Origin of the sequence: Streptomyces albospinus, from assembly GCF_014648695.1 — a bacterium.
Taxonomy (GTDB): Bacteria; Actinomycetota; Actinomycetes; order Streptomycetales; family Streptomycetaceae; genus Streptomyces; species Streptomyces albospinus.
In genome coordinates this window covers 30,765-71,828 of record NZ_BMRP01000033.1, presented here as the reverse complement: position 1 = coordinate 71,828, position 41,064 = coordinate 30,765, and the positions used below count along the sequence as shown (strand labels likewise).

General features: G+C 74.3%; 26 protein-coding genes and 1 pseudogene. 16 read left to right on the top strand and 11 right to left on the bottom strand.

Annotation, left to right across the window (positions count from 1 at the left end):
- The 4 genes and pseudogenes from IEZ17_RS43145 to IEZ17_RS31225 form a co-directional block, all read right to left on the bottom strand.
- A pseudogene (locus IEZ17_RS43145) lies at positions 1-371 on the bottom strand (hypothetical protein); the annotation flags it as partial.
- Between the two features lie 312 nt (positions 372-683).
- Complete coding sequence (gene prfB, locus IEZ17_RS31235; protein ID WP_189306048.1) at positions 684-1,799, bottom strand: peptide chain release factor 2; 1,116 nt, start codon at positions 1,797-1,799, stop codon at positions 684-686.
- A 137-nt stretch (positions 1,800-1,936) separates the two neighbouring features.
- A complete protein-coding gene (locus tag IEZ17_RS31230) occupies positions 1,937-3,214 on the bottom strand; it encodes a serine/threonine-protein kinase (protein WP_189306046.1) in 1,278 nt (425 codons plus the stop codon).
- Positions 3,215-3,392: 178 nt separating this feature from the next.
- Positions 3,393-4,991 carry a serine/threonine-protein kinase gene (locus IEZ17_RS31225; protein WP_189306044.1) on the bottom strand — a complete coding sequence of 533 codons (1,599 nt, stop codon included), beginning with the start codon at positions 4,989-4,991 and terminating at the stop codon, positions 3,393-3,395.
- A gap of 494 nt (positions 4,992-5,485) precedes the next feature.
- On the opposite strand from IEZ17_RS31225, the gene IEZ17_RS31220 reads away from it, so the two are divergent.
- The 5 genes from IEZ17_RS31220 to IEZ17_RS31200 all read left to right on the top strand — a co-directional run bounded on the left by IEZ17_RS31220 (position 5,486) and on the right by IEZ17_RS31200 (position 15,016).
- Positions 5,486-9,007, top strand: coding sequence for an FtsK/SpoIIIE domain-containing protein (locus IEZ17_RS31220; RefSeq protein WP_189306042.1), 3,522 nt, complete (start codon positions 5,486-5,488; stop codon positions 9,005-9,007).
- Positions 9,008-9,913: 906 nt separating this feature from the next.
- Positions 9,914-11,290, top strand: a complete 1,377-nt coding sequence (locus tag IEZ17_RS31215) for an ABC transporter substrate-binding protein (RefSeq protein ID WP_189306040.1) — start codon at positions 9,914-9,916, stop codon at positions 11,288-11,290.
- A 145-nt stretch (positions 11,291-11,435) separates the two neighbouring features.
- On the top strand, positions 11,436-12,827 hold the full coding sequence (locus IEZ17_RS31210; RefSeq protein ID WP_229852832.1) for a carbohydrate ABC transporter permease: 1,392 nt from the start codon (positions 11,436-11,438) through the stop codon (positions 12,825-12,827).
- Positions 12,824-13,759 (top strand): carbohydrate ABC transporter permease, encoded by a 936-nt coding sequence (locus tag IEZ17_RS31205; protein ID WP_189306038.1) that lies wholly within the window; start codon positions 12,824-12,826, stop codon positions 13,757-13,759. The genes IEZ17_RS31210 and IEZ17_RS31205 overlap by 4 nt, the downstream gene beginning before the upstream one ends.
- A gap of 294 nt (positions 13,760-14,053) precedes the next feature.
- Positions 14,054-15,016, top strand: a complete 963-nt coding sequence (locus tag IEZ17_RS31200) for a class I SAM-dependent methyltransferase (RefSeq protein WP_189306036.1) — start codon at positions 14,054-14,056, stop codon at positions 15,014-15,016.
- A gap of 136 nt (positions 15,017-15,152) precedes the next feature.
- Here the strand turns inward: IEZ17_RS31200 and IEZ17_RS31195 are convergent, their stop codons facing one another.
- The gene (locus tag IEZ17_RS31195; protein ID WP_189306035.1) at positions 15,153-15,845 is read right to left on the bottom strand and encodes a class I SAM-dependent methyltransferase; all 693 of its coding nucleotides are present in this window, start codon (positions 15,843-15,845) and stop codon (positions 15,153-15,155) included.
- Positions 15,846-16,076: 231 nt separating this feature from the next.
- Between IEZ17_RS31195 and IEZ17_RS31190 the strand changes: the two genes are divergently transcribed.
- The 3 genes from IEZ17_RS31190 (at position 16,077) to galE (ending at position 22,641) form a co-directional block, all read left to right on the top strand.
- Positions 16,077-19,652: a bifunctional glycosyltransferase/CDP-glycerol:glycerophosphate glycerophosphotransferase gene (locus IEZ17_RS31190; RefSeq protein ID WP_189306033.1), complete on the top strand. Its 3,576-nt coding sequence runs from the start codon at positions 16,077-16,079 to the stop codon at positions 19,650-19,652.
- A gap of 274 nt (positions 19,653-19,926) precedes the next feature.
- Entirely contained in the window at positions 19,927-21,609 is a 1,683-nt protein-coding gene (locus tag IEZ17_RS31185) for a glycosyltransferase family 2 protein (protein ID WP_189306031.1), read from the top strand.
- Positions 21,610-21,654: 45 nt separating this feature from the next.
- Positions 21,655-22,641, top strand: a complete 987-nt coding sequence (gene galE / locus IEZ17_RS31180; protein ID WP_189306029.1) for a UDP-glucose 4-epimerase GalE — start codon at positions 21,655-21,657, stop codon at positions 22,639-22,641.
- Between the two features lie 99 nt (positions 22,642-22,740).
- Here the strand turns inward: galE and IEZ17_RS31175 are convergent, their stop codons facing one another.
- The gene (locus IEZ17_RS31175; RefSeq protein WP_229852831.1) at positions 22,741-24,354 is read right to left on the bottom strand and encodes a CocE/NonD family hydrolase; all 1,614 of its coding nucleotides are present in this window, start codon (positions 24,352-24,354) and stop codon (positions 22,741-22,743) included.
- Positions 24,355-24,439: 85 nt separating this feature from the next.
- Between IEZ17_RS31175 and IEZ17_RS31170 the strand changes: the two genes are divergently transcribed.
- Complete coding sequence (locus IEZ17_RS31170; protein ID WP_189306027.1) at positions 24,440-25,246, top strand: TetR/AcrR family transcriptional regulator; 807 nt, start codon at positions 24,440-24,442, stop codon at positions 25,244-25,246.
- On the opposite strand, the gene IEZ17_RS31165 is transcribed toward IEZ17_RS31170, so the two are convergent.
- Together IEZ17_RS31165 and IEZ17_RS31160 are read right to left on the bottom strand one after the other, a co-directional pair.
- Positions 25,233-26,336 carry an alpha/beta hydrolase family protein gene (locus tag IEZ17_RS31165; protein ID WP_229852829.1) on the bottom strand — a complete coding sequence of 368 codons (1,104 nt, stop codon included), beginning with the start codon at positions 26,334-26,336 and terminating at the stop codon, positions 25,233-25,235. The two genes, IEZ17_RS31170 and IEZ17_RS31165, sit on opposite strands and share 14 nt — an antisense overlap.
- Before the next feature lie 380 nt (positions 26,337-26,716).
- Complete coding sequence (locus IEZ17_RS31160) at positions 26,717-27,388, bottom strand: GntR family transcriptional regulator (protein WP_373300008.1); 672 nt, start codon at positions 27,386-27,388, stop codon at positions 26,717-26,719.
- On the opposite strand from IEZ17_RS31160, the gene IEZ17_RS44655 reads away from it, so the two are divergent.
- Positions 27,273-27,665 carry an ATP-binding protein gene (locus tag IEZ17_RS44655; RefSeq protein WP_373300007.1) on the top strand — a complete coding sequence of 131 codons (393 nt, stop codon included), beginning with the start codon at positions 27,273-27,275 and terminating at the stop codon, positions 27,663-27,665. The two genes, IEZ17_RS31160 and IEZ17_RS44655, sit on opposite strands and share 116 nt — an antisense overlap.
- Before the next feature lie 141 nt (positions 27,666-27,806).
- Here the strand turns inward: IEZ17_RS44655 and IEZ17_RS31150 are convergent, their stop codons facing one another.
- On the bottom strand, positions 27,807-29,810 hold the full coding sequence (locus tag IEZ17_RS31150) for a glycosyltransferase family 2 protein (RefSeq protein WP_189306022.1): 2,004 nt from the start codon (positions 29,808-29,810) through the stop codon (positions 27,807-27,809).
- 129 nt (positions 29,811-29,939) lie between these two features.
- Between IEZ17_RS31150 and IEZ17_RS31145 the strand changes: the two genes are divergently transcribed.
- From IEZ17_RS31145 to IEZ17_RS31135, 3 genes are all read left to right on the top strand, one after another.
- Positions 29,940-32,591, top strand: coding sequence for a YfhO family protein (locus IEZ17_RS31145; protein WP_189306020.1), 2,652 nt, complete (start codon positions 29,940-29,942; stop codon positions 32,589-32,591).
- A 79-nt stretch (positions 32,592-32,670) separates the two neighbouring features.
- Entirely contained in the window at positions 32,671-33,663 is a 993-nt protein-coding gene (locus tag IEZ17_RS31140; RefSeq protein ID WP_189306017.1) for a glycosyltransferase family 2 protein, read from the top strand.
- Entirely contained in the window at positions 33,663-34,169 is a 507-nt protein-coding gene (locus IEZ17_RS31135) for a GtrA family protein (protein ID WP_189306015.1), read from the top strand. The genes IEZ17_RS31140 and IEZ17_RS31135 overlap by 1 nt, the downstream gene beginning before the upstream one ends.
- Here the strand turns inward: IEZ17_RS31135 and IEZ17_RS31130 are convergent.
- Positions 34,124-36,295 carry a PIG-L family deacetylase gene (locus tag IEZ17_RS31130; protein WP_189306013.1) on the bottom strand — a complete coding sequence of 724 codons (2,172 nt, stop codon included), beginning with the start codon at positions 36,293-36,295 and terminating at the stop codon, positions 34,124-34,126. The two genes, IEZ17_RS31135 and IEZ17_RS31130, sit on opposite strands and share 46 nt — an antisense overlap.
- A 381-nt stretch (positions 36,296-36,676) precedes the next feature.
- Here IEZ17_RS31130 and IEZ17_RS31125 point away from each other — a divergent pair, with 381 nt between their 5' ends.
- Positions 36,677-38,353: a serine/threonine-protein kinase gene (locus IEZ17_RS31125; protein WP_229852828.1), complete on the top strand. Its 1,677-nt coding sequence runs from the start codon at positions 36,677-36,679 to the stop codon at positions 38,351-38,353.
- An 84-nt stretch (positions 38,354-38,437) separates the two neighbouring features.
- On the opposite strand, the gene IEZ17_RS31120 is transcribed toward IEZ17_RS31125, so the two are convergent.
- Positions 38,438-39,067, bottom strand: coding sequence for a TetR/AcrR family transcriptional regulator (locus IEZ17_RS31120; protein WP_189306011.1), 630 nt, complete (start codon positions 39,065-39,067; stop codon positions 38,438-38,440).
- A gap of 138 nt (positions 39,068-39,205) precedes the next feature.
- Between IEZ17_RS31120 and IEZ17_RS31115 the strand changes: the two genes are divergently transcribed.
- On the top strand, positions 39,206-40,141 hold the full coding sequence (locus tag IEZ17_RS31115) for an ABC transporter permease (protein WP_189306009.1): 936 nt from the start codon (positions 39,206-39,208) through the stop codon (positions 40,139-40,141).
- 4 nt (positions 40,142-40,145) lie between these two features.
- Entirely contained in the window at positions 40,146-40,946 is an 801-nt protein-coding gene (locus IEZ17_RS31110; protein WP_189306063.1) for an ABC transporter ATP-binding protein, read from the top strand.
- The last annotated feature ends 118 nt before the right edge of the window (positions 40,947-41,064 follow it).

Below are 41,064 nucleotides of genomic sequence, written 5' to 3'. Positions count from 1 at the left end.
CTGCCGGTGGTGCCACCGGTGTTGCCGCCACTCGTGGTGCTGCCGGTGGTGCCACCGTTCGTGGTGCTGCCGGTGCTGCCGGTGCTGCCGGTGGTGCCACCGTTCGTGGTGCTGCCGGTGCTGCCGGTGTTGCCGCCGTTGTCACCGCCGTTGTCGCCGCCGGTGGTGTCACCAGTCTCGCCACCGGTGGTGTCACCGCCGATCAGGCTGCCGATGAGGCCGCCGAGGAGGCCGTGGCTCTCGTGCTTGCCGTGGCTGACATTGTCGGTACCTGCGGCGGATGCCGCGCCGGCGGCGGTGAGCGACGCACCGGCCGCGATCACCGCGCCGGCCGCAATGCGCGCTACGCGCAGCCGCGTCTTCTTCGTCATGTGCTGCTACCCCCAGTAGCTGAACTCGTCAATGGAGCATCGCTGTACGGGGCAACGGCCGATGGGGGTACGCGAGTCCCGGCCCCGCACTGCCGGCGGGCCACTCATCTCCCCGTTCACACACGCGCCCCATGACATACGCATGCCGCGCACAGCCTTCCCAGTTCCCCGAACATCGTCAAGGCCGATTAAAGACCCGATGTCCGAATTGCCATGGGATGGGCGATACATGGACGTACGACTGTGACCTAACCGCCACAGCAAAAAGCAACTGCCCCCCTGAGGGAGGCAGTTGCTGTCGGCTTTTGCGGCTTATTTCGCCTGCTGCTCCTGCTGCTTGCGCCAGCGGATGCCGGCCTCCAGGAAGCCGTCGATCTCGCCGTCCAGGACGGACTGCGGGTTGCCCACCTCGAACTCCGTCCGCAGGTCCTTGACCATCTGGTACGGGTGCAGGACGTACGAACGCATCTGGTTGCCCCAGGAGTTGCCGCCGTCGCCCTTGAGGGCGTCCATCTTGGCCCGCTCCTCCTGGCGGCGCCGCTCCAGCAGCTTCGCCTGGAGGACGTTCATGGCGGTGGCCTTGTTCTGGATCTGCGAGCGCTCGTTCTGGCAGGAGACGACGATGCCGGTGGGGATGTGCGTCAGCCGGACCGCGGAGTCCGTGGTGTTGACGCCCTGGCCGCCGGGGCCCGAGGAGCGGTACACGTCCACCCGCAGGTCGGACTCGTCGATCTCGATGTGGTCGGTCTGCTCGACGACCGGCAGCACCTCGACGCCCGCGAAGGAGGTCTGGCGGCGGCCCTGGTTGTCGAACGGCGAGATCCGCACCAGGCGGTGCGTGCCCTGCTCCACGGAGAGCGTGCCGTAGGCGTAGGGCACCTGGACGACGAAGGTGGTCGACTTGATGCCGGCCTCTTCGGCGTACGAGGTCTCGTAGAGCTCGGTCTTGTAGCCGTGGCGCTCGGCCCAGCGCAGATACATCCGCTGGAGCTTCTCGGCGAAGTCCGCGGCGTCCACTCCGCCGGCCTCGGCGCGGATGTTGACCACGGCCTCACGGGCGTCGTACTCGCCGGAGAGCAGCGTGCGGACCTCCAGCTCGTCGACCGCCTTGCGGACGTCGGCCAGCTCGCTCTCGGCCTCGGCGCGGGCGTCCTCGTCGCCCTCGGCCTCGGCGAGCTCGAAGAGCACCTCGAGGTCGTCGACACGGCCGCGCAGCTCCTCGGCCCGGCGCAGCTGGCCCTGGAGGTAGGACAGCTGGCTGGTGATCTTCTGCGCGTTCTCCGGGTCGTCCCACAGGGACGGCGCCGCGGCCTGTTCCTCAAGCACGGCGACATCGGCCCTCATCCTGTCGAGGTCCAGGACGGCCTCGATCGACCCCATGGTCGAGGAGAGGGACTTCAGCTCTTCGGATACATCGACGACTGCCACGCACCCAGCCTAACGGCTGCCGCCGACAACGTGCCCCGGCCCCGGCGGCCCGGACCCGCCGGGACCGGTGCGCAGCCGCCCGCCGCACCGCGTACGCCGGGCGTCCCACCGGGGCGTACGGGGGCGTGAGGCACCGGTCACGGGGTGCTGCCGCCCGGCTGGTGCACGCCCGGGGTGGCGCCGCCCGGCTCGTCGCCGCCGGACGAGGCCAGCCAGCCGCCGAGGGCCGCCACGACGACCAGGACCGCGGCCATGCCGAGCTTGAGCCGGCGGCGGCGCACCGCCTCGGCCGACGAGCGGTGCCGGGCCGAGCCCGCCCGGCGCTCGCCGGCGGCCCGCGGGGCGCGGGCGGTGCCGTGCGCGCCGCCGGCCAGCTCGTCCGGGCCCGGGACCCGCATGCTGGTGTGCGTCTCCCGGTTGGAGTCCGGCGCCGACCCCTGGACCAGCGGGACCGCGCCCCGCGGCGGGCCGGCCTCGCCGGGCGCCGCGGCCGGGTAGCGGGAATCGTCGCGGGACCCGGCGGGGGCGCCGCCCTCCGCCTCGTCCTCGGGCTGATCGCCGCCCGGCTCGTCGATGTCCAGCGGCGGCATGCCGGCCAGGCCGGGCAGGATCTCGCGCAGCCGGGCGGCCAGCTCCGGGGCGCGCAGCCGGGACGCGGGCGCCTTGGCCAGGCACTGGATCAGCAGCTGCCACAGCTCGTCCGGGATCCCGGGCAGCGGGGCGACGCTCTCGGTGACATGGCGGCGCAGCACCGCGCCGGGGTGCCCGCCCCCGAAGGGCGTGAAGCCGGCGAGCATCTCGTACAGGACCGTCGCCAGCGCGTAGACGTCCACCGAGGCGCGCGGCGGCAGCCCCTCGATGATCTCCGGGGCGAGGTAGTCCGGGGTGCCGATGACCTTGGTCGCGCGGGTCCTGCGGGGGGAGTCGACCAGCCGCGCGATGCCGAAGTCGGTGAGCAGCGCGGGGTGCGCGCCACCGGGGCCGAGCGGGCCCTGCATGTCCAGCAGGACGTTCTCCGGCTTGACGTCGCGGTGCACGATGCGGGCCGCATGCGCGGCGGCGAGGCCGTCGGCGACGTCGGCGGCGATGGCGACCGCCGCCTCCGGGGCCAGCCGGCGCTCGCGCTCCAGACGGGTGCGCAGGTCGGTGCCCCGTACGAGGTCCATGACCAGCGCCAGGTCGGCGCCGTCGACGACGAGGTCGCGGACGCCGACGACATGCGGGTGCTCCAGGCTCAGCAGTGCCGCCCGCTCCTGTACGAAGCGGCCGACGAGCTCCTGGTCGGAGGCGAGATCCTCACGCAACAGCTTGATGGCCACGGCCCCTTCGGGACCCTCGCCCAGCCATACCGTGCCGGCGCTGCCGCGCCCCAGGATCTGGTGGGCGGTGTACCGGCTGCCGATCTTCCGTGCCAAGACTGCTCCGACTGTCGGGCCCCCGAGCGTCCTGCGGGGGCTGAAGTTGGCGTCAAAGCTACGCGGGCGCCAGGGGGTTCAGTGCCCTGATTGGCGGCAACCTTCACTTCTGTACAGGAATTCGCCGGTGAGAAGTCGACATATCTATGGTGTCGCGCCGGTCCGTCCGTACGGGACGTCAGCCGCCGAGACTCTGTACGAAGTGCTGCACGCTCTTGAAGACGTCCCCGACCTGCGCGAAGAAGCCCTTGGTCGTCCCGATCCACTGCTGGAGCGGGGTGAACTCCCACACCAGCCAGCTCGCCACGAACAGCAGCAGCAGCGTGAAGAGGCAGCCCTTGAGGCAGCCCAGCCCGGGGATCTTCATCGGGTTGGCGCTGCGCGGCCGGGGCTCGCGCCGGGGCCGGGGCTCCCGGGCCGGCGGGCGCTGCGGCTCGTAGTGCTGCGGCGGCGGCTCCTGGCGGCGCTGCGGGGCCGGCGGGCGCTGCTGCCCGTACGGGGCGGGCTGCCCGCCGTACTGCTGCTGCGGGGCCGGACGGCGCTGCGGACGGCGGCGCAGCGGGTCGTCCTCGGGGGTCAGGTACTGGACCTGGGTCTGCTCGTTGCGGTCCCGGGCAGCGCGGAGCTGGGACTCCCAGGGGTGCGGGCCCTCGGGCTCGGGCGGGCCGCCCATGGGTGCGCCCATGGGCATCGGGGGCACCGGCGGCATGGCGCGGGTCGGGGCGGGGCCGCCGGGCGCGCCCGTGGACGGCAGCACGCTGGTCGCCGCGGCCGGGTCGTAGGAGCCGGCGTTGGACGGGAGCACCTGGGTGGGGGCGGCGTCGCCCTGGCCGCCGCCCGTACCGGGGACCGTGGCGGGCGCCGGGTCGGGCACGAGCAGCGCGGCGACGCCCAGCGCGGCCTCGGCCTGGGCGGGGGTGGCGTGCACCCCGATGCCGGCCGCGGCGGTGCGCAGCCCGCGGGCGAGGTTCTCCGCGCTGGGGCGCTCCTCGGGCTGCTTGCGCAGGCAGCGCTCGATGATCGTCCAGAGCGGCTCGGGGACCGACCCGGGGCGGCGCGGCTCCTCGCTGAGGTGCTTGTGCAGCACCTCCAGGGCGGTCGCGCCGGCGAACGGGGGCCGGCCGGTGACCAGCTCGTACAGCAGGATGCCGGCGCCGTAGATGTCCACGGCGGAGGTCTGCGGGCGGCCCTCGGCGGACTCCGGCGCCACGTAGGCGGGGGTGCCGACGAACTCGTGCGTACGGGTCAGGCCCGGGGAGTCGGCGAGCCGCGCGATGCCGAAGTCGGTCAGCATCGGGTGCATCTCGCTGCTGCCGTCGGAGCCGGCGAGCAGCACGTTGGCCGGCTTCAGGTCGCGGTGCACGACGCCGTCGGCGTGGCTGGCGGCCAGCGCGTCGGCGATCTGCGCGGTCAGCAGCGAGGCCGCGACCGGGCTGAAGGGGCCGCTGTCGCGGAGATAGCGGTGCAGGTCGGGGCCGTCGACCAGGTCCATGACCAGCGCCAGCAGGTCGCCCTCGACGACCAGGTCGCGGGTCCGGACGATGTTGGGGTGGGTGAGCCGCAGCAGGACGGAGCGCTCCCGCAGGAACCGCATCACCACGTCCGCGTCGGACGCCAGCTCCTCCTTGAGGACCTTGATCGCGACGGTCTCGCCGGGCTGCCCCGGCACGGCGGCCTCGGCACCCGCCGCCTCCCGCTGGCGGGCGCGCCAGACGGTGCCCGTGGCGCCGCGCCCCAGCGGCTCCTCGAGCAGGTACTTGCTGCCTACCGGCCGCACGTCATGCGCTCCCTGGTCGTGGTGGATCCTTGCCTGGCCCGCGTGGGTCAGCTCGCGGCCCGTCCGCCCCACTGTAGTGCCGCCGCACACCCTTCTCGGCGCGGCGCTCACTGGTGAGGCTCGTGGGGAAGACGCGCATTCCGGGCCGTTGGTTGCCCGGGCCGGGAGCGGCGCCCGCCGCCCGGGTCAACGGCGCGCGGGCCGGCCGCCGCCGGCCGCCGCCCTGATACCCGATGATCGAAAACGGCCGGTTCTCTGCGCGTAAGCAGGCACTTTTCCGCCGCGAGACGACCAATCAAGATCATCAATCGGCGGGCGGCGGGCGTGTTGTCAGTGGCAGGTGCGAGGATGCATCCCAGCACGCACGCGGTGGGGGCGCGCGATCTCTGTCGCGACGTGCACATGGGACTTGTACGTGCCGACGTGCTCGGGTGCCGTGGGGGAGCGAGCTGCGCCCCTGCCGGATGCCCCGGCAGAAGGGACCGTAGACGGCGATGCAGATCCGGCTGACCGTCCTCGGGCCGCGCAGCGGCCACACCACGCGGGCCTGCGACGTGCTCGTGACGGCCCCCGCCGGGACCGCCCTGGCAGCGGTGGCCGGCTCGCTCGCGGCCTCCGTCGCGGGCACCGGTGCGGATGTCGGCGCCACCGGCGGCAGCGCCCCCGTCGTGCTCTACGCCGGGTCCGAGCGGCTCGACCCGCAGCGCGCCGCGATCGGCGAGCCGCCGCTGATCGACGGCGCGGTGCTCTCCCTCCAGGGCGCCGGCCCCGCCCCCGCGCACGGCCTGCCGCACGGCTCCGCCCGGCTCCGCGTGGTCTCCGGCCCCGACGCCGGCGGGGTGCACCTGCTGCACGGCGGCCAGATCCGCATCGGCCGCTCCGCCGACGCGGACGTCCCCCTGGACGACCCGGACGTCTCCCGGCTGCACTGCGCCGTCACGGTCGAGCCGGACGGCTCGGTGTACGTGGCCGACCTGCGCTCCACGAACGGCACCGCGGTCGACGGCACCGAGCTCGGCGAGCACGCCGCCGCGCTGCGCCCCGGCGCGCTGCTCCGCATCGGCGAATCGGCCCTGCGCCTCCAGTCCGCCCCCAGCAGCCCCGATGCGGCGCTCGGCGTCGCCCCCGATGGAGAGGGACACCTGCGGGTGGCCCCCGGGGCGGCGGGCGCGGACGGGTCACCGGCAGCGCACACCGGGCGCACCGGGGAAACCGGCGCGTACGGCTCCGGCCACTCCGACGGCCGGGACTCCGGCCACTCCTCCCTCGGCGCCGCCCCGTATCCAGCGCCCGGCGACGGCGCCGCCCCCGGCGGCACGGCCCGCCGGGACACCCCGCTGCGCGGCACCCCGGCCCCGTCCGCCGGCGGACCGCGCGGCACGACCACCGAGGGATACGGCTCCGGACCGCGGATCTCCCTCACCACCGCCCCGGGCCCGGCCGCCGCCCCGTACGGATCGGCCGCCCCGGACGCGCCCGCCGTACGGCACGACCGGGCGGCCCCGGACACTCAGGAGATCCCCGACGCCCCCGCCGGGACCGACGTCGGCGGACCCGGCGGTTCCGGGCACGGCCGCGGCCACCCGGTCGCCGACGCCGCGCCGGACGCCGGGCAGACCCACGGCGGCCAGCAGTCCCTGGCGCCCGCCGACCCGGTGACCCGTAAGGCGGGCCGCCGGGGCGGCATCGGGGCCTGGGCCCGGCGGCTGGCCGGCGGTCGGCCCGCCGTGGAACCGCTCGACGGCACCCCGGGAGCGGACGACGACCCGGACACCGCACCAGCCGGCGACCCGTCCCGTACGGCCGCCGACGAGAGCCCCGCCGCACCGCCGGCCGGCCCCGCCGCGCACGAACGCTGGCCGGACGCCGCCGCGATCCTGCTCACCGCGCTCGGTCCGGGCCCCCGCCTCTGGGAACGCCGACCGGACCACCCGGACGCCCTCGCCGTCCGCCTGGGCACCGCCGACCGGCACGGCGGCCGGTCCGCGGTCCCGGTCACCGTCGAGCTGCGCCGGGCCGGCGCCCTGGGACTGGCCGGGCCGCGGGCGCGGCTCGCCGGACTGGCGCGCTCCGCCGTCGCCCAGCTCGCCGCACTGCACTCCCCCGGGACCCTGGAGATCGTGCTGATCAGCACGGACCGGTCGCGCGGCACCGAGGAGCGGGTGGCCGACTGGTCCTGGCTGGGCTGGCTGCCGCACGTCCGCCCGGCCCACGGCCAGGACTGCCGGCTGCTGCTCGCCTACGACAAGGAGCAGGCCACCGCCCGTACGGCCGAACTGGCGCGGCGGCTGGACGACGGCCCGCTGGGCCCCTCCTGGGCCAGTGCCGAACGCTCCGAGGTGGCCGCCGCGGCGGCCCGCCATCACGGGCCGTACACCCTCGTCATCGTCGACGGCGACCCCGGCTCGTCGGCGCTGCGCGAGACCACGGCGCGGCTGGCGGCGGGCGGCCCGGCCGCCGGTATCCACCTGCTGTGCCTGGCCGAGACCCCGGCCGCCTCGCCGGCCTTCCCACTGGCCGCGACGTACGAGGCGGCCCGAGCGGCGTCACCGGCGTTCGGCGAGTGCGGGGCGGTGGCGGTGCTCAGCGGCGATGTCGCCACGGCACTGCGGGTCGTCCAGCCGGGCTCCGGGCCGAACGGCACGGTCGCGACGGTGGACGCGGTCTCCAGCGCCTGGGCGGAGCGTTTCGCCAGGGCGCTGGCCCCGCTGCGCGAGACCGAGGCGGGCGGCGCCGGCGGGCCTTCGGTGCACCGCGCGGCCGTCCCGCTGCCCGAAACGGCGCGGCTGCTGGACGAGTTGGGGCTGGCCCGTGCCACCCCCGCGTCCCTGATGGCGCGCTGGGCGGCTGCCCTGGACACCGACCGGCCGGGCGCCGCCGCGGTGCTCGGCGCCGGGCCGCACGGCCCGCTGGTCGCCGATCTCGCCGCGGATCACACCCATCTGCTCCTGGAGGGCGCGGCGGCCACCGGCAAGACCGAACTGCTGCGCTCCCTGGCCGCCTCGCTCGCCGCCGCGGACCGCCCGGACCTGCTGTCGCTCGTGCTGGTGGACGGCGGCGGCACCGAACGCGGCGAGGGCCTGCGGCTGTGCACGGACCTCCCGCACGTCACGACGTATCTGGCCGCCTCCGACCCGGTACGCATGCGGGAGTTCGCCCAGGCCCTGTCCTCCGAACTCAAACGGCGCGCGGAAATACTGGCCGGCACCCCCTTCGCCGACTGGCGCGCCAAGCACCTCCCGGCGCCCCGCATCATCGCCCCGCGCCGCTCCGCCGAGACCGTCAGCCCCGCCACTCTCGGTGACGCTCCACAGGAACAAATCACTCTCCGTAATCGTTGCCGTAACAATGAGGAAAGCGGCACACCGGCGGACCCCTCGGAGACCGGCACACTCCGCCTACGGTCCCGCAGCGGCGCCCCGAGCACCCCGCCCTCGGACGCCCCGGGCTCCGCAGCCCCCGCGGCCCCCACAGGATCCGCGGATTCCGCCATGGCCGCCGCCCCCATGCCCCGCCTCTTCGTCCTCGTCGACGACTTCGACGCCCTGGTCTCCCCCGCCCTCGGCAGCACCGGTCGGCCGGCCGCCGGCTCCGTGGTGCGCGCCCTGGAGGCGGTGGCCCGGGACGGTGCGGAGCTGGGTGTCCACCTGATAGCCGCCACCGGCCACCCGGACCGCACGGACGGCACCGCGACCGCCGAACGGGCCGGGCTGCGCATCCAGTTGGGCGCCGCCGACCCGTCCGAGCCGGCACCGCCGGGGCGCGGGCGGCTGCACCGCGCGGAGGACGGCTCCTCGACGCCGTTCCAGGCGGGCCGGGTCACCGGACGCATACCTCGCACGTCCACGCTCCGGCCGACCGTGGTGCCCCTGGAGTGGCCGCGGATGGGCGACCCGCCGGCCCGGCGCCCACTGCGCGAACTGGGCAACGGCCCGACGGACCTGGCCCTGCTGGCCAGCGCACTACAGCGCGCCGCGCAGTCCTCGGAGGCGCCGGCGGCTCCGCCACTGGTGTAGCGGGGCTGCGGTGGAGGTGTGACGGAAGGAGCACCGGTGCGGGCGAGCCGCCGCGGATGCAGGCCGGCGCGACGAGCCGGCGGGGGCGGGGTGGATGGGGCGCGATGTCGGGACTGGGGCCTTGGAGGTCGGCGCGGACTCTCCCTACCCCTAGCCCACCGCGGCCCGTAGCCCACCATCCGTAACGGCCCCATTACAAATGGGCGGTTGGCGTGGAAGGCGGTATTGCGGAGCCGGTGGTGGGGGCGTAGGACTGTCGCACACCGTACGCGTACACGACAGGGCACAGCGCGACAGGGCACAGCGCGGCGCGGCCGTATGCAGCCATTCACGGCCGTGGGCAACGTAGGCAACTCGGCAGTTGACGAATTGCAGTTGGCGAACAGTAGCTGCCGATCGGTAGTTGACGGGCGGTAGCTGACGAGCGGCAGTTGACGAGCGGTAGCTGACGGGCAGTTGGCGAGCGGCAGGCGCGAACGGCAGTAGGCAAGCGGCGATACAAGCGGCAGTGGACGGCTCGGCGTTGCGCGGTGGACGCTTGGTAGGCAGTGGGCACCGGCGGACGGCAGCGCGGCGTGGTGCACACCAGCGTCAGGCACCAGGTGCCAAGGGCCAGGTGCCAGGTTCTCAGGGCCAGGGTGCCAGGGTCCGCCGGACGCTGGGGCGGCGCAGCACCGGCACCAAGCGCAGCACCGGCAGCACGGGAGCCACCTCGCACGGCTTTGTACCAGCGGGACGCATCGCTTGGCTGTAGCTGTAGCTGTAGCTGCACTTGCACTGCACCTGCACCATCGGCACCGCTTCGTATCAGCACCACGCAGCAGGTACCGCCCACCCCGTTGAGGCAGTAGGCAGCGGGCAGTGGCGGGGGACGCACGGCAGGCGCAGCGACAGGGGGTTGCGGGGATGCGCAGAGGAATGGACCGGACGGGCGTACGGGGTGCTGCCGCGGTGGCGGTGGGCGCCGCGATGGCGCTGGGGCTGGCTGCCTGCGGTGGCGGTGGCAGCGGTGGCGGCAGTGGGGGCGGGGGCGGTGCCAAGGGGGGCGGGACGGCTCCCACGGTGCAGTTGCCGAAGCTCGGCGGGCAGCGGTTACAGGTCACGGCGGTGTGGACGGGGGCCGAGTGGGAGAACTTCACCAAGGTTCTGGCGGAGTTCGAGAAGCGGACCGGGGCAAAGGTCGACTTCGTGCCGAGCGGGGACGACATGGCCGGGTTCATCGGGTCGAAGATCGCGGGTGGCGGACCGCCGGATGTGGCGATGTTGCAGCAGGTCGGCGTGTTGAACGAGTTCGCGCAGAAGGGGTGGCTGAAGCCGCTGGGGGCGGATGCCAAGGCGCAGTTGGCGAAGAATTTCAGCAAGGGGTGGCGGGATCTGGGTGCGCACAAAGGCACCGAGTACGGGGTGTACTTCAAGGCCAGCAACAAGTCGCTGGTCTGGTACAACGCCAAGGTCTTCGGGAATGCGGGGGTGGCGGAGCCCCACACGTGGCCGGAGTTCCTGAAGGCGGCGGAGACGATTTCCGAGTCGGGTGTGGAGCCGGTGTCGGTGGGCGGGTCGGACGGCTGGACGCTGACCGACTGGTTCGAGAACGTCTACCTTTCGCAGGCGGGTCCGGCGAAGTACGACCTGCTGGCCAAGCACGACCTCAAGTGGACCGACCCGTCCGTCGAGCAGGCGCTGACCACCCTCGGGCAGCTCTTCGGGCGCAAGGAGCTGCTGGCGGGCGGCAATGCGGGGGCGTTGCAGACGGACTTCCCGACGTCGGTGACGCAGACGTTCAGCGGCGGCGACACCCCCAAGGCCGCGATGGTCTCGTCGGCCGACTACGCCGCGGCGAACATCGCGCAGACGAAGGCGAAGGTCGGGACGGATGCCAAGGTGTTCCCGTTCCCGGCGGTGGGGGCGAAATCGCCGGTGGTGACCGGCGGGGACGTGGCGGTGGCCCTCAAGGACAGCAAGGCGGCGCAGGCGCTGCTGACGTTCCTGGCGTCCACGGACGCGGCCAGGATCTGGGCGCAGGCGGGCGGGTTCATCTCGCCCAACAAGGAGCTGGACCAGGCTGCTTACGCCGATGACGTGATGCGCCGGATCGCCAAGGCGCTGATCGCGGCGGGGGACGGTTTCCGCTTCGACATGTCCGACCAGGCGCCCGCGTCGTTCGGCGGCAAGCCGGGGCAGGGCGAGTGGAAGGACCTCCAGGACTTCTTGAAGAACCCGAAGGATGTCGCGGGTACGCAGGCGCAGTTGGAGAAGGACGCGGCGAAGTCGTTCGGGCACTGAGGCGGCGTGGGTGGCCGGGCGGGACGCTCTTCGGTCGCGGCCGGCGAGCGCCGGGGGGGACCGCGGGATTCCCCCGATGAGCACCGGGAGACACCCACGATGACCACCGGGAGATTCTCACGATGAGCACCGGGAGATCGTCACGATGAGCGACGCGGACGTACCGGCTGATGGGGGTGGCGCGGACGTACCGGCCGATGCGGGTGCCGGGGCCGGGGCGACGGGCGGCGGCCGTGCCCGGCGGCGGCGCGGGGTCACCGGGACCCGGGCCTGGGTGGCGGCGGTGTTCCTGCTGCCGGCGCTGGTGCTGCTGGGGGCGCTGGTGGTCTATCCCATCGGGTTCTCGGTCTACCGGAGCCTGTTCGATGCGTCCGGCAACGGCTTTGTGGGGCTGGGCAATTACGGGCAGATGTTCTCGGACGATGGCATCCGGACCGCGTTGCGGAACAACGTGGTGTGGGTGGTGGTCGCGCCGACGGTGTCGACGGCGCTCGGGTTGATCTTCGCGGTGCTGACGGAGCGGGTCCGCTGGGGCACCGCGTTCAAGCTGGTCGTGTTCATGCCGATGGCGATCTCGATGCTGGCGGCGGGGATCATCTTCCGGCTGGTGTACGACCAGGATCCGCAGCGCGGGGTGGCGAATGCGGTGTGGGTGGGGGTGCACGACACGTTCGCCGCGCCGGCGCCGTTCCCGGGGGCCAAGCCGCGGCCGAACGCGGATCTGCGGCCGTCCGGTGGCGGTTCGTTCACCACGGCGTCGGTGGTGCGGGCCGGGTCACCGGTGAAGCTGCCGCTGGTGGCGGTGCAGCCGGGGGACGTACGGGACGCGAAGCAGGCGGTGGCGGCCGGGCCGCGGCCGGGCCTGGTGACCGGTACCGCATGGCTGGATTTCACCCGGGGCGGCGGCGGGCGGCCGAATGTCATCGACCCGGGTGAGAGGGCGCTGGCCGGGCTGACGGTGCAGGCGGTCAGGGGCGGGGCGGTGGTCGCCTCGGCGACGACGGCCGCGGACGGGACGTTCGCGCTGCCGGCGGGGAAGGCCGTGGGGGCGCGGATCCGGTTGCCGGGGGCGGATTTCGCGGCGGCGTACAACGGTGTCGACTGGCTGGGGCCGGCGCTGGTCACGCCGGCCATCATCGGGAGTTATGTGTGGATGTGGGCCGGTTTCGCGATGGTGCTGATCGCGGCGGGGCTGGCGGGTGTGCCGCGGGAGCTGCTGGAGGCGGCGCGGGTGGACGGGGCCGACGAGTGGCAGGTGTTCCGCCGGATCACGGTGCCGCTGCTGGCGCCGGTGCTGGTGGTGGTGCTGGTCACGCTGATGATCAATGTGCTGAAGATCTTCGACCTGGTGTACATCATCGCGCCGGGTTCCAGTCTCCGGTCCGCCAATGTGCTGGCGTTGCAGCTCTTCCAGTCCTCGTTCGGTACGGATGTCGACGAGGGGCTGGGTAGTGCGATCGCCGTATTCCTGCTGCTGCTCGTGCTGCCGGTGATGTACGTCAATCTCCGGCGCCTACGGAAGGAGCGTCGCCGATGACGACCGTGGACGGGGCCGTGGGCGCGGGCGGCGGCGCGGCCGGCCGCCGGGTCGCCGGGCGCGCGGTGCAGCGGGGCGGCCGGGGGCCGCTGGCCGGGCGGCTCGCGGCGCGGGCCGGCAGCGGTGCGGTGCGGGTCTTCCTGGTGCTGGTCGCGCTGTTCTGGCTGATGCCGTCGGTCGGGCTGCTGCTGTCGTCGCTGCGCAGTCCGGCGCAGATCGCCGAGTCCGGCTGGTGGCAGGTGTTCGCCAGGCCGGCGCAGATCACGTTCGACAACTACGGCCATCTGCTGTCCAACGGGAAGGTGATGGGGTCGCTGGTGACGACCGCGGCGATCACGGTCCCGGCGACGGTGCTGGTGGTGGTCATCGGGTCGCTGGCGGGCTATGCCTTCGCCTGGATGGACTTTCCGGGGCGGGACGGCTGGTTCATGGTGGTCGTGGGGCTGCTGGTGGTGCCGGTCCAGGTGGCGCTGATTCCGGTGGCGAAGCTGTTCGGTGCGGTCGGACTGTTCGAGACGACGGCCGGGGTGGTCCTCTTCCACACGGCGTTCGGGCTGCCGTTCGCGGTGTTCCTGCTGCGGAACTTCTTCGCGGAGATCCCGCGGGAGCTGCTGGAGGCGGCGCGGCTGGACGGGGCGGGTGAGCTGCGGCTGTTCACGCGGGTGGTGATGCCGCTGGGGGGTCCGGCGATCGCGTCGCTGGGGATCTTCCAGTTCCTGTGGGTGTGGAACGACATGCTGATCGCGCTGATCTTCGCGGACAGCGGGCATCCGCCGATCACGGTGGCGCTCCAGCAGGAAGTGCGGCAGTTCGGCAACAACATCGATGTGCTGGCGCCGGGTGCGTTCCTGTCGATGGTGGTGCCACTCGTCGTCTTCTTCGCGTTCCAGCGGCAGTTCGTGTCCGGGGTGATGGCGGGCGCGGTGAAGTGACGCCGGTGAAGTGAGGGCGGCGGGCGCGGCGGCGCCGTACGGAAGGCACGGGACGTACGGGATCGGTACGGGCGGTTCCGCACGCATGACCGGAGCGGGGGCCGGTGCTCACCTTCCGTTCATGTTGCTCCCCCACGATGGCGCCCGCTCCGTGAAACGCGTGGTGCGCCGGGGGTGCGTCACGGCGAGTGCCCGGCCGCGGCGGCGGCGCACCGTCCCCTGCCCCGCACACCCCGTATACCCCGCGTGTCGTACATCGCCATCGATTCCCGACCGTCTGGAGACGGACCGCACATGACTGCCCTCACCGCAGACCAGAGTGCCGAACACCTGCCGCGTCCCGCGCGGCTGTCCGATGTCAAGGGCTGGTTCTTCACCGCCGACCAGCTGCTCTTCGACTGGTTCCTGAGCCGTCAGCGGGACCGGTCCGAGGCGGGTGACCTGCTCGAACTGGGCGCGTACATGGGCAAGAGCGCGATCTTCCTCGGTGCGCGGCTGGGTGCCGGCGAGCGGTTCACGGTCTGCGACCTCTTCGATTCGCCGGCCGGGGACGCCTCGAACTCCCAGGAGATGGCGAAGTCGTACGCGACGCTGACGCGGCGCGCTTTCGAGGCCAACTACCGTGCGTTCCATGACGAGTTGCCGGTGATCGTGCAGGGGCTGAGCTCGGTGATCCGGGAGCATGTGGCGGACCGCAGCGTGCGGTTCGCGCACATCGACGCCTCGCATCTGTACGAGCATGTGGCCGGGGACATCCTGGCCGTGCGGGAGCTGCTCACCGAGGGCGGTGTGGTGGTGATGGACGACTTCCGTGCGGAGCACTGCCCGGGTGTCGCCGCCGCGACGTGGCAGGCGGTGACGTCCCACGGGCTGCGTCCGATCTGCATCACGGGCACCAAGTTCTACGGCACGTGGGGTGATCCGGGGCCGTACCAGGACGCGCTGCTGGAGTGGCTGACGGCCCGCGGCGATGTCTGGCACGAGATCCAGCAGGTCAACGGCGGGCCGCTGATCCGGCTGAGCGCGAAGGGTGCGAAGGAGCCGGCGCACCCGGTGTCCCGGTATGCGTCGTCCGCGGCGGCGCGCACGCCGGAGCGGGCGGCGGCGCCGGAGCGGTCCTCGAAGACGTCCGCGGCCGGTCCGGCGCCGCGCCCGGAGCGCGGTGTGCTGCGCCGGGTGGCGCGGGACGTGCTGCCGCCGGTGGTGACCCGGGCGATCGTGCGGGCGCGGAAGCGGTCGGCCGCGCCGCGGGGCTGAGCGGCGGCGGGGGTACGGGCCGGGGCCGTACTTCCCGGCCGGGGCCGTGCCTCCGGGCCGGGGCGGCGCTCCCCCGGCCGTGAGCCTCGTTCCCCCGGCCGGTACGCCGCGCCGGGCGCCGGGCGGTGCGGCGGGTTCAGCCGCGCGGCACCTGCCCGACGAGGACGAAGACGTTGGACCGCAGGACCCGCCCGGCGGTCCGCGGCAGCGGGGAGGAGTAGGTGCGCCGGACGGCCAGTCCGGCGGATTCCGCGAAGGCCCGCAGCAGGGTGAAGTCGGTGAAGCGGACGGGCGCCGGGCCGGTGCGGTGGCCGGCCTCCTGCGCGGTGATCAGCACCACCCCGCCCCCGGGCCGTACGTAGGGCACGTAGGCCCGCAGCAGGCCCTCCACCTGCTCGTCGTCCAGGTGCTCCAGGACGTGCGCGGAGAGCAGCGCGTCGAAGGCGCCGGGGCGGGCGTGCGGGCCGGCCAGGAAGGTGTCGGCGGTGTAAGCGGTGAGGCCGCGGGCCCGGCAGCGGGCCACCGACAGCGGGTCGTGGTCGATGCCGACGCTGCCGGGTGCGCAGCCGGCGAGGGTGTCGCCGCTGCCGCAGCCGACCTCCAGGACGCGTCCGGGGCCGATCCGCCGCAGTTGCCTGCGGTAGGGGGGCCGGGCGGGCAGCAGCCGGGCCAGGCCGCCGCGTTCCCGCAGGGCGGGCAGCCGGGCGGTGGAGGCGGCCGGGGCGGTGCCCGCGGGGCGGTGGGGGCGGGGGGTGCGCGCGGTGCCGGGACCGGGGGCCGCGGCGTCGGGGCTGTCGGTGGCGGCGGAGCTGTCGGTTCGGCCGGGCATCGGGTGCGGTCACCTTCCTGAGGGCGGCGGGTGGTTGCCGGTGTCCGGTGCGCGGGGCGCCGGTCACGCTGTCCCTCGGTCTACGCCATGGCGGGGGGCCGGGCCGGGCCGCCGCACCTTCGCCTCACCCTTTCAGCGCAGACCGGGTGACTGTGCCGCCGATGGACGAGTTGAGGGACGAGTTGGCCGCACCGTCCCGTGGTTCGCCTGTCCGGAAAGGCTTGTCAGCCCATGAAGCCTCGGCTCACCGTCGTCGTCCCGGTCCCTCGCGGCGAAGGGACCGCGCGCAATGTGGAGGAGTGTCTGGAGTCGGTGGCGGCCCAGACGCTGGACGGGCTGGACGTGGTGCTGGTGGACGACGGTCCCGCGGAGGGCCCGCCGGATGCGCCGTGGCGGCGGTTCACCGAGCGGGACCCGCGGTTCCGGGTGGTGCACCACGAGGGCGGCGGGCGCGGCGGGGCGCGCAACGCCGGTGCCCGGCACGCCTATCCGCACACCGGCAATGTGGCGTTCCTCGACACGGACGACGTGCTGCTGCCGCGGGCGTACGAGGATCTGTGCGGGCTGCTGGACAGGTCGGGGGCGGATCTGGCGACCGGCAACGTCTACCGGCTGGGGGCGGCGGGCCGCAGTCAGTCGGCGGACCATCCGGCGGGGCGCGAGACGGTGCTGCGCACCCATGTCACCGAGGACCCGTCGCTGCTGGGCGACGGGTTCGTGCGCAACAAGGTGTTCCGGCGGGCGTTCTGGGACCGGCACGGGTTCGCTTTTCCGGAGGGGGAGTTGTGCGAGGACGCGGCGGTGTCGCTGCCCGCGCACTTCCTCGCCGAGGCGGTGGACGTGCTGCACGAGCACGTCTGCTACTGGCGGCTGCCGGAGGGCGCGGAGCGGCACCGGCCGCCGACGGCGCAGGCGGTGCGGGACCGGTTCGCGGCGGTGTCGCGGATCCGCGGCTTCCTGGACGATCCGGCGCGTCCGGAGCGGAGCCGCCACCTGGCCGCGTACGAGCGGGCGCAGTTGGCGGGCGGGCTGCTGGATCTGGTGGACGCGCTGCCGGGTGCGGCGCCGGACTGCCGTACCGCGTTCCTGGACTGCGCCCGCGACTTCCTGTCCCGGGTGGATACGCAGCTGCTGCGGGCGCTGCCGGTGGAGCTGCGGATGCGCTGGTATCTGATCCGGGCCGGGCGGCTGGCGGATCTGGTGGCGCTGCTGGCGCACGAGGCGCGCAATCCGGCCGGGTTCGCGGTGGCGGGGCCGCCGCTGCGCAAGCGGGCGGTGCTGCCGCCGGAGGTGCCGCTGGAGCTGCCGGCGGGGGTGACGCGGCTTGCGCGGGCCGACTTCCCGGTGCGGGCCGAGGTCCGGGAGGCGGTGTGGCGGGAGGGGGTGCTGGTGCTGCGCGGCTGGGCGTATCTGCGCAATCTGCCCGCGGCGGCCCGGCACAGCTATCTGCGGACGGCGGTGCTGACGTGCGGGCGGCGGCGGGTCCTGCTGCCGCTGCGGCCGGTGCTGATGCCGGAGGCGACCGCGGGGTCGGGGCAGGAGCTGCACTGCTACGACTGGTCGGGTTTCGAGCTGCGGCTGGATCCGGCGCGGCTGCGGCGGGGCGGGAGCTGGGAGGAGGGCGACTGGTCGGTGGGGGTGCTGCTGGCGTCGTCGGGGGTGGTGCGGGCGGCGGCGCTGGGTGCGCCGGAGAGCGGGTCGGGGGCCGCGCCGGGTGCGTACGAGGCCGGTGACGGTGTGCGGATCGCGCCGGGGTATGCGGACGGGCGGCTGCGGTTGTCGGTGGTCCGGCGGGTGCGGTGGCTGGCGGGGCCGCCGGTGGCGGCGGCCGGGGCGGTGGAGCTGACGGTGGTGGCGCCCGGGCCGGCGCCGGCGGCGCTGCGGCTGACGCATCAGGGGACGGGCACGGTGGTGACGTTTCCGGTGGAGAACGCCGAACCAGCGGAACCGGCCGAACCGGCCGAACCAGGGGAGCCGGGTGCGGCGGCGGGCGGTGGGGGCGGTCGGCTCACCGTCCGGGTGCGGTGCGATGCGCTGGACGCGGCCCGGCCCGCCCGGGACGGCGGGCCGGGTGTGCTCGCGCCGCCGCACACCGAGACCTGGGCGGCGGAACTGGTGCCGGCGGACGGCGCCGCCGGCCCGATCGGCTGCCCGCCCGATACCGCGCCGTTCACCCAACCGCTGCCGCACGGGCGGGAGTTGGTGGTGGCGGCCACCCCGGGCGGCGATCTGGTGCTGCACGACCGCATCCCGCAGCCGTACGTGGACCGGGTGGTGTGGCGGGCGGACGGCACGCTGCTGATCGCGGGGGTGCTGCCGGACGCCGCGCCGCTCGCGCCGGAGCTGCTCCTCCGGCACACCGCGCACACCGTCGAGGCGGCGTTCCCCGCGGTCCACGACGAGGGCCGGTTCCACTGCGCGCTGCCGCTGGCCGCGCTCCCCTCGTGCGCCGGGGAGCTGCCGCTGCGCGAGGGCCGCTGGACGCTGCACCTGCGGGAGCAGGGTGCGCCGGGCTCGCCGCCGGCCGTGCCGGTGCGCTTCGCGCCGTCGGTGCTGGACGGGCTGCCGGCGTCCCGTACGGTGCGCGGCAAGCCGTTCGTCCTGGACCGGGTGCGGGGCGACGAGGCGTTCGTGGCGGCCGGTCCGGCGCTGCCGGCCACCGACCGGGGCCCGTACCGGCGGCGGGTGCTGCGCGAGCAGCACTATCCGCTGCACCGCTCCCGCCCGTTGCGCGACACCGTCCTCTACAGCAGCTTCGGCGGCCGGGCGTACGGGGATTCGCCGCGCGCCGTCCATGAGGAGCTGGTGCGGCGGGGGATGGATGTGGAGCATCTGTGGGCGGTGCGGGACGCGCAGTCCGCGGTGCCGCCGACGGCGCGGGCGGTGGTGGTGGGCAGTGCGGCGTGGCACGGTGCGCTGGCGCACAGCCACTGGATCGTGACGAACACGCATCTGCCGCGCTGGTTCGTGCGCCGGGCGGGGCAGCGGGTGATCCAGACCTGGCACGGCACCCCGCTCAAGCGGATCGGGGCCGATCTGGCGGGCACGCTGTGCGCGGGGCTGGCGCATCTGGCGCCGCGTCCGCGGCTCGGCCGGCAGTGGAGCGTGCTGCTGTCGCCGAACGCGGCGAGCACGCCGGTGCTGCGGTCCGCGCTGGGCTACTCCGGCAAGCTGCTGGAGACCGGCCTGCCGCGGACCGACGCGCTGCATACCGCGCACCGCGACGAGGTGGCCGCCGCGGTGCGCGCACAACTGGGCGTCGAGCCCGGCCGGCGGGTCGTCCTGTACGCCCCCACGCCCCGCGACGACATGGCGTACGACGCGTCGCACCACCGGCTGCATCTGCCGCTGGACCTGGAGCTGGCCCGCGGCGCCCTGGCCGACGACCATGTGCTGCTGGTGCGCAGCCATCCGCTGGTCGCCGACCGGCTGCCCGCGCACCACGCCCCGTTCGCGGTCGACGTCTCCGCGTACCCGGACGCGACCGAGCTGCTGCTGGCGGCCGATGTGCTGGTGACCGACTACTCGTCGCTGGCCGCGGACTTCGCCAACACGGGCCGCCCGATGCTGTTCCTGACGCCGGACCTGGCGCACTACCGGGACACGCTGCGGGGTTTCTCCCTGGACTTCGAGGCGCGGGTGCCCGGTCCGCTGCTCTCCTCCACGGGTGAACTGGTCGACGCGCTGGGCGATCTGCCGGCGGTCGGCCGGGCGAGCGCGGAGGCGTACGCGGACTTCCGGGAGGCGTTCTGCCACCTGGACGACGGGGGTGCGGCGGGCCGGGTCGCGGAGCTCCTGCTGGAGTGAGCGGCGCGGTGCGCCCCGTGCGCGCGTCCGGATCGGCATCACCGGGCGCCCGCGTCGTTACAGCTTGTGCAGGCGCCGTTGCGGATCCGTCCCCGCGGTCGCGGCCCGGCCCGGCCGCGGCGTCCGGCAGGCCGGTCACGGTCGGCAATGTGGCGAAGAAGGGAGGTGCTCGGTGCAACCGCTCGGCGGGATTCGCCCTCTCACCCTGAAGAACTGGGTCCGATCCCGCTCGCGCCAAGAGCTGCTGTCGACACGGAATGTAGATTTAGTGACTGTGAATGAAGCCCTTGAGCCACAGCCTGGGCCCACCCTCACGCCCGACGCGCCGGTCAGTGTCGTCGTCATCGCGTTCAACGATGCCGGTCACGTCGCCGACGCGGTGCGCTCCGCGCTCGCGCAGGGAGAGTCGGTCGGCGAGGTGATCGCGGTGGACGACGCCTCCACCGACGGCACCGGCGCCGCGCTGGACGCCCTCGCCCGCAGCGAGCCCCGGGTGCGGGTCATCCACCGCGGCGAGAACAGCGGCGGCTGCGGCTCCCCGCGCAACGACGGCGTGCGCGCCGCCACCGGCCGCTTCGTGATGTTCCTGGACAGCGACGACGTGCTGCCGCCGGGTGCGGTCGACGCGCTGCGCTCCGCGGCGCTGCGGCACGGCGCGCCGGTGGCCGCCGGTGCCTGCGTCCGCCGTGAGCTGCCCGCCCGCCGCGACGTCCCCTGGCAGCCCGGGCTCTACCGCGAGCCGGCCGTGTACGACACCCCCGACGCGGCTCCGCAGCTGGTCCACGACACCCTCTGCGTCAACAAGCTCTATGCGCGCACGTTCCTCACCGAGCACGCGATCGCCTTCCCCGAAGGCCGGTTCACCTACGAGGACTTCGTGTTCACCGCGCAGGTGCTGGCCGCGGCGCCGAAGATCGCGGTGGTCCCGGACACCGTCTACGTCTGGCACGTCCGCCGCTCCGCCGCCAAGCAGTCGATCTCCCTGGACCGCAAGGACGTCGCCAACTGGGAGTCCCGTATCGCGGCGCACCGCACCGTGCTGCGGATCCTCCGGGACGCCGGCCACAAGGCGCTGGCGCACGCCGCCGCCACCAAGTTCCTCGACCACGACCTGCGGATGTACGTCCGCGAGCTGCACACCCGCGGCGCCGACTACCGCACCGAGTGGTGGCGGCTGACCCGCGACCACCTGGCGGCCTTCGAGGAGCCGGAGCTGCGCGCCGCCCGCGCCCCGGCCCGTTGGCTCGCCCGGGTCGTCCTGGCCTCCCCCGCGCCCCGCGACCTGGAGCGGCTGACCCAGCTCGCGGGCCGTCCCGGCCGCCTGCTGCCCCCGTACGCCCGGGACGGCGACGGCCGCCCCGTCTGGTCCGCCGATCTGCCCGAGGTCCCGCTGGACGGCCTCGCCGGGGACCGCGACGAAGCCGGCGACGAAGACGGCTCCGGGGCCGGGGAGGGGGAGCCCGCCCGGCTGCCGGTGGCCATCGACGCCGAACCGGTCGTCGGCGCGTCCCGCAGCGTGCTCCGGCTCCGGGTGCACGACCTGTACGGCCGGCTGGCCGCCGCCGGGCCCGCGCGCATCGGCGTCGAGCTGCTGCGCCGCCGCGACGACTGCCCCGGCCCGGTCCGCACCGCCGCCCTCACACCCGCCGCCGACGGCTCCTCCTGGACCGCCGAGGTGGTGCTGGACCTCGCCCCGCTCACCGCGCTGCCCGGCGCCCGCCCGGCCGACCCCGAGCCGTGGGACCTGATGGCCGAGCTGACCTGCGACGACGGCACCACGCTGCGCGCGTCCCTGCGCGCCGTGGGCCCGGGTCTGCGCCGCCACGTACTGCCCAGCCCCCGCCAGATGGTGCTGCTCGCCCAGCCCTACGCGACCACCGGCGGCGCCCTGGCGCTCCGCGTCGCCTCCGGCCCGCGCAGCGTCTGGCGGATCGCCGCCCGCCGGCTGCACCGCTGACCCCGTCCGCTCCTGCTGTTGACCCCTCTGCCTAGGATTGGCCCTATGTCTTACTTGATCACGGGCGGTGCCGGCTACATCGGCTCCCATGTCGTACGGGCCCTGCGGCAGGCCGGCGAGACGGTCGTCGTCCTCGACGACCTGACGACGGGCGTGCGCGCCCGGGTCCCCGAGGACGTCCCCCTGGTCGTCGGCTCGACGCTGGACCGCGCGCTGCTCGACGCCACCATCGCCGAGCACGGCATCACCGATGTCGTCCACCTGGCCGCCAAGAAGCAGGTCGGCGAATCCGTCGACCTGCCGCTCCACTACTACCGGGAGAACGTCCACGGTCTCCAGACGCTGCTGGAGGCCATGGCCGCCGGCGGTGTGGGCCGGTTCGTGTTCTCCTCCTCCGCCGCGGTCTACGGCATGCCCGACGTGGACCTGGTGACGGAGGAGACCCCGTGCGTGCCGATCAACCCGTACGGCGAGACCAAGCTCGTCGGCGAGTGGATGGCTCGCGCCGCGGGCCGGGCGCACGGCATCAGCACCGCCTGCCTGCGCTACTTCAACGTCGCCGGCGCGGCCACCCCCGAGCTGGCCGACACCGGGGTCTTCAACATCGTCCCGATGGTCTTCGAGAAGCTCACCGAGGGCGCCGCCCCGCGGATCTTCGGTGACGACTACGACACCCCCGACGGCACCTGCATCCGCGACTACATCCACGTCGCGGACCTCGCCGACGCCCATGTCGCCGCCGCCCGCAAGCTCGCCGAGCCCGGCCCGGTCCGCGATCTGACCCTCAACATCGGCCGCGGCGAAGGCGTGTCGGTCCGCGAGATGGTCGCGCTGATCGCCGAGATCACCGGCTACGAGGGCGTCACCCCTGAGGTCACCCCGCGCCGCCCCGGCGACCCGGCCCGCGTGGTCGCCGCCGCCGACCGCATCGCGGACGAACTGGGCTGGAAGGCCCATTACGACGTCCGCGACATGATCACCTCGGCGTGGGCGGGCTGGCAGCACCACCACCCGGAGGCCCGGCAGGGCTGACGGCAGCACCGAGAGCAGCGTTCCGGCCCCGTCCGCCGGCCACTCCCCGTGAGGGCCGGCGGACGGGGCCGTTCCGCAGGCGGCCCCGCGCCGACCCGCTCAACTCACCGTCAGCGCCGAGCCGTTGTGGACCGTGACGCGTACGGGGCCGGCGCCGGGATCCGGGGCGTAGCGCGGATAGGCGCCCCCGCTCACCTGCATCCGCACCCGGTGCCCGGCGGCGAAGCGGTGCGCGGTGGAGCCCATCGGCACCGTGATCTCCACGGGCTCCCGCCCCGCCTCCGCCGCCTCCCCCACGTCTCGCAGCCGCACCAGCCCGTCGCACACGTTGACCGACCGGCCCTGCGCGTCCACGTCGCACAGCCGCGCGAAGACATCGGCGGGTCCGCCGCCCTCGACGGTGAGCCGCAGCCGCGCCGCGACGGGGCCGAGGACGTCCACGGGCCCGGTCAGCGGCTCGCCGGTGAACGTCAGCACGTCCTCCCGGGCCTCCAGCGCGCGGTTGTCGCGGGGCCCGGCGCCCCGGGAGACCAGCGGCCCGCCGAGCGACGGGGGCGGCGCGGCCGGGTCGTACCGGAAGGACGCCGGCGGCACGGAGCCCGCCGGGGCCTGCCGCACGAGCCGCCCGCCCGGGGCCGGGAACCAGGAGTTCACCCGGTCCGGGGCCGGCGGCCAGTCCGCAAGGTCCCGCCATGCCTCCCGCTCGCCGCCGACGTGCACCCGTACGCGGGTGGGGCGCAGCCCGGACCGGTCCCCGCACAGGTGCGCCCGCAGCCAGCCGAGGCTCTCGGCGAACACCTCGGGCCAGCCCTGCTGCAACGCCGAGTGGTGCGTCCAGGGGCCGGCGAGCAGCGCGGTGTCGCACCCGGCCCGCCGCAGCCGCCCGAACTGCGCCAGGGCCTGCCCGGCCAGCACGTCGTGCCACCCGGTGATCAGGGCGGTGGGCACGGTCAGCCGCTCCGCCACCGCCGCCATGGACGCCCCGCGCCAGTACGGGTCGTCGGCGTCCGGATGCGCCGACACCTCGGCCAGCCACGGCACTTCACCCATCAGACCCGCCACGGACGAGGCGTCCGCCCCGCGCAGCCCGCGCCCCAGCCGCAGCGCCGCGCGCAGGAAGGGCACCGTCCCGCGGTGCTGGTAGGTCATACCGATGCCGGTGACGAGGGCGTTCTCCAGGTGGAAGGCCCCGCCCCCGTGGAAGTACGCGGCCGGGTCGTGGAGCCCGACCTGGACCACCATCGCCCGCAGTTCCGGGGGCGGTTCGGCGGCCAGCGCCCACTGCGTGTACCCCAGGTAGCTCGGCCCGATCGTGCCCAGCACACCGGTGAACCACGGCTGCTCCCGCAGCCACGCCACCGCCGCCCGGCCGTCCGCGGCCTCGTTGCGCCACAGATGGAACGCGCCGCCCGATCCCCCGGTCCCGCGGCAGCTCTGCACCACCACATGGAACCCCTGCTCGGCGAAGAGGATCCCGTAGAGCGGCGACCACGGCAGCCCCCGCCCGTACGGGGAGCGCACCAGCAGCGTGGGGAACTCGCCCTGCGCGCACGGGAAGTAATGGTCCGTCAGCAGCGGGCTGCCGTCGGCGGCCGGCGCCACCAGCCCCCGCTCGCACCCCACCGTGTACCGCCCGGCGGGCACCTTCCGCCATGCCGCCCGCATCCACCGCGACGCCCGCGGCGGCCTCCCGCCCCCCACCCGACCGTTCATCGCCGTCCCCCTCCACCGGAGCCATTCTCGTACTACGTACGAGAATAACCGATGCGCGAAGGGCTGCTTGGATGGGACGGATCGGATGGGACGGACGGCTCACGAGCCGGACCGACGAGAGAGGAACACCGAGCCCGTGCCCGCACCCCGCGGCGACCGGCCGCAGGCCGCGCCCGTCGACCCCGAGCAGCTCTGGCCGGCGGCCGACCGGCCCCGGCGCGGGCGCCGCCCCGCCTTCAGCCGCGAGGCGATCACCGCGGCGGCCGTCGCACTCGCCGACGCCGAGGGACTCGACGCGGTCACCATGCGGCGCGTCGCCGCGCAGGTCGGCGCCGGCGTGATGTCGCTCTACAGCTACGCGCCCGACAAGGAGACGCTGCTGGAGCTGATGGTCGACCACGTCTCCGCCGAACTCCCCTTGACGGACCCGCTCACCGGCGACTGGCGCACCGACCTCAAGCACCTCGCCCGGCTCCAGCGCGCCCACATGCACCGGCACCCGTGGCTACCGGCCGCCCTGAGCGCCCGCCGGACGCTCGGCCCGCACACCCTGGCCTTCCTGGAGCGCGCCCTGGCCGCCCTCCGCCCCACCGGGCTGGACGGCGCCGCCAAGCTGGAGGTCTTCAGCCTGCTCACCGGCTTCGTCGCCTCGTACGTCGGCCACGAACTCACCCGGTCCGCCGACCGCTCCCCCGACCGCGCCGCCGCCGAGGCCCGCTACCTCGCCGCCGTCGCCGCCGACGGCCACCACCCGGAACTCGCCGCCGCCCTCGCCGCCCCGGGCCGCCCACCGACGCCGGAGACGGCCTTCGCCCGCTTCCTGGACCGGCTGGTGGACGGGCTGGACACGGAACCCGGGGCGGGCGGGAGCGAGGTTCTCAGCCCGCCGTGACCTGCCGCCAGGGGCGGACGAAGTCGTGCAGGGCCCGCCGCGCGACCGGGGCGATCACCGGCGTGCCGGCCGGGGTCCCGGCGGGGTGGAGCAGATGGTCGAGTCCGGGCAGGACCCGCAGTCCGGGACCCGTAGTGCGGGCGGCGGCCAGGGCCGCCAGCAGAGCCGGCGTGGTGCGGCACGGCACGTTGGTGTCGGCCGTGCCGCAGGTGACGAGCGTACGCGTGCCGTGCGCGACGCCCCGGGCGACGGACGGCGGGTGGACGGCGTCGTCACTGCGGACGAAGTCCGCGTTGACCGGGCCGAACATGCCGTTGAGGAGGGCGGACAGGGACGGCAGCAGCCCCGAGGTGTCCACCGGGCGCCCGGCACGGAAGTCCGCGATGGCGCGGGCCACGCCCTTCTTGTTCAACTGCGCCTGCCGCACCGTGAGTTGCCCGGCCGCGACCGCCCGGTCCAGGCCGGCCGCCAGCTGGTCGTCGAGCATGTCCAGCAGCCGCAGGTCCTGCGGGGCGATCAGCGCGAGCCCGGCGGGCTTCGCCTGCACGGCGCGGTCGACGAGCAGGGCCTGAAGGCCGCCCTCGCTGTGCCCGACCACGAGCAGCGCGTGCGGGTCGGCTTCCGGCCGGGCACGCAGGGCGTTGTACGCGGCCACGGCCTGGCGGGTGTAGGCGGCCATGTCGGGCGCACTGTGCCGCCCGCCCAGCCCCGTACGCCCGGTGCCGTACTTGTCGAACCGCAGGCTCATCACGCCGTCCTCGCCGAGGACACCCGCCATCAGGGCCAGGGTGTGCGGGGTGAAGCCGCCCGGCTCGTCGCCGTTGCGGTCGGTCGGGCCGCTGCCGGGGATCAGCAGCGCCGCGGCCAGCCTGCGGCCCGCGTGGTGGGCGGGTATGTGCACCGTGCCGTAGGCGGTGGTGCCGTCCGCGGTGAAGCGGACCTCACGGTCCACGGCCGGGACGAGGTCGGCTCGGGGAGCCGCGGACGCCGTGTCCGCGGCGGCACCCAGCACCGGCCCGGCAGTGGCGACGGCGACCGCCGCCATGAGCACGGCGAGCATCCTGCCGCGCCGGCGGTTGTGTAAACGCATGGGACCTCCCTGTCGGTTGAGGCGATGAGAAACGAGAAGTGAAGCGAACGATGAAGTGAACAGCGGGGGGGGCGGAGGGGACGGTGGCACGCCGGTCGCGGGCTCGCCGAACACCGCGGCACCCGCCCGGCCGGACTCCGCCCCCGCAGAACAGCGCAGGACCGGCCACGGCCAACTCCCCTCCCCCGTCACCTTGTTATAGCTTTTATAGAACAAAGCGCGTTGCCGTGGCGCGGGAAAGGCGTCAAGAACGCGACAAGGGTGCAGCCCACTCCGGGCGCTGCGCCGCGCGTCGGCTCAACGCCCGGAGTGGGCCGAGGGATCGAACGCACTCAGGCGCACCCATGAACCGGGAAACATCCCCGACACCGCGCGCCGTGTCACGCGTCGAAGTCGTACTCCAGGATGTAGGAGGCGGCATCGAGCGTCATTTCGTTGACCTCGACGGGGCGGCTCTCGTTGGCGAAGGCCGTCCGGCAGACGAGGATCACCGGTGTGCCCGCGGAGATGCTCAACCGCGCCGCCTCGTCCTTCGTGGGCATGCGTGAGCGGATTTCCTCGCGGAAGTGCACCGGCTTGCAGCCGAGTTCGGCAAGGCGGGCGTAGGTACCGCCCGGCCCCGTGTCCTCCCGGGTGAGGGCGGAGCCCGCGACCAGAGACGTGGCGAGACAGCTCGTCGCGAGCAGAACGGGCTTGCCGTCCCACACGAATCGCCGGCGCCGCACACATACGGTGTCCCCGTCAACCAGGTCCAGAACCCGCCCGATCCGCTCCGGTGCCTCTTCTTGCGACACCGTCACCTGGTCCACCACCAGAGTGCGGTCCTCGGCGTCGGCAGACCAGATCGACCGGCCGACTCCCCACCGCTCCTGGGACAACCGCTGGATGCCCCGGCGCCTCAGCGGGCGGAATGCCCGGACGAACACTCCAGCGCCCTTGCGCGACTCGGCCACTCCTTCGTTCCGGAGGACTCCCAATGCCTGGCGGGCCCCGGCCCGCGCCTTGGTCCGCGCGGCGTTGGCGGCCTGGGGCCTACGCAGCGTCGAGGACAGCGGCGTTCTGATCGTCACGGAACTCGTCGCCAATGCCGCCCGGCACACCAGCACTCGTGCCGTGCGCGTGACCATCACGCGACCGGCCGAGACATCCGTCCGCATCGCAGTCGCCGACAAATCCCAGCGCGCCCCCGAATTCGCGGTGGCGGGTGACAGCGGCGAGACCGGGCGCGGCCTGGCAGTCATCGACGCCCTGTCGTGTCGATGGGGCACCGACCGGCTCCCTTGGGGAAAACGCGTCCGGGCCGAGCTGGCGTATGCAGCCAACTCTTGATCACCGAGGACTCACCGCTCGTTCGCCCTTATGTTGCTGCGGCGCCGGGCGGAACCGGCAATCGACGCCAACTCGCAGTCGAACTCGTAGCGTTGGGCGCCGGATGTCCGCACGCCCGCGTGAGTGCGACCGTCCCGGCCGTCACCCCCACCGCCATCGCTTCGCCGGCACCGTGAGGCGCAGTGGGCCGGTGCCGTCCGGGGAGCGGACCGGGAGTTCGCGGCGGAGGGAGCCGGCGGTGAGGCGGAGGGCGACGCGCCAGGTGCCGGGCGGGCCGCCGCGGAGGACGGAGTGGGCGCGGTAGCGGTCGCCGGCGGCGCGTTCGACGGTGGTGCGCAGGGCGACGGTGCGGGTGGCGTCGCGGAGGACCAGCTGGAGGTCGGCGTCGGCGGGGCAGCCGGGAAGGGTGAGGTCCGCGTCGAGCGTGGTGCGGCCGGAGCGGGTGCGGGTGGCCCGGCCGTGCAGGTCCGCGCCGAGCGGGCGGCGGGCGCCGTCGTGGTCCAGGTCGAGGTGGAGGTGGCCGTGCGGCGTGGAGAGGAAGAGGGCGGCGACGGTGGGGCCTTCGGGGCCGTGGCTGATGATGTGCGGCGCGAGGTCGGTGCCCTCCTCCCCTGCCTCGGGGCAGAGCCAGGCTTCCCGCCGTACACCGGAGGCCTCGGGACGCGCCCCGGGTCTCTCGCCGGGGGCCCCGGGTCTCTCGTCGGACGTTGCGGGCCGCGGGCCCGCCGGGGTGGCGGGCTGTGCGTCGTGGTCCAGGGCGGTGACCGCGACCTTCAGTCCCCAGATGCCGTCGGCCAGTGGTTCGCCGAGTGCCGCGGTCGCCGGGTCGAGGGCGGCGTGCCAGTGGCCGTCGGCGTGGTCGGCGCGGACGGTGAGCTGGGCACCGCTGCGGCGGAGGAGGACGTCGACGGTGTCGGCGCCGAGGGCGGGGAGGGTGGCGGTGCCGTGGAGGTGGAGGACGCCGCCGACCCAGGCGACGCCGGTCAGGCGCTGCTGTATGCCGATGCGGTCGGTGAGGTCGTAGAGGGCGTCCGGTATGGAGTGGCCGGGGTCGCGGAAGTAGGGGTAGGGGGCGTAGGCGCGGCCGTCGGTGATGCGGGGCGGGCCGGGTTCGGCGCCGGTGCCGGTGTCGGCGCCGATGATCGCGGCGAGTTCGGTGTCGAGGCCGGCGCGCAGGCAGTGGGCGCGCAGCCGGAGCCGGGGCGGGAGGGCGGCGAGGACGCCGTCGGTGAGGTAGCGCTCCACGAGGGGGCGGGCGGCGTCGGCCATGGCGCGCCGGCCGGCCTCGTCGCGGGCGAGGTAGGCCGCCGCGAACGGCATGAGTATCTCGCCGTGGAAGTGCCGGACCATGAGCTTGTCGCGGTCCGGGCCGGGCGGGACCTCGGCGGCGAGGTCTTCGAGGACGGTGCCGATGTAGCCGAGGTATTCGGGCCAGTCGAGGTCCTGGCGGGAGGCGTTGCTGTCGTCCTCGCGGCCGTACAGGTAGTAGCAGTCGTAGTCGGCGTGGACCGAGACGGTGCCGGCGCGGAGCAGGGCGGTGATGCCGAAGGGCAGGTCCTCGCCGAGCAGCCGGCCCTCGACGAAGCGCAGGTGGTGTTCCTCGATGAAGGAGCGGCGGAAGAGCTTGTAGGCGGCCAGGGTCCAGTAGACGGGTGAGTCGAAGACCGAGACGCGGGCGGAGGAGGTGCGCAGGTCGACGGGGGCGCCGCGGCCCCCCGCACCGACGATGCGGCCGTAGACGATGTCGGAGCCGTGCTCCTCGGCCGTCCGGATGAGGCGGTCCAGCGCCTCGGCGCCGAGGTGGTCGTCGGAGTCGAGGAAGAAGACGTAGTCGCCGGTGGCGCGGTCCAGGCCGGCGTTGCGGGGCCGTCCGGCGCCGCCGGAGGCCGGCTGGTGGACGACGGTGAGGTTGGGGTGGGTGCGGGCGGCCTCGTCGAGCCAGGCGGCGCTGTCGTCGGTGGAGCCGTCGTCGACCGCGATGATCTCGATGCGGCGCTGGTCGAGCGTCTGGGTGAAGACCGAGCCGAGGCTGCGGTCGAGGTAGCGGTGGGTGTTGTGGACCGGCACGATCACAGTGACGGCCGGCGCCTCGGGGGCCGGGCCGGTACGGGCCTCGGTGGCGGGGTGGTCGGAGTTGTCGGACACGGGAACCGTGGCCTCCGTTCGTTTCCTGCAGGTCCTCGCCCTACCCCGCCCCCACCGGAGTAAAACGGACTAATGAGACATCAAGCTATATAACGGTGGTGGACTGTCCGCCGACTTGGAGGAGTGCCGGTGAACCCGACGCCTTCCGCACCCCAAGAGGGGGTCCGGGCCCGGAAGGTTGCCCGGGTGCTGCCCATCGGGGGGAGCGCCACACCGGCGGGCGGGGCGCTGCGACGAGCGGCGTCACCGGGGCTCGCGGCGCTGCTGTCCATGGGGGCGTACTGCCTGGCACTGGCGGCCGACGGCAGCTATCCGCTCGGCGCGCGCTCCCGTGCCGTCAACGATCTGGGCAACCAGTTCGTGCCGTTCCATGCCCGGCTGTGGGACCTGATGCACGGGACCGCGCACGGCGACCTGTTCTTCAATTGGGGCAGCGGGTACGGCGTCCCGTTCCTGGCGGATTTCTTCACGTATCTCATGAATCCGTTCTCCTGGCTCGTGGGGCTGTTCCCGCGGGCGCTGGTGGACCTTCCGGTGTTCCTGGTGACGCTGCTGAGCATCGGGCTGGGCGCCGCGCTGATGACCGTCCTCCTGGGGCGGCTGCATCCGGGGTCCGGCGTGCTGCGGGCGCTGCTGGCGGTCGGGTACGGGCTGTGCGCCTGGGTGCTGAACGACGGGTACGCCGATCCGATGTGGATGTGGGGGCTGGTCTCGCTGCCGCTGACCGGCATCGCGGCGGACTGGTGCCTGCGGCGGGTGCGGTGGGTGGCGGGCACGCTGCTGGTCGCCGCCGCCTGGGCGGGGAACTTCTACACGGCGGCGATGGCCACCCTGGCGACCGGGCTCGTGCTGGCGCTCCGGCTGGCGACGGCCCGCGGTCTGCCGCCGGGCGGCCGGCTGCGGGTGCTGGGGCGGGCCGCCTCCATGACGGGCGTCGGCGTGCTGCTCGCGGCGCCGGTGCTGACCGTCACGCTCAAGGCGAGCCGGGCCGCCCAGCCGCCGCCCGAGGCGGTCTACCGGGGCCGGCCGCCGCTGGCGGACCAGCTGGCGCAGCTGCTGCCCGGCGGGCACGGCGGGGAGCCGGCGCCCAACATCTTCATCGGGGTGCTGGGGCTGCTGCTGGTGGCGGCGTTCCCGTTCGTGCGGGCGGTGCCGGTGCGGACGCGGATCGGGTGGACGGTGCTGGCGGCGGCGATCGGCGCCTCGTTCGTCTGGAAGCCGACGATCCTGCTGTGGCACGGCTTCGCGCTGCCCAACGGGAGCGCGTACCGCGCCGCTTTCGTCCTCAGCGGGGTGCTGGTGATGATCGCCTGGCTGGCGCTGGCGCATCGGCCGCGGGTCCGGGAGCTGGCGGCCGGGGCGGCGCTGGTGGCGGTGCTGGCGTGGTGGTGCCGCGGCCAGGGGGCGGTGGGTCCGTCGACCTGGATCGTGGTGGCGGGCGGCGCCGCGGTGACGCTGGGGCTGCTGACGGGGCTGGCGCGGGGCGAGCGGGGTGAGCGGGGCGAGCCCCGCGGCCGGACCGCCCTCACCGCCGCGCTGGCCGGCACCGTTCTGCTCGGATCGGCGTACACCGCGTTCTCCGTGACGGCCGTCCGGGACAAGATCCCGTTCTTCCGGCCGAAGCTGACGCTGACCGCGGGGGCGCTGGCCACCCGGCGGGGGCTGGCCGCCCGGGACGACTGGCCGCGCTCCCGTACGGATCCGGGGCCGCACGAGTTCGCCAACAACGATCCGCTGCTGATCGGCGGCGAGGGCGGCGCGTACTACAGCAGCTATGTGCCCGCGGCCACCGCCCGCGCGCTGCACGGCCTGGGCGCCGGCTGGTACATCCGCGGGCGGCACGCGCTGAGCTTCGAGGACCCGGTGGGGCAGGTGCTGATGGGGATCAGCAGCCACCTCGCGGAGCCGCCGGGGGGCGGGCCGCGCGGCCGGTACACGGTGCGGCGCGGGCGGCCGGCGCCGCTGCTGACCGTCCGGCGGGGCCCGCTGCCGGGGTCGGGCAGCGGCCCGGACACCGTCTTCGCCCGCCAGGAGCGGGCGCTGGGCGCCGCCGTCTACGAGGTGCCGCGGCTGACGCCCGCCGGGGGCCCGGCCCCGCAGCGGGCCCCCGGCGGCTGGACGCTGCCGCCGGTGCCGCGGCCCGCGGCGCGCGGCGGGAAGGCGGGCCCGGAGGACGCGGGGACCGTCTTCACCGCGCGGTGCGCCCCGGGCGGCACCGCCGTCTGGTACGCGCCGTGGTTCACCGGTGAGGTCAGCGGGCTGGGCGTGACCACCAGGGGCGACGGGCGGTGGGACGTGACGGCGAACCCGGTGCGGCAGCTGGGCACGGTGCCGGCCGACGGCACGCTGTCCGTACGGTTCACCGGGCACGGCCGGCAGTACGTCCCGGAGCATGCGCTCGGCTGCGTAGCGCCGGACCGGCTGGCCGCGGCGGTGCGGGCCGCGCGGGGACCCGTCGCGCTCACCGCAGGCGGGCACACGCTGGCCGCCGTGCTACCCCGGGGCAGCGGCGGTACCGCCGTTCTCGCAGTGCCCGCCGTTGCCGGATGGGGCTGTTCGGTGGACGGCGGGCCGGTCCGCGCGCCCCGGTCCTTCGGCGGGCTGATGGCCGTCCCGCTGGGCCGGGAGGCGGCCCGGCTGTCGTGCTCGTACGTCCCGCCGGGCCTGAAACAGGGGCTGGCGGCGAGCGGAGCGGGGGTGCTGGTGCTCATCGCGGTGGCCGCCGGGGCCGCCCGCCGGACGCGTCGGCGCCCCTATACCACTGATTCGCCTGAATCATGACATTTCGCCTGATTCGTAGAATTGACTCCCAGGGGATGGCCCTCGACCGTCCCCTGGTCCCCGGCGAAAAGGCCCGCCCATGAAGCTCTCGATCGTCGTCCCCTGCTACAACGAAGAAGCCGTCATAGGCCGTTTCGACGAACAGCTCCGCACGGTCCTCGGCGACCTCGCGGTGGACTACGAGCTGTGCTACGTGGACGACGGCAGCTTCGACGGGACCCTCCCCCGGCTGCGCGCCCTGGCCCACCAGCACCGCGCCACCACCCGCTACCTCTCCTTCAGCCGCAACTTCGGCAAGGAGCCGGCGATGCTGGCCGGCCTCAAGGCGGCCACCGGCGACGCGGTGATCATCATGGACGCCGACCTCCAGCATCCGCCCGAACTCATCGAGAGGATGCTCGACCTCTACCAGCTCGGCCACGACCAGGTGATCGCCAAGCGCAGCCGGGACGGCGACCGGCGGCTGCGCACCGCCCTGAGCCGCCTGTACTACCGCGCCGTCAACACCTGGGTGGATGTCGAACTCGTCGACGGCGCGGGCGACTTCCGGCTGCTGTCGCGCAAGGCGGTGGACGCGCTGATCTCGCTGCCCGAGTACAACCGCTTCTCCAAGGGGCTGTTCTCGTGGATCGGCTTCGAGACCGTCACCTTCGACTACCGCAACGCCGCCCGGAAGGCCGGCGAGACGAAGTGGCGGTTCGGCTCGCTGATCAACTACGGCATCGACGGGATGATCTCGTTCAACTGCCGCCCGCTGCGCGCCGCCATCTACACCGGGCTCAGCCTGGCGTCGCTCGCCACCCTCTACACCTTCTGGGTCATCGGCTCGGCCGTCGCCGGCGGGGTCACCGCGCCCGGCTATGTGACGCTGGTGGCCATCATCGTGGGCCTGGGCGGGCTCCAGATGGTGATGCTCGGGCTGATCGGCGAGTACATCGGGCGGATCTACTACGAGACCAAGCGGCGCCCGCACTTCCTGGTCAAGGAGAGCGACGGCGCGCTGCCCACCGCCGCCCCGGCGCATGCGCCCACGCCGTCCGGCAACGCCGCCGTCGGCTCGCGGACCGGCTGATGCGCGGTCTGCCCGCGACGGTCCCGTGGGGCCAGGTGCTGCGGTTCACCGCGGTCGGCGGTGTCAACACCGCGACGTTCTACGCCTGTTACCTGCCGCTGCACCGGCTGCTGCCGTACTTCGCGGCGTACACGGCGGCCTTCGTCCTGAGCCTGGTCTGCTCGTTCCTCCTCCACACCTACTTCACCTACCGCACCCGCCCCACCTGGAAGAAGTTCCTGCTCTTCCCGCTGACCCAGGTCACCAACTACGCGGTGCAGAGCGCGGGCCTGGTGGCGCTGGTGAGCTGGCTGGGGATGGACAGCACGGTGGCGCCGCTGGTGGCGGCGCTGCTGGCCATCCCCGCCACCTTCGTCGTCTCCCGGCGGATCCTGCGGCCCCCGGCCCGCACGGCCGGCGCGGACGCGCGGCCGGATCAGGCGGATCAGCCGGACCAGGCTGACCAGGTGAAGCAGGCGGATCACGGGGAATCACCGCCGCCGGTCCGCTCCAGCGAACCGGCCTGAGCCCGCCAGCCCTGGAACGGCGCGGTCTGCCCCCTCGTCTTCTGCCGGGCCGCGTACAGCCGGCCGTCGTTGCCCAGCGCGACCAGGACGGCCCGCCCGCCCGCGTCCGGGGCGACGCCGGCCGCCGCCGAGTGCGCCAGCCTGCAGCGCTGCCAGGGCTTCGGGGCGGCCTGCGCCAGCGCCACCCGTACGTCGCCGGCGTCGTCCCGGGCCGCCAGCACCATCCGGTCGTCGGGCCCGACCGGCGCCAGCGCCACCCGCCCGTAGCCGCCGACCCGCTCGCACTGCGCGGACACCCGCCAGCCGCCGGGCGCCCGCTGCCGCTCGGCGATCAGCACCTGCGCCGTCTCCGACTGCCGGTAGGCGATCCGGACCACACCGTCGTCCAGGGGGGTGATGCTGACCGGACCGCCGGGCTCCGGCAGCCCGGTGGCGGCGCCCGCCCGCGGCATCTGCCCGGCCTCCTTGGACACCCAGTGCTGCACGGTCCGGACGCTGGGCGCGACCAGGTGCACCAGCCCGTCGGAGTCCACGCAGGCATCGATCCCGTCGACGATCTGCGGCGACCCGTTGAGGGTGCCGACCGGCCCCTCCAGCCGGTCCCACGGCGACCACTGCCCGCCGTGCGGCCCGCTGCGGTAGCCGATGCCGCCGTCCCAGGTCCGGACGAAGAGGTGCACCGTGCCGTCCGGGGTGGCCACCGCCGCCGGGAAGCCGATCTCCAGCGAGCGGACCGGGTCCCGGTCCGGGGAGCCCAGCGACGCCCAGCCGCCGAACGCGGGCACCCCGTCCGGCCCGGTGCCGCGCTGCACCGCGGTGACCACCTCGCGGCGGTGATCGGTGCCGGGCCCCGGCAGAACCGTGCGGGAGCCGAACAGCTGGAGGGTGCCGTCCGGGTGGCGCGCCACATGGATCTGCCCCTCCAGCATGTCCCCGCCGACCCGCACCGGGCCGCCGAACCGCCCGCTGCCCCGCCGACTCTCCGTCCAGCAGTACGCCGCCCCGCCCAGCACCGCGAACGCCGCCAGCCGGCCGTCGTGGGTGGGCCGCACCCAGGCGTTGGAGCCGGGTGCGCGCAGCCGGGTGCTGCGGGTCCAGCTGCGCGGGCTGCCGTTGAGGGCCGTGCCGCCCACCTTGCGGTCGCCGCAGCCGGCCGGGTCGGCGCAGGGCCGGTGGTCGGCCCAGCCGTAGACGTCCAGGAGTGCGGCCTTGCGGCGGGCGGTGGCCCGGTCGAGGTCCTGGGGCAGCACGCCGAGCTCGTAGCCGAGGTAGCTCTCCACGATGGTCGCGCGGGGGTGGCCGCGCCCCCAGTAGCGGGCCAGCGCGGCCTGGGTGAAGTGGGCGGAGGCGGTGTGGTCCTGGTGGTCGTGGTAGCGCAGCCCGGCCAGCCGCGGGTCGGGGGCGGGCAGCGGGGGCTTGGAAGAGTGCACCGCGTCGGGGTCCAGGGTGCGCACGACGGTGGGCCGGTACCGGTCGAGCACCGCGGCCAGGGTGTCGATGACCTGGGCGCGGGTGTAGCGGAACTGGCGCTGCACGGGGCTGCCCTCCGGGCGCAGCGTGGGGAGCGAGCCGACCACCCCGAGCCAGAGGCCGCGCAGGCTGATGGCGCGCGGCTGGTACACCGCGCGGGCCTCGACCAGCTCCAGGAAGATCAGCTGGTGCTGCGGGGCGGCGCGCAGCGTCTGGAGCTCCACCTGGAAACCGGGCAGCAGGGTGTGCGCCTCCGCGTCCCACAGGCCCTCCCGGTCGCCGACGGCCATCTGGGCGTGCGCGGCCAGCAGCCCGTTGACCCGGGCGCGGGCGAAGGCGGCCCGGTCGGCGGGCACCCGGTCGTGCAGGCTGCTGCCGCGGGCGGCGTTGCGGCCGTCGGACTCGCCGCCGGTGAGGCAGACCGTGACGGTGCGCGCCCCGCTGCGGATGGCCTGCTCCAGGTTGGGGTTCATGAAGAACAGCCCGTCGTCGGGGTGCGCGATGACGTGCACGAACACCTGGTCGTCCGGCTCCTCGGTGGACTCCTGGTCACCGGCCGACTCGGCCGGGCGGGGCGGCGCGTCGGGCGAGAGCCAGGCCCAGACGCCGGCGCCCGCGGTGGCCGCGAGAACGGAACCGCCGGTGGCCTGAAGCATCCGGCGGCGGGAAACCAGTGGTCCTGACGGTCCTGACGGGGGCACACGCTCAGTATTTGCGGGGACCGGCGATCCCGCTCGTCCGACAGGTCATCAGTTGCGCGTCGCCGTGCGGAACACCGCGCGGCGCGCCCGTACGGCGCAACGCCCCGTCACCCCGCCGAGGACCCGGCGCCCCGGACGGCGGCCCGCCGCCGCGGCCCCGCCGCCCCTGCCCGGACTCCGGCCGTCCGGCGCCGAGTTGGCGGGGCCGGCCGCTGTGCCGTACGGCGCGGGCGGTTACGATCCCCCGGTCAGTTCTCGACCGGGGGGGTCCGCATCAGCACGCACGACAGCGCATCCGGAGCGTTCGGGCCGCTGCGCGCCGAGGATCCGCGGGAGGTGGCCGGCTACCGGCTGCTGGCGCGGCTCGGCGAGGGCGGCATGGGCTCGGTCTACCTGACCCGGACCCGGGGGAACCAGCCGGCCGCCCTGAAGGTCATCCGCCGGGAGTTCGGCCAGGACGCGGACTTCCGCAGCCGGTTCGAGCAGGAGGTACGGGCCGCCCGGCGGGTGCAGGGCTACCACATCGTGCCGGTGCTCGACCACGACACCAGCGGCGAACTCCCCTGGCTGGCCACGGCGTTCATCCCCGGCCTGCCGCTCGACGAGGCGCTGAGCGGCTTCGGCACCCTGCCGCTGCCGGCCGTCTTCCAGCTCGTCGGCGCGGCGGCCGGCGCACTGACCGCCGTCCACGCCGCCGGTGTCGTCCACCGCGACCTCAAGCCCAGCAACATCCTGCTCGGCCCGCAGGGCCCGTACGTCATCGACTTCGGGATCGCCCGCGCCGCCGACGCCACCCAGCTCACGCGCAGCGGCGGCTTCATCGGCACCCCGCAGTACATGTCCCCCGAGCACGCCGGCGGCGAGCAGGTCACGCCCGCCGCCGACGTCTTCTCGCTGGGCCTGATCGCGGCCGTCGCGGCGACCGGCCGGCATCCCTACGGGGACGGCGCGCCCATCACCGTGGCCGCCCGGATCGCCAACACCGCGCAGCAGCCGCCGGACCTCGGCGGCTACCCGGACGCGCTGCGCCCGCTGCTCACCCGCTGCCTGGCCGCCGATCCCGGGCAGCGGCCCGCACCGGCCGAGCTGGCGGAGCTGTGCGAGCGGGCGTCGGGGCGTGGTCCGCGCGACGTCGACGGCTGGCTCCCGGACGCCCTGGCCGCCGAGATCGCACGGCGGGAGCGCGCCGCCCAGGAGATACCGGAGCCGGCGGCGGGCCAGGTACCGCCGCCGCCCGGCCATCCCCCGACGCAGGGCGCGCCCGGCTACACCCCCACCCAGGGCCCGGCGGGCGGTGCCGACCGCGCCACCGCGCAGACCGCGTCCGCGCCGGCGCCCCCGCCGCCGTCCGGCGGGGTGCACTCCCTGCCGACGGTCGGCGCAGGCGCCCCCGCGCCGGGCACGCGCCGCAGCCGTGCGCTGCCGGCGGCCGTCGCGGTGGTGGCGCTGATCGCCGTGGTCGCCGTCACCTGGTCGCTGGCCCGCGGCGGCGGTTCCGACAGCCGGGCCGACACCCGGCACGTCCCCAGCGCGCCCCCGCACCGGCAGGACGGCAGGTCAGGCCCGCCGGACGCGGCGCCCGACCAGAACGCCGGCTACCGGGTCGTCTTCAAGGACCGCCCGTTCGCGCTGCGCGCCCCCTCCCAGGCGGGCTTCAACAACATCGACCTGGACGTCCCGAAGGCGGTCCCCGGCGCCCAGATCGACGAGTCGCCGTACGAGATCACCTACAACGGGGTGTCCGGTATCGGCCTGGAGTTCCACACCCCCATGGGCCGGGCGGCCGGCCGTACGGCACAGGCGTGCCTGGACGGCTCGCGCTCGGACGTGCTGCCGGACAAGGTGCGCCGTGAGGAGCTCGACAAGGGGCAGACGATCCATGTCGGCACGCTGCTGTGTACCACGACCACGGACGGCAACCTCGCCATGCTGGAGATCACCGGAATGAGCCCCAACCACGAGAGCGAGATGCCCGACTACGCGACCAGGCTGACGCTCTGGAAGAAGGACTAGCCACAGCCGGCACCTCGGCCACGAGGGGCGGCCCGGATTCCTCCGGGCCGCCCCTCGCCGTATCTCCGCCGCTCCGCGCGCGTCCTACTCCGCGCCGAGCGCCACCGCCACCGAACCGGACAGCGCGTCGAGATACCCCCCGGGGACCTCGTCGCGGACCACCAGCAGCCGCCAGTACAGCGGCCCGGTCATCAGATCGAGCGCGAGCCGGGCGTCCACGCCCTCGGTCAGCTCACCGCGCTCCACCGCCCGCGCCACCACGGCCGCGGCGACGCCCTCCTGGCTGTCGTGCAGCGCCGTCTTCAGGGCGGTGGCCATCTCCGGGCTGCGCGCCGCCTCGGCCAGCAGATCGGGGATGATCTGCGAGGCCATCGGGTGCCGCAGCGCACGGGCCGCGACCTCCAGCAGCATCCGCACATCGCCGCGCAGCGACCCGGTGTCGGGGGCCGGCAGCCCGGCCGCGGCGACCGCCGAGACCACGTCCAGGACCAGGTGCAGCTTGGAGCGCCAGCGCCGGTAGACGGCGGTCTTGCCGACGCCGGCCCGCCGGGCGATGCCCTCGATGGACATCCGGGCGAAGCCGACCGCGGCCAGTTCCTCGAAGACCGCGGCGCGGATCGCGGCGGTCTTGTCCTCCCGCAGCACGGCGGCGCCCGCCGGGGCCCGGCGCTGCGCCGCGGTCGCTCTCTCGCTGTCGGTGCCGTCTTTTGCCATGGCTTGATCCTAGCGGTACGACGCTACGGTTGCGTTTCGACGTGGGATCCCTTTAGTCTCGGCGTCGCGACGATACGGACCCGTTCCGTCGTTGCACCGGACTCTGACGTCGCCGTACGAAAGCGAAAGCGGCCCCTCATGCCCCAGACCCTCGCTCCCCCGGCCCCGGCGCCCGCCCGGCCGTCCGGCTCCGGCACCGCGCCCGATCCGGAGCTGCGCGCCCTGGCCGAACGCCATGGCCTCACGGTGAGCGGCGCCCGCCCCTCGCTGTCCGAGTACACCCGCCAGCTGTGGCACCGGCGGCACTTCATCACCTCGTTCGCCACCGCCAAGCTCACCGCGATGTACACCACCGCGAAGCTCGGCCAGCTGTGGCAGGTGATCACCCCGCTGCTCAACGCCGGCGTCTACTACTTGATCTTCGGCGTGCTGATCGGCACCCGGAAGGGCGTCCCGGACTACATCCCGTACCTGGTCACCGGCGTCTTCGTCTTCACCTTCCTCCAGAACTCGGTGATGACCGGAACCCGCGCGATCTCCGGCAACCTCGGCCTGGTGCGCGCGCTGCACTTCCCGCGCGCCTGCCTGCCGATCTCGTCCTGCCTGGCGCAGCTCCAGCAACTGCTGTACTCCATGGCCGTGCTGATGGTCATCCTGCTGTGCTTCGGGCAGGTGCCGACCTGGTCGTGGCTGCTGGTCATCCCGGCACTGACGCTCCAGTTCGTCTTCAACACCGGCCTCGCGATGGTCATGGCGCGGCTCGGCTCGCGGACCCCGGACCTGGCGCAGCTGATGCCCTTCATCATGCGGACCTGGATGTACGCCTCCGGCGTGATGTTCAGCATCAGCCTCATCGTCAAGGGCAAGCACCTCCCGCAGATCGTGGTGGTGCTGCTGAACGGCAACCCCGCCGCGGTCTACATCGACCTGATGCGCTTCGCGCTGATCGACAGCTTCACCCACAAGCAACTGCCGCCGCACGTGTGGGCGTTCGCGGCCGGCTGGGCGCTGCTGGCGGGCGTGGCGGGCTATGTGTACTTCTGGAAGGCCGAGGAGCGGTACGGACGTGGCTGAGTTCATGACGGAGAACCGGAACGGCATCGGCCCGGCGGCGGACGAGGCCCGCGTCCCGACCGTGATCGCGGACGATCTGCACATCGTCTACCGCGTCTACGGCACCGGCGCCGGCAAGGGCAGCGCCACCGCGGCGCTCAACCGCATCGTCCGCCGCAGGCCCTCCACCGGCGTGCGCGAGGTGCACGCCGTCAAGGGCGTCTCCTTCACCGCCCACCGCGGCGAGTCGATCGGCCTGATCGGCTCCAACGGCTCCGGCAAGTCGACCCTGCTCCAGGCGGTCGCCGGGCTGCTGCCCGCCGAGAGCGGCAAGGTCTACACCCACGGCCAGCCCTCGCTGCTCGGCGTCAACGCGGCCCTGATGAACGACCTGACCGGCGAGAAGAACGTCATCCTCGGCGGCCTGGCGATGGGCATGAGCCGCGAGGAGGTCCGCGAGCGCTACGACGGCATCGTCGACTTCTCCGGCATCAACGAGAAGGGCGACTTCATCTCGCTGCCGATGCGCACCTACTCGTCCGGTATGGCGGCCCGGCTGCGGTTCTCCATCGCGGCGGCCAAGGACCACGACGTGCTGCTGATCGACGAGGCACTGGCCACCGGCGACCGCAGCTTCCAGAAGCGCTCCGAGGCCCGTATCCGCGAGCTGCGCAAGGAAGCCGGCACGGTCTTCCTGGTCAGCCACAACAACAACTCCATCCGCGACACCTGCGACCGGGTCCTGTGGCTGGAGAAGGGCGTCCTGCGGATGGACGGCCCCACCGAAGAAGTCCTGGCGGCGTACGAGGACTTCACGGGGGCGTAGGGAGCCGGATTTCCCGCCCGTCCGCACGCATCCAGCCCGTCCGGCGTTTGAGGACGAGCGAAGCGATACCCCGGCCCGCACGGGCCCACTCCCCCACACCCCGACACACAAGCGCCGG

Excerpts from the sequence above, each read along its gene's own strand:
- IEZ17_RS31220 (WP_189306042.1), top strand. The coding sequence starts at position 5,486 with ATGCAGATCCGGCTGACCGTCCTCGGGCCGCGCAGCGGCCACACCACG.
- IEZ17_RS31215 (WP_189306040.1), top strand. The coding sequence starts at position 9,914 with ATGCGCAGAGGAATGGACCGGACGGGCGTACGGGGTGCTGCCGCGGTG.
- IEZ17_RS31210 (WP_229852832.1), top strand. The coding sequence starts at position 11,436 with ATGAGCGACGCGGACGTACCGGCTGATGGGGGTGGCGCGGACGTACCG.
- IEZ17_RS31205 (WP_189306038.1), top strand. The coding sequence starts at position 12,824 with ATGACGACCGTGGACGGGGCCGTGGGCGCGGGCGGCGGCGCGGCCGGC.
- IEZ17_RS31200 (WP_189306036.1), top strand. The coding sequence starts at position 14,054 with ATGACTGCCCTCACCGCAGACCAGAGTGCCGAACACCTGCCGCGTCCC.
- IEZ17_RS31195 (WP_189306035.1), bottom strand. The coding sequence starts at position 15,845 with ATGCCCGGCCGAACCGACAGCTCCGCCGCCACCGACAGCCCCGACGCC.
- IEZ17_RS31190 (WP_189306033.1), top strand. The coding sequence starts at position 16,077 with ATGAAGCCTCGGCTCACCGTCGTCGTCCCGGTCCCTCGCGGCGAAGGG.
- galE (WP_189306029.1), top strand. The coding sequence starts at position 21,655 with ATGTCTTACTTGATCACGGGCGGTGCCGGCTACATCGGCTCCCATGTC.
- IEZ17_RS31175 (WP_229852831.1), bottom strand. The coding sequence starts at position 24,354 with ATGAACGGTCGGGTGGGGGGCGGGAGGCCGCCGCGGGCGTCGCGGTGG.
- IEZ17_RS31170 (WP_189306027.1), top strand. The coding sequence starts at position 24,440 with ATGGGACGGACGGCTCACGAGCCGGACCGACGAGAGAGGAACACCGAG.
- IEZ17_RS31165 (WP_229852829.1), bottom strand. The coding sequence starts at position 26,336 with ATGCGTTTACACAACCGCCGGCGCGGCAGGATGCTCGCCGTGCTCATG.
- IEZ17_RS31140 (WP_189306017.1), top strand. The coding sequence starts at position 32,671 with ATGAAGCTCTCGATCGTCGTCCCCTGCTACAACGAAGAAGCCGTCATA.
- IEZ17_RS31135 (WP_189306015.1), top strand. The coding sequence starts at position 33,663 with ATGCGCGGTCTGCCCGCGACGGTCCCGTGGGGCCAGGTGCTGCGGTTC.
- IEZ17_RS31130 (WP_189306013.1), bottom strand. The coding sequence starts at position 36,295 with ATGCTTCAGGCCACCGGCGGTTCCGTTCTCGCGGCCACCGCGGGCGCC.
- IEZ17_RS31120 (WP_189306011.1), bottom strand. The coding sequence starts at position 39,067 with ATGGCAAAAGACGGCACCGACAGCGAGAGAGCGACCGCGGCGCAGCGC.
- IEZ17_RS31115 (WP_189306009.1), top strand. The coding sequence starts at position 39,206 with ATGCCCCAGACCCTCGCTCCCCCGGCCCCGGCGCCCGCCCGGCCGTCC.
- IEZ17_RS31110 (WP_189306063.1), top strand. The coding sequence starts at position 40,146 with ATGACGGAGAACCGGAACGGCATCGGCCCGGCGGCGGACGAGGCCCGC.